Source organism: Rhodospirillales bacterium, assembly GCA_016712595.1.
GTDB lineage: Bacteria > Pseudomonadota > Alphaproteobacteria > Rhodospirillales > Defluviicoccaceae > Defluviicoccus.
Map to the genome: position 1 here is coordinate 1,150,873 of JADJQT010000002.1, position 53,703 is coordinate 1,204,575.

The 53,703-nt window shown below is 66.3% G+C and carries 46 protein-coding genes and 1 riboswitch (1 of these 47 only partly in view); of the genes, 15 read left to right on the top strand and 31 right to left on the bottom strand.

All coding sequences use genetic code 11. The features are described 5' to 3' along the window. The 8 genes from IPK66_16995 to cobS form a co-directional block, all read right to left on the bottom strand. Positions 1 to 1,447, bottom strand: the 5' portion of a protein-coding gene (locus tag IPK66_16995; GenBank protein MBK8176889.1) for a cobyric acid synthase. The gene continues 23 nt to the left of window position 1, outside the view; only the first 1,447 of its 1,470 coding nucleotides appear in the window; the start codon lies at positions 1,445 to 1,447; its stop codon lies off the left edge, out of view. A gap of 90 nt (positions 1,448 to 1,537) precedes the next feature. After that, positions 1,538 to 2,224 carry a lipid-binding SYLF domain-containing protein gene (locus tag IPK66_17000; protein ID MBK8176890.1) on the bottom strand — a complete coding sequence of 229 codons (687 nt, stop codon included), beginning with the start codon at positions 2,222 to 2,224 and terminating at the stop codon, positions 1,538 to 1,540. 80 nt (positions 2,225 to 2,304) lie between these two features. Continuing rightward, complete coding sequence (gene cobO, locus IPK66_17005; GenBank protein ID MBK8176891.1) at positions 2,305 to 2,931, bottom strand: cob(I)yrinic acid a,c-diamide adenosyltransferase; 627 nt, start codon at positions 2,929 to 2,931, stop codon at positions 2,305 to 2,307. Positions 2,932 to 2,964: 33 nt separating this feature from the next. Next, entirely contained in the window at positions 2,965 to 6,711 is a 3,747-nt protein-coding gene (gene cobN, locus IPK66_17010; protein MBK8176892.1) for a cobaltochelatase subunit CobN, read from the bottom strand. Between the two features lie 71 nt (positions 6,712 to 6,782). After that, on the bottom strand, positions 6,783 to 7,805 hold the full coding sequence (cobW, locus tag IPK66_17015; protein ID MBK8176893.1) for a cobalamin biosynthesis protein CobW: 1,023 nt from the start codon (positions 7,803 to 7,805) through the stop codon (positions 6,783 to 6,785). Further along, positions 7,802 to 8,311 (bottom strand): bifunctional adenosylcobinamide kinase/adenosylcobinamide-phosphate guanylyltransferase, encoded by a 510-nt coding sequence (gene cobU / locus IPK66_17020; GenBank protein MBK8176894.1) that lies wholly within the window; start codon positions 8,309 to 8,311, stop codon positions 7,802 to 7,804. Before cobU ends, cobW begins: the two co-directional genes overlap by 4 nt. Positions 8,312 to 8,407: 96 nt before the next feature. Continuing rightward, a riboswitch (cobalamin riboswitch) is annotated at positions 8,408 to 8,574 on the bottom strand. An 18-nt stretch (positions 8,575 to 8,592) separates the two neighbouring features. Continuing rightward, positions 8,593 to 9,246, bottom strand: coding sequence for a histidine phosphatase family protein (locus IPK66_17025; protein MBK8176895.1), 654 nt, complete (start codon positions 9,244 to 9,246; stop codon positions 8,593 to 8,595). Continuing rightward, entirely contained in the window at positions 9,243 to 10,139 is an 897-nt protein-coding gene (gene cobS / locus IPK66_17030) for an adenosylcobinamide-GDP ribazoletransferase (protein ID MBK8176896.1), read from the bottom strand. Before cobS ends, IPK66_17025 begins: the two co-directional genes overlap by 4 nt. 128 nt (positions 10,140 to 10,267) lie before the next feature. Between cobS and cobT the strand changes: the two genes are divergently transcribed. Beyond that, positions 10,268 to 11,272 carry a nicotinate-nucleotide--dimethylbenzimidazole phosphoribosyltransferase gene (gene cobT / locus IPK66_17035; GenBank protein ID MBK8176897.1) on the top strand — a complete coding sequence of 335 codons (1,005 nt, stop codon included), beginning with the start codon at positions 10,268 to 10,270 and terminating at the stop codon, positions 11,270 to 11,272. A gap of 67 nt (positions 11,273 to 11,339) precedes the next feature. Here cobT and IPK66_17040 read toward each other — a convergent pair whose 3' ends face one another. The 10 genes from IPK66_17040 to gshB all read right to left on the bottom strand — a co-directional run bounded on the left by IPK66_17040 (position 11,340) and on the right by gshB (position 22,627). Beyond that, entirely contained in the window at positions 11,340 to 14,186 is a 2,847-nt protein-coding gene (locus IPK66_17040) for a type I secretion C-terminal target domain-containing protein (GenBank protein ID MBK8176898.1), read from the bottom strand. Between the two features lie 485 nt (positions 14,187 to 14,671). Further along, a complete protein-coding gene (locus IPK66_17045) occupies positions 14,672 to 15,124 on the bottom strand; it encodes a putative molybdenum carrier protein (protein ID MBK8176899.1) in 453 nt (150 codons plus the stop codon). Between the two features lie 45 nt (positions 15,125 to 15,169). Beyond that, positions 15,170 to 15,970, bottom strand: a complete 801-nt coding sequence (locus IPK66_17050) for a hypothetical protein (GenBank protein MBK8176900.1) — start codon at positions 15,968 to 15,970, stop codon at positions 15,170 to 15,172. Positions 15,971 to 16,031: 61 nt separating this feature from the next. Beyond that, entirely contained in the window at positions 16,032 to 16,529 is a 498-nt protein-coding gene (locus tag IPK66_17055) for a CarD family transcriptional regulator (GenBank protein ID MBK8176901.1), read from the bottom strand. 371 nt (positions 16,530 to 16,900) lie between these two features. After that, complete coding sequence (locus IPK66_17060) at positions 16,901 to 17,236, bottom strand: ferredoxin family protein (protein MBK8176902.1); 336 nt, start codon at positions 17,234 to 17,236, stop codon at positions 16,901 to 16,903. A 73-nt stretch (positions 17,237 to 17,309) separates the two neighbouring features. Next, a complete protein-coding gene (locus tag IPK66_17065) occupies positions 17,310 to 17,741 on the bottom strand; it encodes a TerB family tellurite resistance protein (protein MBK8176903.1) in 432 nt (143 codons plus the stop codon). Between the two features lie 85 nt (positions 17,742 to 17,826). Then, entirely contained in the window at positions 17,827 to 18,228 is a 402-nt protein-coding gene (locus IPK66_17070) for an RNA-binding S4 domain-containing protein (GenBank protein ID MBK8176904.1), read from the bottom strand. Further along, positions 18,225 to 20,768, bottom strand: a complete 2,544-nt coding sequence (locus IPK66_17075; GenBank protein ID MBK8176905.1) for a disulfide oxidoreductase — start codon at positions 20,766 to 20,768, stop codon at positions 18,225 to 18,227. The genes IPK66_17070 and IPK66_17075 overlap by 4 nt, the downstream gene beginning before the upstream one ends. Before the next feature lie 93 nt (positions 20,769 to 20,861). Continuing rightward, on the bottom strand, positions 20,862 to 21,641 hold the full coding sequence (locus tag IPK66_17080; protein MBK8176906.1) for an alpha/beta fold hydrolase: 780 nt from the start codon (positions 21,639 to 21,641) through the stop codon (positions 20,862 to 20,864). 32 nt (positions 21,642 to 21,673) lie between these two features. After that, positions 21,674 to 22,627, bottom strand: coding sequence for a glutathione synthase (gene gshB, locus IPK66_17085; protein MBK8176907.1), 954 nt, complete (start codon positions 22,625 to 22,627; stop codon positions 21,674 to 21,676). Positions 22,628 to 22,828: 201 nt separating this feature from the next. Between gshB and IPK66_17090 the strand changes: the two genes are divergently transcribed. Both IPK66_17090 and IPK66_17095 read left to right on the top strand, forming a co-directional pair. Beyond that, on the top strand, positions 22,829 to 24,862 hold the full coding sequence (locus tag IPK66_17090; GenBank protein MBK8176908.1) for a hypothetical protein: 2,034 nt from the start codon (positions 22,829 to 22,831) through the stop codon (positions 24,860 to 24,862). A 35-nt stretch (positions 24,863 to 24,897) separates the two neighbouring features. After that, positions 24,898 to 25,380 carry a hypothetical protein gene (locus IPK66_17095; protein ID MBK8176909.1) on the top strand — a complete coding sequence of 161 codons (483 nt, stop codon included), beginning with the start codon at positions 24,898 to 24,900 and terminating at the stop codon, positions 25,378 to 25,380. A 147-nt stretch (positions 25,381 to 25,527) separates the two neighbouring features. On the opposite strand, the gene rpoH is transcribed toward IPK66_17095, so the two are convergent. Together rpoH and IPK66_17105 are read right to left on the bottom strand one after the other, a co-directional pair. Beyond that, positions 25,528 to 26,412 (bottom strand): RNA polymerase sigma factor RpoH, encoded by an 885-nt coding sequence (gene rpoH / locus IPK66_17100; GenBank protein ID MBK8176910.1) that lies wholly within the window; start codon positions 26,410 to 26,412, stop codon positions 25,528 to 25,530. A gap of 125 nt (positions 26,413 to 26,537) precedes the next feature. Continuing rightward, positions 26,538 to 27,509, bottom strand: a complete 972-nt coding sequence (locus IPK66_17105; GenBank protein MBK8176911.1) for an RluA family pseudouridine synthase — start codon at positions 27,507 to 27,509, stop codon at positions 26,538 to 26,540. Between the two features lie 27 nt (positions 27,510 to 27,536). Here IPK66_17105 and IPK66_17110 point away from each other — a divergent pair, with 27 nt between their 5' ends. From IPK66_17110 to IPK66_17125, 4 genes are all read left to right on the top strand, one after another. After that, positions 27,537 to 27,881 (top strand): hypothetical protein, encoded by a 345-nt coding sequence (locus tag IPK66_17110; protein MBK8176912.1) that lies wholly within the window; start codon positions 27,537 to 27,539, stop codon positions 27,879 to 27,881. Positions 27,882 to 27,891: 10 nt separating this feature from the next. Continuing rightward, positions 27,892 to 28,374, top strand: coding sequence for a M67 family metallopeptidase (locus IPK66_17115; protein MBK8176913.1), 483 nt, complete (start codon positions 27,892 to 27,894; stop codon positions 28,372 to 28,374). A gap of 46 nt (positions 28,375 to 28,420) precedes the next feature. Then, the gene (locus tag IPK66_17120) at positions 28,421 to 29,803 is read left to right on the top strand and encodes a DUF4921 family protein (GenBank protein MBK8176914.1); all 1,383 of its coding nucleotides are present in this window, start codon (positions 28,421 to 28,423) and stop codon (positions 29,801 to 29,803) included. Positions 29,804 to 30,577: 774 nt separating this feature from the next. Further along, a complete protein-coding gene (locus tag IPK66_17125) occupies positions 30,578 to 31,339 on the top strand; it encodes a M48 family metallopeptidase (protein ID MBK8176915.1) in 762 nt (253 codons plus the stop codon). Positions 31,340 to 31,382: 43 nt separating this feature from the next. Here IPK66_17125 and IPK66_17130 read toward each other — a convergent pair whose 3' ends face one another. After that, positions 31,383 to 33,737: a penicillin-binding protein 1A gene (locus IPK66_17130; GenBank protein ID MBK8176916.1), complete on the bottom strand. Its 2,355-nt coding sequence runs from the start codon at positions 33,735 to 33,737 to the stop codon at positions 31,383 to 31,385. A gap of 99 nt (positions 33,738 to 33,836) precedes the next feature. Then, complete coding sequence (locus IPK66_17135) at positions 33,837 to 34,928, bottom strand: N-acetylmuramoyl-L-alanine amidase (GenBank protein MBK8176917.1); 1,092 nt, start codon at positions 34,926 to 34,928, stop codon at positions 33,837 to 33,839. A gap of 858 nt (positions 34,929 to 35,786) precedes the next feature. Between IPK66_17135 and IPK66_17140 the strand changes: the two genes are divergently transcribed. Continuing rightward, entirely contained in the window at positions 35,787 to 39,074 is a 3,288-nt protein-coding gene (locus IPK66_17140; GenBank protein ID MBK8176918.1) for an Rne/Rng family ribonuclease, read from the top strand. 53 nt (positions 39,075 to 39,127) lie between these two features. Here IPK66_17140 and IPK66_17145 read toward each other — a convergent pair whose 3' ends face one another. The 3 genes from IPK66_17145 to IPK66_17155 form a co-directional block, all read right to left on the bottom strand. Further along, complete coding sequence (locus IPK66_17145) at positions 39,128 to 40,408, bottom strand: aminotransferase class I/II-fold pyridoxal phosphate-dependent enzyme (protein MBK8176919.1); 1,281 nt, start codon at positions 40,406 to 40,408, stop codon at positions 39,128 to 39,130. After that, positions 40,311 to 41,408 carry a gamma-glutamyltransferase gene (locus IPK66_17150; GenBank protein MBK8176920.1) on the bottom strand — a complete coding sequence of 366 codons (1,098 nt, stop codon included), beginning with the start codon at positions 41,406 to 41,408 and terminating at the stop codon, positions 40,311 to 40,313. Before IPK66_17150 ends, IPK66_17145 begins: the two co-directional genes overlap by 98 nt. Before the next feature lie 78 nt (positions 41,409 to 41,486). Beyond that, a complete protein-coding gene (locus tag IPK66_17155; protein ID MBK8176921.1) occupies positions 41,487 to 41,978 on the bottom strand; it encodes a gamma-glutamyltransferase in 492 nt (163 codons plus the stop codon). A 16-nt stretch (positions 41,979 to 41,994) separates the two neighbouring features. Here IPK66_17155 and IPK66_17160 point away from each other — a divergent pair, with 16 nt between their 5' ends. Together IPK66_17160 and IPK66_17165 are read left to right on the top strand one after the other, a co-directional pair. Further along, entirely contained in the window at positions 41,995 to 43,296 is a 1,302-nt protein-coding gene (locus tag IPK66_17160) for a M48 family metallopeptidase (protein ID MBK8176922.1), read from the top strand. A 155-nt stretch (positions 43,297 to 43,451) separates the two neighbouring features. Further along, entirely contained in the window at positions 43,452 to 44,120 is a 669-nt protein-coding gene (locus IPK66_17165; protein MBK8176923.1) for a DsbA family protein, read from the top strand. 51 nt (positions 44,121 to 44,171) lie between these two features. Here IPK66_17165 and IPK66_17170 read toward each other — a convergent pair whose 3' ends face one another. Further along, the gene (locus IPK66_17170; GenBank protein MBK8176924.1) at positions 44,172 to 45,026 is read right to left on the bottom strand and encodes an SDR family oxidoreductase; all 855 of its coding nucleotides are present in this window, start codon (positions 45,024 to 45,026) and stop codon (positions 44,172 to 44,174) included. A gap of 233 nt (positions 45,027 to 45,259) precedes the next feature. Between IPK66_17170 and IPK66_17175 the strand changes: the two genes are divergently transcribed. From IPK66_17175 to IPK66_17195, 5 genes are all read left to right on the top strand, one after another. Beyond that, positions 45,260 to 45,583, top strand: a complete 324-nt coding sequence (locus IPK66_17175; protein ID MBK8176925.1) for a multidrug efflux SMR transporter — start codon at positions 45,260 to 45,262, stop codon at positions 45,581 to 45,583. A gap of 142 nt (positions 45,584 to 45,725) precedes the next feature. Next, a complete protein-coding gene (locus IPK66_17180; GenBank protein ID MBK8176926.1) occupies positions 45,726 to 46,445 on the top strand; it encodes a DUF3750 domain-containing protein in 720 nt (239 codons plus the stop codon). An 85-nt stretch (positions 46,446 to 46,530) separates the two neighbouring features. Beyond that, positions 46,531 to 47,301 (top strand): TerB family tellurite resistance protein, encoded by a 771-nt coding sequence (locus tag IPK66_17185; protein MBK8176927.1) that lies wholly within the window; start codon positions 46,531 to 46,533, stop codon positions 47,299 to 47,301. Positions 47,302 to 47,304: 3 nt separating this feature from the next. Then, positions 47,305 to 48,258, top strand: coding sequence for an EamA family transporter (locus IPK66_17190; protein ID MBK8176928.1), 954 nt, complete (start codon positions 47,305 to 47,307; stop codon positions 48,256 to 48,258). Continuing rightward, the gene (locus IPK66_17195) at positions 48,255 to 48,965 is read left to right on the top strand and encodes an N-acetylmuramoyl-L-alanine amidase (protein MBK8176929.1); all 711 of its coding nucleotides are present in this window, start codon (positions 48,255 to 48,257) and stop codon (positions 48,963 to 48,965) included. The genes IPK66_17190 and IPK66_17195 overlap by 4 nt, the downstream gene beginning before the upstream one ends. A gap of 79 nt (positions 48,966 to 49,044) precedes the next feature. Here the strand turns inward: IPK66_17195 and IPK66_17200 are convergent, their stop codons facing one another. The 5 genes from IPK66_17200 to IPK66_17220 form a co-directional block, all read right to left on the bottom strand. Beyond that, positions 49,045 to 49,791, bottom strand: coding sequence for a 3-oxoacyl-ACP reductase FabG (locus tag IPK66_17200; protein MBK8176930.1), 747 nt, complete (start codon positions 49,789 to 49,791; stop codon positions 49,045 to 49,047). 102 nt (positions 49,792 to 49,893) lie between these two features. Next, the gene (locus IPK66_17205; GenBank protein ID MBK8176931.1) at positions 49,894 to 51,705 is read right to left on the bottom strand and encodes a caspase family protein; all 1,812 of its coding nucleotides are present in this window, start codon (positions 51,703 to 51,705) and stop codon (positions 49,894 to 49,896) included. 78 nt (positions 51,706 to 51,783) lie between these two features. Then, on the bottom strand, positions 51,784 to 52,422 hold the full coding sequence (gene thiE, locus IPK66_17210; protein ID MBK8176932.1) for a thiamine phosphate synthase: 639 nt from the start codon (positions 52,420 to 52,422) through the stop codon (positions 51,784 to 51,786). Next, positions 52,419 to 53,378 (bottom strand): class I fructose-bisphosphate aldolase, encoded by a 960-nt coding sequence (locus IPK66_17215; protein MBK8176933.1) that lies wholly within the window; start codon positions 53,376 to 53,378, stop codon positions 52,419 to 52,421. Before IPK66_17215 ends, thiE begins: the two co-directional genes overlap by 4 nt. Before the next feature lie 54 nt (positions 53,379 to 53,432). Next, a partial coding sequence (locus tag IPK66_17220) for a hypothetical protein (protein ID MBK8176934.1) occupies positions 53,433 to 53,703 on the bottom strand: 271 nt, incomplete at its 5' end.

Below are 53,703 nucleotides of genomic sequence, written 5' to 3' on the forward strand. Positions count from 1 at the left end.
CGGCGAGCAGGGCGTCAAGGTCGATGTGGGCGGCAAGATGATCGGCCAATGCATCGAGGATAGTCTCGACCTGCGCCTCGTAGGCAAGCCCCGGCGCCCGTCCGCGGCGCAGTCCGGCAAGGAAGGCGGCGCGGTAGGCATCGGACGCGAAGAGACCGTGCAGGTAGCAGCCGGCGACGAAGCCGTCTGCCGAGACGGCACCGTCCTCACCAGAGTTGAGGCGCAACATTGCCCGCGCCCGTGCCGGTCCCTCGGTGCGGCCGACATGCATCTCGTAGCCGCGCACCGGTAAACCGGAAGAAAGCTCGATCCCGCTCGCCTCTGTCAGCAGCTTTTCGCCGCCAAGTGTGGTTTCGACGTCAAGCAGGCCCAGTCCGTCGATCTCGCCCGGCGGCCCCTCGATGCCGTCAGGATGGCAGATGCGCTGGCCGAGCATCTGATAGCCACCGCAGATACCGATGATCTGCCCGCCACGACGCTGGTGCGCGGCAAGATCGATGTCCCAGCCCTCATCGCGGATCGCGCAAAGATCGGCGATCGTCGCCTTCGATCCGGGCAAGATGACGACGTCGGCGTCGCCCGGCAGCGCCCGGCCGGATGGAACGAAATCGACGATGACGCCAGCCTCGGCGATCAGCGGATCGAGGTCGTCGAAATTGGCGATGCGCGGCAGGCGTGGCACGCAGATGCGGATCGGCCGGTCACACTCCGCCGGCGGGTCGATCGTCCGTCTCTGTTCGAGCGCGACCGCATCTTCCGCCGGTAGCAGCCGGGCGGGCTCGAACCACGGCACGACGCCAAACGACGGCAGGCCCGTGTACGCGCCGATGACCGCCAGCCCGTCGTCGAACAGCCGGGCATCGCCGCGGAACTTGTTGATGATGTAGCCGGCGAGGTGGGTCCGCTCGGCGGCATCGAGTACCATCCACGTGCCGACGAGCGAGGCGATGACGCCGCCGCGGTCGATGTCGGCGACGAGCACGACCGGCACCCCCGCCACCTGGGCAAATCCCATATTGGCGATATCGCCGGCGCGCAGGTTGACCTCGGCCGGGCTTCCCGCGCCTTCGACGAGCACCAGATCGCACGTGGCGGCGAGGCGATGAAAACTTTCGAGCACGCGCGGCATCAAGGACGGCTTGAGCGCGTGATAGTCGCGTGCCGCCGCGTTGACGAAAATTCGCCCCTGGACGATCACCTGGGCACCGACGAGGGATTGCGGCTTGAGCAGCACCGGGTTCATGTCGGTCGCGGGCGCCACACCGCAGGCCCGCGCCTGCAGCGCCTGAGCGCGGCCGATCTCGCCACCGTCGGCGGTGACCGCGGCATTGTTCGACATGTTCTGCGGCTTGAAGGGCCGGACGCGCAGCCCGCGACGGACAAACGCGCGGGCGAGACCGGCTACGATCAGCGATTTGCCGACATCCGAGCCGGTGCCCTGCAGCATCAGGGCCCGCGCGCTGCCCACCGGTGTATCCGCCCTGGCCACCTGTCCTGGCCCACCCACCCTGGGGCCGATCGATGTCGTCAGGCTTACTTACTGCACCACGAGCGCGCGCCTGAGGCCGTCCGCGTCCGGGTTGGCGACCTGGTGGTCGATGAGGATCGACGTCGGCGTCGCCCCGCCATTTTGATAGTAGGCATGGTCGAGATTCGGCTGCGAGCTGACGTACGCACCCGAGAACGCGCCACCGACGAAGATTCCCGAGCCGCGGGTGAAGCCGATGATGTCGGAGCCGCCCAGCGTGGTGCCGCTCGACTTGCCGCCGCCGAGCTCGCCGAAGGTCGCCTGGGCGCCGAGCGCGAACTGTGCCGGGTTGTTGATCACCGAGCGGACGGCACTGTCGGTCATCAGCAGAAACATCACGTCGCTTGACTGCGCGCCGAGCTGGATGCCGAGGCTTCCGCCAGACATCCGGTAGAAGGCGGGATAGCCCCACGTCCCGTTCGCATCGCGGGTGACCATGACTCCCGAGCCGCCCTGGCCGCCGACACCGACGGCGGCCTCGAACAGGTCAGGAAAGATCATGATGCCCTTGGCATCGCGCAGTGCGGCATTGAACAGCGCGGTCGAATCCTTCGGGCGCGCCTTGAACAGCTCGATCGTTGCCTTCGACTGATCGACTAGCGCCTGTGCCTTGATATCCGCCGGCGCGCCGGACGCGCATGCCGCAGCGGTGAACAGGAGAAGCAGGCAGCCTATGATCCGGAACGGATGACGCATAACGAAATTGAACCTCCCTACGACCCAGCCCGTCTTTTGGTTCGCGAAAGCAATCATCTCACCCGACCGCGCGCAAGCATCTAGAATTCAATGCCGGCCTGCGCCTTGACGCCACTACGGAACGGATGCTTGACAAGATTCATTTCGGTGACGAGATCGGCGGCTTCAATCAACTCTTCCTTGGCGTTACGGCCGGTCACGACAACGTGCAGATCGCGGGGTTTGTTCCTCAGCGCCTCCAGCACCTCGTCCAGTGGCAGATAGCCGTAGCGCAGGACGATGTTCAACTCGTCGAGAATCACCATGCGAAACGACGAATCGGCGATCATCTCCTTGGCCGTTTCAAACGCGGCACGCGCCGCGGCGATGTCGCGCTTGAGGTCTTGCGTATCCCAGGTGAAGCCCTCGCCCATCGCCCGCATCACGCATAATTCAGGAAAGTGCTCGAGCACCCGGCGCTCGCCGGTTTCCCAGACGCCCTTGACGAACTGGACGATGCCAACCTTCATGCCATGGCCGACGCAGCGCGCGGCCATGCCCATCGCCGCGGTGGTCTTGCCCTTGCCCTTGCCGGTATGGACGATCACCAACCCGCGCTCTTCGGTCTTGGTCGCGAGAATCTTCTCCCGTGCCGCCTTTTTCTTCGCCATCTTCTCGGCGTGACGGCGCACGAGATCCTCGTCGACCGCTGGTTCGTGTTCGCTCATTTCGTTCTCCCGTACCAACGCCGCGCCGCAAGGTCAGCGCGCATCTGCGCCCGCCAGCCGGCTCAGCGCATCGAACGCGTGATTGCGCGCGGGTCGCCACAGGCCGCGCTCCTGCGCTTCCAGCAATCGCGCGCTCATCTCCTGCAGCGCTTTCGGATTGTTTTCGGCAAGGAAATCGCGCACCGCATCGTCTTCGAGATAGGCATCGAAGACGGCATCGAAATGATGATCGCGCACGCACCGTGCCGTGGCGGCGAAGGCGAAAAGGTAATCGACCGTCGCCGCCATCTCAAAAGCACCCTTATAGCCATGGCGCATGACGCCGGCGATCCACTTCGGGTTGACCACGCGGGCGCGCACTACCCGGGCGATCTCCTCGTCCAGCGTACGGATAGCCGGAGTCTCGGGACGCGAATGATCGGCGTGCCAGACGGCGGGCTGGCTGCCGGAAAACGTCCGGACCGCCGCGGTCATGCCGCCTTCGAACTGGTAGTAGTCGTCGGAATCGAGGATGTCGTGCTCGCGGTTGTCCTGATTCTGCACCACTGCCTCGATCGATGCGAGGCGGGTTTCGAACACGTCGTGCGCCGCGCGCCCCTTCAGGGCACCGCCGTAGGCATAGCCGCCCCACGCGACGTAGGCGCGGGCAAGGTCCGCCTCCGTCCGCCATCCGCCCTCGTCGATCAGAGCTTGTAGCCCCGCGCCGTAGGCGCCCGGCTTCGAGCCGAAAACGCGGGCTGCCGCCAGTGCCTTCGCGTCGTCCTCGCTGGCGCCGGCGGCGCGCAGTTGCCGGGCATCTTCGCGGGCGCGCGCGGCGAGCGGGTTGGTCTGCGCCGGCTCGTCGAGCGCGGCAACGGCGCGCGCGGCGGAATCGTACAGGTCGATCAGGTTGGGGAAAGCATCGCGGAAAAATCCGGAAATGCGCAGCGTCACATCGACCCGCGGCCGGTCGAGGACGCTGGCCGGAAGGACCTCGAATCCCAGTACCCGATGGGAGGCATCGTCCCAGGTCGGGCGGACGCCGAGCAGCGCCAGCGCCTGGGCGATATCGTCGCCGCCGGTACGCATGTTGCTCGTTCCCCAGGCGGTGACCGCAAGCCGCTGCGGCCACTCACCGTGTTCCTGGGCGTGGCGCTGGACCAGCAGGGACGCGGACTTCCAGCCGAGTGTCCATGCCGCTGGCGTCGGCAGCATCCGCGTATCGACCGAATAGAAATTGCGCCCGGTTGGCAGCACGTCCGGGCGGCCGCGGGTGGGGGCGCCGGACGGTCCGGGTGCGACGAACCGGCCGTCGAGCCCGGACAGGAGGCCGTCGAGTTCGCGACGGCCGCACGCCGCCACGGCCGGGCGCAGGCGCGTTTCGATCTGATCGAGAACCGGACGCGCCCGGTCCCAGGCTTCAGCGCAGGCGATCTCGCCGCCAACGAGTGCGGCGGCGAGCGCTTCCAGCCGCTCGACGGTATCGCCGGCCGTTCGCCAGGGATCGCCCGACGCCTGGTCCAGCACGTCAGGCCTTAAGCCTTCCCATGGCATCGCGAGGTCGGCCGCGAGCGGATCGAAGTCGAGTGCGAGGTCACTGGCAAGCGCGCGGATCAGCGAGGCATCGCCGGGGCCGGATCCGCGCGGGGTGCGGGCGAGCGCGACCAGAAGGTCACGCGCCAGCGACTCCTCGGGGGAGGCGCCGAAGATGTGCAGGCCGTCGCGGATCTGCATTTCCTTCAGCTCGCACAGGTAGCGGTCGAGCTTCATCAGCGCATCGTCCGTTCCCTCGTCGGTGCCGATGCCACAGTCGATATCAAGCCCGGAGGTGCGGGCAAGCAGCAGGATTTCGTCGGCGAGGGGACGCAAGCGGCGCGGATCGAGTGAGGACGCCTCGGCGTATTCGTCGACAAGGCGTTCGAGATCGCGCAGCGTGCCATAGCTCTCGGCGCGTGTGAGCGGTGGCGTCAGATGGTCGATGATCACCGCCTGTGCCCGGCGTTTTGCCTGCGTTCCTTCGCCCGGATCGTTGACGATGAACGGGTAGAGGTGGGGCAGGGGGCCGAGCGCCGCTTCGGGAAAGCAGCCGGCCGAAAGCGCCAGCGCCTTCCCTGGCAGCCATTCGAGATTGCCGTGCTTGCCGAGATGCACGATCGCATCCGCACGGAATTCGCCGCGCAGCCAAGCGTAAAAGGCGAGGTAGCCGTGCGGCGGCACCAGGTCCGGATCGTGGTAGGTCGACTGCGGATCGATGTTGTAACCCCGGGCCGGTTGCAGGCAGACGGCGACGTTGCCGCAGCGAAAGGCCGGCACCGCGAAGCGCCCGCAGTCGAGCTCGCCCGGCCGGAAGAAGGGATCGTGCTCGACCGTGCCCCAGCGGGCGAGGATCGCGCTGCGGGTCTCGTCCGTAAGCCGGGCGAAGGCGGCCTCGTATTCCGGGCGCGGCAGCGTCTCTTCGATCGCGCGTCCGGGAAGCGCGCGCCAATCGTTCGTCGGCCCCTCGGTCAGGCGGGTGATCAGCGCGGTGCCGCAGGTGGGTGCGTCCTCGACGCGGTAGCCGGCGGCGCCCAGGGCAGCCAGGACCCGCACGGCGCTCGCCGGCGTATCCAGGCCGACACCATTGCCGATGCGCCCGTCGCGATTGGGGTAATTGGCGAGCACGATGGCGACGTGCCGCTCCGCCGCCGGCTTGCGCTTCAGCCGCGCCCAGGCGGCGGCGAGCTCGGCGACAAAGGCGATGCGGTCGGCGACCGGCTCGTAGGTGACGAGATCGATTTCGCTCAGCGCATCGCGCCGCGCAACGCCCTTGAACGAAACCGCACGGCTGATGATGCGCCCGTCGACTTCCGGCAGCGCCACGTTCATCGCGATGTCCTTCGCCGGCAGGCCGGCGGTGCCCTCGCGCCAGGTCGCCTCGTCGCAGCCGGCGAAGATCACCTGCACGACCGGGCAGTCGCAGGCCGCGAAGGGGCCCGCCACAACTTGCGCGCCACCGGGTGTGGCGACGGCGAAGCCGGTGGCGTTCAAGATCACGTCGGGCGGCGCGTCGGCAAGAAGCGCCTCGATGATTGCCGCGGACAGCGGGTCCTTCAAGCTGGTTACAAAGATCGCTCGGGCGGCGAGGCCGGCGGCGTCGAGCGCCTCGATCAGCCGATCGATGACCGCGAGGTTGCCGGCTTGAACCAGAGCCCGATAGAAGATGATCGCCGCGAGCGGACGCTCGTCCGTGGCTGCGGGCAGGCCCACCGCCGGCTGATAGAGCCCGGCGTGCAGCAACGGTCGCGGCTCTTGCCAATTCTGCGCGCCGCCGATCAGCGCGGCTGCATAGGCGAGGAATTCGACCGCGTTCTCGATGCCACCTTCGGCGAGGTAACGCCAAAGGCGGTGATGCGCTTCCGCGCCGACGCTCGATAGTCGCGCCAGCTCGGCGTCCGGCTGATCGTCCCCGGGAACGAAGGCAAGCGGGATCGCCTGCGCGCGGCAAACCTCGGCGACCTGCTCGACGCCATAGGGCCAGTAGCTGCGCCCGCCCAACAGCCGGACGACGACAAGTTTCGCGCGTGCCAGTGTCGCCTCGACGTAGACATCGACCGACATCGGATGGCCGAGCCGCATGAGGTTGGCGAGCCGCAGGCTGGGCACTGCGGGATTGGCGGCGGTTCGGCGGGTGTGCGCGGCGGCGAGGCAGGCGAGCTCGCTGTCGGCGGCGGAAAGGACGACGATGTCGCCCGGGCTCTGCCCCAGATCGACAGCGACAGTGCCGTCGGCGATCGAACCCGGGCGGGTGGCAAGAAGGTGCATCGCCTGGACCCGTCAGCCTTGCGGTACGGTGCGAAGGCGCAGCGCGGCTTTATCGGTAGGCGCGTGGCTGGTCATCCTTGCAGCGCCGTGCGCACCGCCGCCTCATCGATGCCCTTTTGCGCAATGACGACGACATGGCTGCGGCGTGCTTCTCCTGACTGCCAGGGGCGGTCGAAATAGCGCTCGACGCGGGTGCCGACTGACTGGACGACGTGGCGCATCGGCTTGCCGGGGACGTCAAGAAACCCCTTCAGCCGCAGCACGTCATGTTCGGCGGCGACGGCGCGGACGCGTCGCTCGAAGGCGATCGGATCCTCGATGGGGCCGAGCTCGGCAACGAAGCTGACGAACTCGTCGTGGTCGTGATCCTCTTCGTTGTCGTGGTGCGAATGAAGCGCGTCGATGCTCAGTTCGGCCGCGGCGTCGATGCCGAGAACGACCAGCGGATCGAGGCCACCCCGCACCGCCAGGACTACCTTCGTCTCCGGCCGGATGAGATCGGCGACCTCGGCGCTGACCTTGCCCAGCTTGTTTTCATCGAGGCTGTCGATCTTGTTCAGCACGACCATGTCCGCACAGGTCAGCTGGTCTTCGAACAGCTCGCGCAGCGGCTCGTCATGATCAAGCGCTGGATCGGCGGCGCGTTCCGCCGCGATGGCGGCCTCGTCGCTGGCGAAGCGTCCGGCGGCGACGGCGGGCGCATCGATGACAGCGATCACGCCGTCGACCGTGACGTGGGCCTTGACCTCCGGCCACTGGAACGCCTTGACCAGCGGTTTCGGCAGGGCGAGGCCAGATGTCTCGATGACGATGTGCTCCGGTGGTTCCGGTCGGTCGAGCAGGCGTTGCAGGGTCGGCAGGAAGGCATCGGCGACGGTGCAGCAGATACAGCCGTTCGGCAGCTCGATCAGGTCCTCATCGGCGCAGCCCGTAACGCCGCAGCCGACGAGAAGCTCGCGATCGACGCCGAGATCGCCGAATTCGTTGATGACGACGGCGATCCGCCGACCGCGGGCATGGGTCAGCAGATGGCGGATCAGCGAGGTCTTGCCCGCACCGAGAAAGCCGGTGACGATGGTTGCAGGGATCTTCACGGGGCGATGTCCTTGAGCGTCAGGGGAATGCCGGCGGCAACGAAAACGACGCGCTGCGCCACGGCTGCGATCTTCTGATTGAGCCGGCCGGCGTGGTCACGGAAGGCGCGGCCGAGCGGGGTCGGCGGCACGATGCCGAGGCCCACCTCATTGGAGACGAAGACGACGCAACCGGACAGCTGCGCCAGCCCGCTGGCGAGAGACGCCACCGCGGCCTCGATGTCACGATCGGCTCCCATGATGTTGCCAAGCCACAGCGTCAGGCAGTCGACGAGGATCGGACGATCCGGCCGGGTCTCGCGGGCGAGCGCCTCTGCGAGATCGATCGGCTCTTCGATTGTCTGCCACAGCGGGCCGCGGCGGGCGCGATGCAGGCGGATGCGTTCGCGCATTTCATCATCGCCGGCCCCGGCGGTGGCGAGATAGAGGCCGGCGCCGGTCGCCTCGATCATCTGCTCGGCATAGGTACTCTTCCCCGAGCGTGCGCCGCCGAGGACGAGGGTGATGGGCGGGAGCGTTTGCGCGGCAGGCGTTGTCGATGACGATGCGGGCACCAGGGCCGTATCCTCCCTCCGAGGACCAAAAGGCGTCTCGTATCGAGGAGGTCTCCTGGCTTGGGCTCGTCGATTCCGGCTGCCTTCCCAGCGATCGCTCACCAGTGGCCAACCCCGCGATGTCAAACGCACCATCGGGGTACCGTCATCTCGCCGCTTACAGTTGCGGGGGCAGCGCCGGCCTTGCGGAGGGAACCACGCACCGGCTTCCCTGTCTCGAAACGTCCGACACGCTAGCACACGTCAGCGCGCCGAATCCAGCGGCAGGGTGCGTTGATGCAGTCAGCGCGCCACGCGGCGTCGACAGACCCGAGAAGGCCATCGTCGAGCCGCGACAGGCGCGTGATCGAGAGATTATCGATGACGAGCCCCATGGCCTGGCGCGGGGATAGCGCCAGCGCGTGCGCGGCGGCGGCACGAATACTGCCGCCATGAGAGACGCAGACGATGTCGTGCCCGTCGAAACGGCGCGACAGCCGCTCGATGGCCGCGGCCGTCCGCTGCATCTGCTCCGCGAAACTCTCTCCGCCCGGCGGCGCGTTGCCGGTCGGGTCCAGCCAGAAGGCCGCATACGCTGCGGGATCGCGCTGCTGCATCTCCGCCCAGCGCAGGCCCTCCCACGCACCGAAGCTCTGTTCGACAAAGTCCGCCTCGACCAGCGGGTCGGCGAGGACGGCGCCGGCGGCGACGATCGCGGCCAAAGTTTGTTGGGTGCGCAGCAGCGGGCTGGTGATCGTCACCGCCGCGTGCGGCAGCAGCGCCGCCAACGCCTGAAAGGCGCGATCATCGGACACATCGCAGGGAACGTCACGCCGGCCGTTCAGCTTTCCGTCCGCGTCCGGAACCGGCGCGTGCCGGACCCACCACCAGACGGTTTGGCCGCTCATTCGAGCGCGGCGACGACGGCGAGCGCGGCGATCTCGCTGATGACCTGGACCGTGCCAAGGACGTCGCCGGTATGGCCGCCGAGCAAGCGCTGTGCCAGCAGCGCGACGGCGAGGGCGGCAAGGATGACCGCGGCAGCGGCGATCAGCGTCGGCCAGAAGTCGATGGTCACGAAACAGATAACGAGCGCCAGGACGGTTGCGATGACGATGTGTTGCAGACTCGGCGTGGCGAAGCCGGCGGACAGGCCGTCGCTGCGCGCCGGCACCTGCCAGCGCATCACTGCCGGCAAGACAGCGCGGGACAGGGTTGCGGCCCCGATCAGCGCCAACATGGCCGTCTCCGACGAGGACAGGCCACTGAGGATCGCGGCACGAAGGCCAACGCCGAGGACGATGGCGAGCGTACCGAAGGTACCGATCCGGCTGTCACGCATGATCGATAGCCGGCGCTCGCGCGTCGATCCGCTCAGGGCATCGGCGAAATCGGCCAAACCATCCTCGTGCAAGGCGGCGCTGATCACGATTGAGACGGCCAACGCGACAAGCGCGCAGGCGAGGGGATTGAATCCGATCTCGAACGCGGCCATCAATGCCGACGCGGCGACGAGGCCGATACCGCAGCCGACGAGCGGGAACATCGCGGTGGAGCGCGGCAGGTCGTTGGGCAGTTCGGCGGGCAGGTCGTCGGCAGGGCGATCTCGCCCGTTGTCGAAGACATCGCCTTCGCTGCCGTCCTCCGCCGGCACGGCGGAGGGATCGGGCGCAATACACCGTCGCCGCGGAGCGACAGGAAGACAGGTGAGAAAGGCGGTGGCGCTGCGCAGGTCGCACCACCAGGCGCCCACGGCACCGGGAATGTCGATGATGTCCGGATGTTTGGAATAAGTCGCCACGGCAAGCTTTCCGATCGGCCGGCGGATGCGCTAAAGCAGGGCTGCGTTATAGGAGAACGGCCGCGGAAAGAAAACGCGTATTGCGAGTGCAGAAGATCGTGACACAGGATTGCCAAAAACCGGCGTCGATGACAGAGATTCGACGTCTTCTCGAGACCGTGTATACCCCAGACGGGGAAGCTCTGAACCAGGTCGCGCAGCGTGAGCCAGCGCTGACCAAGCCGGCCGGCTCTCTCGGACGTCTGGAAGACCTCACCGCCTGGCTCGCCGGCTGGCAGGGGCGATACCCACCGCGACTCGCCGCCGTCGCCGCGCGTGTTTTCGCCGGCAACCACGGGATCGCCGAGCGGGGCGTCTCCGCCTATCCGGCGGCGGTCACGGCGCAGATGGTCGAAAACTTCCGCGCCGGCGGGGCGGCGATCAATCAGCTCTGCCGTACGTTCGACGTCGCCTTGCGGGTTCTGCCGCTCGAACTCGAGCGTCCGACCGGTGATTTCACCGTCACCGCGGCGATGTCGGAGGCGGAATTCGTCACGGCGTTCGCCGCCGGTTTCGCCGAGGCCGACGAAACGATCGATCTTCTGTGTCTGGGCGAGATGGGCATCGGCAATACGACCTCGGCGGCGGCCGTCGTCTGCGGCCTCTTCGGCGCGCAACCGTCGTCGTGGGTCGGCCCCGGAACCGGGGTGACCGGCGCCGGGCTCGAGGCGAAACGCGCGGTGGTGGCGGCGGGCGTCGGGCTTCACCGCGCCGCTGCCGAGGACGGGCTCGACCTGCTGCGACGGCTCGGCGGACGAGAACTCGCGGCGATCGCTGGCGCGGTTCTCGGCGCCCGCATCCGCCGCGTCCCGGTCATCCTCGACGGATTCGTCGCCAGCGCCGCCGCGGCGGCGCTGGCCTCCGTACGCAGCGATGCGCTCGATCATTGCCGCATCGCCCATGCGTCCGCCGAGCCCGGCCATCGTCTGCTGCTGCGCCGTCTCGGCATGCGCCCGTTGCTCGATCTCGACATGCGTCTCGGCGAAGCCTCCGGCGCGGTGCTCGCCGTCGGACTCGTCCGCGCCGCCCTTGCGTGTCACCTCGGCATGGCGACGTTCGAAGGCGCCGGCGTCAGCGATCGCGGCGCCGGCTGAATAGCGCGACGTCGGCCACAATCACCGCCTGTCATTGCGGGCGGACGGGTGGACTGCAGAGCGTGGGTCAAGCGATCAGGATGGTGCCATCGTCGATCAGTTGTTGGAGAGGAAGCGCCGTTGTGAAGCCTTCGAGGCGAACGGCGGCGGAAAACGTCTCGTCGACGCCGGTGCCGTCGGCGTCGATGGCAATGACGGTGGCGCCGGCTTCGGAGCGCAACGAAAGCCAGTCGGAGGCCGAGTCGCCGGCAGTAAAGCCAAGCGAGGCCAACAGCCCGCTGAAATCGAGAACGTCATGATCTGTCGCGCCGAAGTCGGTAACCCGGTCAACCGGAACGGTTCCAGTTATGGCGATCCTGGTGAGGTCACCTTCGTCCCAGACGAAATGATCAGCTCCCGAACCGCCCGTCAGGACATCCGAGCCGAGCCCGCCAGCCAGCGTGTCGTTGCCATTGCCGCCATCGATCGTATCGGCGAACAGATGCTCGCGCCCGGCGAAATCACCTTCGATGTGTAACGTTGAGGGCAGGAAACCCCCGGAACCATTAAAGAAGTCACCCCACAGAGCGTCGTTCCCGCCTCCGCCGGACAGGGAGTCCTGGAATGCCGAGATACTGTTGCCGGCCTCGCCCGCGATTGTGATCGACAGGGACGGCGCGCTGGACGCGAAATAGACATCTCCGATCAGAAGGTCATCCACCACATCGTTACGGGGTTGGACGATCAGCAGGTCGTTGAAGGCAGTCACCCCATTGCCATCGCCTCCGTCACCGCCCAAGCCATCCGTTCCCGCCTCGATGACAAGTCCGATGCTGCCGGTAAATGCCTGTGATCGCACATCGCCGACCAGCAGGTTGCCGATGTCGCCGTCGTCAGCACTGGGGAAGATCGAATCGCAGAACGCTCTGACGGAGTTATCGTCGCCGCCTTCACCTCCGCTAAAGTCCGACCGAGACGATCCTGCGCCGGCAGCAGCCCTGAGTGTTACCGACCCGGCTCCATCGGTGAGATCAATATCGCCGATGAGTATGCCGGCGCCCCCAAAGTCTTCCATGGCGTCGTTGAATGCTTGGGAGACATTGAGATCGCCTGCGTTTTTCTGCTCTCCATCAGAGTTCTCAGGCGCGACACCTGCCAGCACGTTAAGGCTCATAGTGCCGTCCAGTGGCGTGGCCTGCACGTCTCCGACGAGCAGGTCGCTTCCGGCATCGCCGAAAAGCGTATCGCTAAAGGCATGGGTTTCATTGGCGTCGCCGCCATCGCCCCCATATCCGATGATCTCGCCGTTGACAGCATGGGGAGATCCACTGCCGCCGCTGCCGGCGTCGGCGATCAACACCGTGCTACCCGAGGTGTCCAAGATGCCCGCAAGCGCGGCGTCGCCAATCAGCGTGTCGCCGCCGAGGCCGCCAATGAGACGATCGTTGAAGGCTTGCGCGAGGTTGCTGCCGCCGCCGACGGTATTGTAACTCGCGGTGCCCGAGGCTGCCCGCAGGTGTAGGTCGCCCGTCACGTCGACGCTGTAGACGTCCCCCACCAGAAGATCGGCGCTGCCGCCGCCGGTCAAAATATCGTTGAAGCCGGTCAGCACATTTCGGTCGCCCCCGTTGCCGCCATAGTTTGAGTCGGCCGTCGCGGTGCCGCACAGCGCGCTGAGGGTGACAGAGCCGACCAAGTGTTGAAGGAGCACGTCGCCGGCCATGGTGTCGCGACCGCTCGCGCCGAACAGACTGTCATCAAAAGCGAAGACGGCGCACTGATTACCCCCGGACGCGGGAGGACCGTCGCCCTGTTCACCGGCCTCCGCCTGGATCAAGAGGTCTTGCACTCCGTCGCGCAAGACGACGTCGCCGGCCAACACGTCGTCGCTGGCACCTCCCCGAACCGAGTCCTCGAACGCGTGCAGAGCATCGCGGGCGCCGCCACTGCTGACGTCGCCGCCGCTACCCGCGCCGGCGAGGAGTGACACGCGGCCTGTCGACCGGTCGCTGATGACGTCTCCTGCGAGGACATCGCTGCCCGCCTCGCCAAACAGACTATCGTCGAAGGCAGTGGCGCCGTTCATAGAACCGCCGTGTCCGCCACCGGCGTTGATATTGCCGTTTCCGCCTTCGCCGACCTGGGCCTCCAATATCACCGTGCCACTGGCGTCTGCCCGGAACACATCTCCTGCCAGTTGATCCGCGCCGACGTCGCCGTGCACGTCGTCACCGAAGGCCGTTGCGATGCCATAATCACCGCCATTGGCGCGACTGTCGCCATACCTGCTGCCTGTCGGATTGCCGCGTCCGACTTGCAATGCGAGCCGCAGTGCGCCCGTACCTGTTGTCAGCACGTCGCCCGCGACGATATCGTCGCCATCGCCGGCTCCAAGCGTGTCATTGAAGGCGGACGCGCGGTTGAAGTTTCCGCCATCGGCCCCGCTCTCCGCCTGGCCCACTGAGACGGCCAGCTCGACATCCCCGCCGATGGCGAGCACGTCTCCGGCTAATCGGTCGGCGCCGAGCCCCGCCCCAACCCGATCGTTGAACGCCGTGCAACGGTTGTCGTCGCCGCCGAGGCCACCGGTGGCGTACTCGTAGAAGGGAAAGTTCGGCGTCGGGCGATAAAACCCCTTGCCTGATTCGCCCACCCCGACCGCCAGCGCGACGTCACCGCCACCTGAGGACACGACGTCGCCGGCGAGCGTATCTTCACCGCCGCCCGCGAACAGCGTGTCGTCGAAGGCGACGATGTCCTCCCCATCAGCACCGTCGACGGTGCCGTTGGCGTTTCCCGCCTCCGCGTCCAGCGACACCGCTGTTCCGACAGTCCGCAGCACATCACCCGCTATGGTGTCGTCTGCCGGCGTGCCGGGAACGTCAACCCCGGCAGCGAGTGCCTTGACGCCGTCTGATCCCGTTAGGTTTGGCATTTCTGGCTCCTCCTTGTCGTTCCAGTCTCACCCGGGCGCCGTCATCGTGCCCGAATCGGATCGTGCCCGAATCGGATCGTGGCTGAATCGGATCGTGGCTGAAGCGAGCTTTCTCAAGCACGCTGCGTGCTGACCGGCGCGCGTGCGGCGGCCAAGAGATACCGCCCGTCTCGTAAGGAGTGCGGATCGGTCTTTCTGATAGTTCTGTCCGCCCCCGGACCGTCGCACGAGGCGGGCGCTGTACGCGCACAATTCCTGCGAGCCGCTAAGCACTGAACCCGCGCTCCCCTCGTCGCTACGGCACGTAGAGCCTGAACGGCCAATTTTACGAATATCCAAGGGCTTGCTATCACGTCCACACTGTCGGCAGCAAGCGTCGGTCGCGGCCAACCCACCGACCGTATCAAGCGACGGAAGCGCCTTGAAAAAGCGCCCACGCGGTGAGGTGAGCATCGTTGGGCGCGGGCCTCGGCGGCTGGGCCTGGTCAGTCGCCCAGGACGGCATCGAGGAACGCGCGGGCGAGAGCGTGGATGCCGGGAGCGCTGCTCTCGCGCGGGCCGGCGACGTTGAGCACCTGCGTGCCCGTTTGGATCAGCCAGTCGCGCACGGCGGCCGCGTCGGGCTTCGCGCTCAGATCGACGACGAGCAAGGGTTTGGCGAGCCGCTCGGCGAGGACCGCCGTCAGGGCGGTGCCGCCGGTTGGGGGGCCACAGGTGAGAATGAGCGTGGCGTCGGCATCGGCAACGTTGCGCCGCGTCCGCTCCGGATAGGAGCGGCTGGGCGTCTCGCGCAAGGGATAACGCGCCGGCACTGTTCCGTCCTCGGCGCGCCGTCCACGCGGAACCCAGCCGCCGCACGCAACCCCCCGGGCAAGGGCGACATCAAGGGCAGCGCGGTCGACACCGGTCTGGCCGCCCGAAATGATCCGAGCAAGCATCGTCGGGCAAGACTCAGCCGGGATGGCGGACCGGCGGGGGATGCCTCATGCCTCGATCATCTCGACGAGGCCGCCCGTGGCATCGAAGCACGCGGCGACGAGCGGGCCGCCAAAGCCGCAGCCGCCATCCAGCGAGGCGATGCGCTCGGTGATGACGACGCCGCCCCGGCGCGCGTCGGCACCGCGGATGACGCGGTTGAAGCCGTCGTAAGACTCGGTGAGCGATTCGAACTCGCGGCAACCCCACCAGAACGTATCGGCCTGCTGCGACAGCGGGCGGCTCGGATCGACCCCGGCGTTGACGAACAGCAGAACGCCGTCGCGGGTAAATGCGGCGCGGCGCAGCACGCTCATCAGCCGTTCGTGCCCGTCGATGTCGCGAATGCAAGATCGCAGGTGGTTGGTCCAGCGCGACAGGGCTGCCGCGCCGAGTTTGGCGGCGGTCCGCCCGTCCGCCACCGTGCCGCCATACGCCTCGAGCGTCGCCCCAACCCCCTGAGTCAGCATCCACTCGAGCACCTCGCGCGGGTTGGGAGCAAACTGCATTTGCAGCAGCTTGTGCCACATCTCTTCCTGGCTGCCGCGCAGGTAGGCGATTTCGCCGTGGACGGGATCGAGATGGCGTGCCATCAGCTCGCGCCGGAACAGCAGCATCTCGTGAACGGTGGCGGCAACGTCGCCGCGACCGAGAAAATTGCCCAGATAGATGAGATTATCGTCCGGCTGGATGCGCGAGCGCAGCAGCGCGTGAAGCGCGCCGAGACGACCGACCTCGCCGAGTATCGACGCAACAGCCCAATTACGACGGCCTTCCGGCAGCATCGCGAAAACGGTCGTTTCGGTCATCGTCGACAATCCGTCGCCTCCGGCCGGCGCCTGCAGGGGCCAGGCGCCGCCGGTTGATCGATCAGGCGGCGCTCAAGAGATCTTCGAGCTTGCCGGTCGCAGCTTCCTTGTCGATACATTCAAGGGCCGCCAGTTCGCAAGCTAGGCGATCGAACGCTGCTTCATAGATCTGCCGTTCGCTGAACGACTGATCGGGCTGGCCGACGTTCGGATAAAGGTCGCGCACGACCTCGGCGATCGAGACCGGGTCTCCCGAGTTGATCTTCGCTTCGTATTCCTGGGCTCGCCGGCTCCACATCGTTTTCTTGATACGGGCTCGTCCCCTCAGCTTGGTTAGTGCGTTTTCCATCACTTTACGTGTGCTCAGCCGTCGCAGACCCGCGTGCGAAACCTTGCCGATGGGCACGCGCAGCGTCATTCGGTCGCGATCGAAGGCGATGACAAAGAGCTGGAGTTCTTGTCCAGCGATTTCCCGGGTTTCGATACCGATGACTTTGCCTACGCCATGCGTCGGGTAGACAACATAGTCACCAGAGCCGAAGGCCATTTCTTCCCGCATTGTCTCCGTTCTCTCCAAAAGCGTTGAAGGTGCCCGCGTGTACGACTAATTGTCCTAGAAAAAGGATCAATAGAAGCTGGCTAAGGAGCGATTTGGATTTGACGAGCACCCGTCCAGATTATTGCGGTCGCCACCCCCGGGAGGCCATTCCTCCTAGCGATCCGACTTCGCTGGTCGAAAACCAGCAGTCTTACTTTATACCACGCGTGCGCAGCAAAATTCAAACCTTGAGTGCAGTTTCGGTGATATAGGCTGTCATTTGCCTGTTTAGCGAGCACAAGGAAGGCCATTTGTCTACGGCATGGGGGCATGGCAACTGCCGGCCCCGCAAAGGGCGCGGAGGCCGGCCGGCGGACGGTGTGCGGCGAAGATCAGCTTCCCGAACCGGGGTTGCTGCTCAGGAATTCTTCCTTGCCCGGCTTGCCGTTCCAGTCGTCGGCGTCCGTCGGCGGTTCCCCCTTGCGCGTGACGTTCGGCCAGGTCAGGGAGAATTGCGTATTCAGCTCAAGCCATTTCTCGTGTCCCGGCTCGGTATCGGGGACGATCGCCTCCGCCGGGCATTCAGGCTCGCAAACGCCGCAGTCGATGCATTCGTCAGGGTGAATGACGAGCATGTTCTCGCCTTCATAAAAGCAATCGACCGGACAAACTTCGACGCAATCCATGTATTTGCATCGAATACAGTTCTCGGTAACGATATAGGTCATTTCGGCCCTCCTTTTTCTCCGTCACGATCGCGGCGCCCGGCCCGGACCGGTTGATTAGCCGCATCGGCGCAGTTCATTTGTTTCGTTCGATGACCCGTTTGCGCGCCTCGCCCGCGTCACGATCGGACACATGGAGCAGGCCGGCGACGCGTCGGACGAGATTGGCTTCGTAATCGTCGACCACGCCGTCGGCGTAGGCGACATCCCACAACATCTCGATCACGTCGATCCGTCCCTGCGCGTCGGAACGGTCGTTGATCACCCGTGTTACGCCGAAGAAATCGGTGGAGTTGGCCGCGTCGCGCTCGGCGGTATCAAGCAGCGCTTCAACCTCGCTTACCCCCAGCCGATCGCGCAGCAGGATACGGATGCGGTCGCGCTCCACCGGGGCGATCGTGCCGTCAAGGCGCGCGGCGATGGCGAGCAGCACCGCCGCCGCCCGCTGCAACGGGTCGGCCTGCTCCGGCGCTTCGGTCCTGGAATCGGCGTCGTCGAACAACGCCATCAATCGTTCAAGCATGACGTTGGGTAACATAATGCGTTGCATGTGCTCAACAACAGCTTGAACAGGGCTTTTGCGCTGCGACCGATCAGTCGGCGCCGCGCAGCCGTTCGATCGCGCGCCGGTCGGCCTTGGTCGGCCGGCCGGCGCCGGCGGGCCGCTCCGGCGGCGCGGCGTTGAGATGGTCCGTTGCCGCTGCCGGTGGCGCGAGTTCGTGCAGCGGCGGGGCAAGATCCTCGTAGAGGGTCTGTGCCTCGCTCGCGGGGCCACGGCGGGTGCCGAGCGCGCGAACGCGAATCAGCCGGATGTGCGGCCCGAGGGCGAAGGTGAGGACATCGCCGGGACGAACTGCGTGATGCGACTTGGCGATGGGCACGTCGTTGACGCGGATTCGCCCCGTGGCGCACATGCTTGCGGCAAGGGTGCGGCTCTTGAAAAACCGCGCGTGCCAAAGCCACTTGTCGAGACGCAGGTGTTCGCTCGGACTCATCGCGCCGAACGCAGGGTTTCGAGCGCTGCGAAGGGCGAGTGGCCCGAAGGACGCTGAGCACCGTCCGCCGCGGCTCGATGGTGCGATGCCCGCCGCGGACGCGTCACCGCAACGAGACGGGTGCCGTCCTCCGCCGTGGTCATCCGGTAGCCGATCGCACGCAGGATCTCCGGTAGATCGGCCGCGCTGCAGCCGAGAGGCCGGGCGAAATCGGCAAGGATAACCGTCCGGCCGTCGCGGGCGCGGCGTCGCGCATGGGCGGACAGCCGCTCGACGGCGTCGATGCGAACGGCTCGTGCGCCGAACCGGCGGTAGCCTGTCGCTGACCAGTATGCCGCCGGCACACCGGCCGGTGCCGCAAGCGAGACTTTGCCAAGCCTGGCGGGTGCGGCGGGAACGCTGGCACCGGCATGAATCCGCCATAGCAGGGCGCGCGTCGCCATTGGTCGCGCTTTCAGCAAACTCGCGAAGTAGAGCCAGTCATGGCCGAAGTGAAGGCCGCGGGCGGCGAGCGCCTTGCGGTCGGAGGCGGCGAGCGCCGCGGGTGGTATCGTCAGTTGTGCGCGCGGCAGGGCGCCCAAGGCTTCCGCCACCTGAAACAGCAGGCCGCGGGCGGCGCCGCTCATCTCACCATCGTGATCGGACGGAAACAGCGGCGCCAGCGTCTGGCGCAGCCGCGCGTGCACGAAACGCACAAGCCGGGCGCACAGTCGCAGCCGCGCGTTTCCCTCCAAGAGGTCGCCGCCGAACGGTTCGATCCCGGGTGCGAGACTGTCGGCACCCCGGCTCAGACGGCCGACGAGCGCGCCGTGCCAAAGGATGCCGCCGTCGTCGGCGAGGCAGAAGGCATCGTCGTCGTCGGTCTCGAGTTGCTCCAGGCGTCGGCGAATCGGCGTGCTCAATGCCCGCATCGCCGCCGTGGTGATCGCGCGTCCGGCTTCGCGTGTTCCGCTACGGGTCACGCTCGGATCGATGGTGAAGCGAAAACCGTCCAGCTTGCCGACGAAATGACCTTCGACACGAACGTCGCCCTCGCCGCTGACCGCCGCCGCCAGGGCGCCGCGGTGCTGCATGCGACCGACGAGCGAGGCGGTGCGCCGATCGACGAAGCGCTGGATCAGCCGCTGGTGCAGAGCGTCGGAGAGCTTGTCTTCGATGGCGCGCGTGCGCTCCTGCCATCCGCTTGCATCGGCGAGCCAGGAGCCGCGATGGGCGATGTAGGTCCATGTGCGGATATTGGCGATGCGCTGCATCAGGGCTTCGATATCACCATCGGTCCGGTTGATCCGATCGACCTGGCGGGCGACCCAGTCGGTCGGCAGCGTCCCGGCGCTGCCGGTCTCGGTACCGGCGAGAAAGCGATACATTTGCGCCAGCAAGCGTGCGTGGCCTTCACCGGTTACCTTACCGAAATCGGGAATGCAGCAGACGTCCCACAGCAATCCGACGGCCTCGCGTCCGCGGGCCAAAGCGGCGATCTCGGCGTCCGCGGCGAGGTGGCCGAGCGCGATCTCGTCGTCGGCCTCGCGCGCGCGCACCAGACCGGAGCGCAGCGGCAATCGCGCCAGGCTCGTTCTCAAGGCGGCGATCGAGGCGAACTGCAGCTCGGTGTTGCGCCATTGCAGGGCCTTGAGCGCATCGAAGCGGTGGGTTTCGATCCGCTCGGCGAGATCGGAGTCGAGCGGCCCGATCTCGGCGGTCGTCCCGAAGCTGCCGTCCTTGGTGTAACGTCCGGCGCGTCCGGCGATCTGCGCCATTTCCGCCGGCGCCAGCGGGCGCGGCGCGCGGCCATCGAATTTGCGCGTGGCGGCGAAGGCGACATGCTCGACCTGCATGTTCAAGCCCATGCCGATCGCGTCGGTGGCGACGAGGTAATCGACCTCACCCGCTTGGTACATCGCGACCTGGGCGTTGCGGGTGCGCGGGCTCAGCGCACCCAGCACGATCGCCGCGCCCCCACGTTGGCGCCGGACGAGTTCGGCGATGCTGTAGACGTCGGCAGCGCTGAAGGCGACGATGGCGCTGCGCGGCGGCAGCCGGGTCAACTTGACCGATCCGGCGTAAGTCAGCCTGGAAAAGCGCGGGCGTGAAATGTACTCGGCTTCGGGAACGAGGCGGCGGAGCAGCGGGCGGACCGTCTCAGCGCCCATGAACATCGTCTCAAGCTCGCCGCGGGCGTGGAGCAGGCGATCGGTGAACAGATGGCCCCGGTCCGGGTCGGCGCACATCTGGATCTCGTCGATGGCGAGGAAGGCGACGCGCCGGTCGACTGGCATGGATTCGACCGTGCACAAGAACCACGACGCATCGCGCGGGACGATTTTTTCTTCGCCGGTGATCAGCGCGACCCGCGACGCACCTTTGACCGCAACCGCCCGGTCGTAGTTCTCCCGGGCGAGCAGGCGCAACGGAAAGCCGATCATGCCGGACGCGTGGCCCAGCATGCGTTCCATCGCCAAGTGAGTCTTGCCGGTGTTCGTCGGTCCCAGCACGGCGACGATGCGGGAGCCGGATGCGGACGGCGCGTCGTTCCTCACCATGCCCCCCACCTTGTCCGAGACCGCCGCGCGATGGCAAGGCCCGTCATTCCGTCCGTACCCGCCGTCGGGCGCTGGCCGTCGCCATGGCAGCGGTCAGGCGTAGGCGCTCTCCAGGAAGTCGACGACACTGGCGAGAAAGCGCTCCGGCTGCTCGACATGCGGATAGTGGCCGGCGTCGTCGATCCGGGCGAACTCGGCCTGGGGAAACAGCTCGAAAATCCGCCCGTAGTAACGGGGCGCAATATAGTCCGACTCCGCGCCGCTGAGGAACAGGGCGCGGCCGTCGTAGCCGAACTGCGCGACGTCGGGAAAGCCGAGGAGGCGATCCATGTTGGCGGCGATCGCGGCGAGGTTGATCCGCCAGTCGGCCCGACCGTCCCGCTCGATCAGATTCTGCAACAGGAAGAGGCGGGTGGCGGCGTCGGGGACGACCTCGGCGAGTTGTTCGTCGATGGCGGAGCGCCGCGTCGCGGCGGCAAGATCGACCGCCTGCATCGCGCGAACGTACGCTAGAAACGGCGCCTCGTAGTCGACCGGGGCGATATCGACGACGATCAGCCGTTCGACGAGATCCGAATGCTTCAGCGCGGTGAGCATCGCCGTCTTGCCGCCGACGCTGTGGCCGAGCACGCTGGCCGGCGACAGGCCGCGCGCCTCGATCAGGGTCTCGAGATCATCCGCCATTTCAGGGAAGGTCATCTGCTCCGACCACGGCGAGGCGCCATGATTGCGCAGATCGCAGGTCACGACATGGTACGTCGCCGCCAGACGTTCGGCCATGGAATGCCAGTTCTGGGCCGAGCCGAACAAGCCGTGCAGGATAATCAGCGGCGGTCCGTCGCCATATTCGCGCGTGGCGAGTTTCAGCGCCATGACATCCTCTTTCCGCCAACCCCGACCGTCCGCTAACCCCGACTGCTCTGCCAGCGCTCTTCGAACGCGTCCCAGAGTTGCGATTCCAGCGAAATGCCATCGAAGCGGCCGATTTCCTGAATTCCCGTCGGCGAGGTGACATTAATTTCCGTCAGGTAGTCGCCGATGACATCGATACCGACGAAAACGAGCCCCCGGCGTTTGAGATCCGGGCCGATCGCCTCGCAAATCTCCCGATCGCGCGACGTCAGCGAGGATTTTTCCGCCCGGGCGCCAACGTGCAGGTTGGCGCGGGCTTCACCGGCCTTCGGGATGCGCTTGACCGCACCGGCCGCCCGACCGTCGATGAGGATGATCCGCTTGTCGCCGTCGCGGACCTCCGGCAGGTAGCGCTGAATGACGATCGGCTCGCGGTAGAACTGGGTGAACATTTCGAGCAGGGCGTTCAGATTGTCGTCTTCGGGGTCGACGTGAAATACGCCGGCGCCGCCGTTGCCGAACAGCGGCTTGAGGATGATGTCCTCGTGCTCTTCGCGAAAGGCACGGATCGCTGCCCGGTCCGAGGTGATCAGCGTCGGCGGCATCAACTCGGGGAAATGGGTGACGAACAGCTTTTCCGGCGCGTTGCGCACCTCGACCGGATCGTTGAGCACGAGGGTCTTCGGATGGATATGCTGCAGGACGTGGGTCAGGGTGATGTACGCCATGTCGAACGGCGGATCCTGGCGCATCAACACCATATCGAGGCTGCCGAGATCGAGCATGTTCTCATCGCCGAGGCGGAAGTGGTCGCCCTTGACGCGCTGCACCGACAGTGGACGGGCGCGAGCGAAAACCGATCCCGCGGAGAACGTCAGGTCCTTCGGCAGATAGTGCCAGAGCGAATGGCCGCGGCGCTGGGCCTCGAGCGCCAATGCGAAGGTGGAATCGGCATCGATACTAATGCCTTCGATCGGATCCATCTGAATGGCGACGTTAAGGCGCATTGGCGGCGTCTTCCCCTAAGTCACGAAATAAGAGCAACACGCTCCGTCTGTCTGACGACGGCGCGCGCACCCCTCCATTAGAGGCTGCACACCGGCGCTGGCAAGCGCGTCGACGACAGGCGCTTTTAAGTCTTCGGCAATCCTCATCGCATATTCTCGGGCCCGACGTGACGAACGCGTCCGTGGCCGAGGACTCTTCGCATGGCATCGGAGGATACGCAGAGCGCGCACGAGACACCCGCTGCCAACGGCCACGTGGCGGTGCTCGCCGACCGCTTCGAAATCGATTCCAGCGTTTGCCTGCATGCGTTTGATCGCCCGAGTGCCGCGGGGTACGTCTCGCGCGATCGACGGACTCCGGATCGCTCCTTGTTCGCGCTCGTCTGCAACACTGAATTGCCGATTCGCTACGATGCTGCCGCGGCTTTCGTCACCCGTCCGCAGGCCGGGCTGCTCACCCTGGTCGACTTTGGCCCGGTCGACTGGCGCGATAGCGAGCGGCGCTTCGCCTTTATCTATGAGCGCCCGCAAGGCGGGCCTGTCAGCCATCTGTTGGCCAAGCGCGCGGGGGCAGCCAGCGATACCGAACGCGTGCGCCGGTTCCTTGCGCCGATCGTGCAAGCGCTGCAGGTGCTCGCGGACAGCCAGGCGGCCCACCGAGGCATCCGCCGCGGCAACGTCTGGTGGCTGTTGGCCGATGGGAGTGAGTCCGCCCTTGGCGATGGCTTTGCCGGACCCGCCGGCTACGATCAGCCCATCGCCTATGAAACGATCGAGCGGGGCATGGCGGATCCGGTCGGGCGCGGCGACGGCAGCATTGCCGATGACATCTATGCCCTGGGGGTCACCTTGTTCGCTGTCGCCTGCGATTGTGATCCGGCGAGGAACCACGATCCCGAGGCCCTGCTCGCGGCGAAAATCGAACGCGGAAGCTATTTCGCCCTGACCGAAGGAACGCGCATACCGCTGCCGCTCGTGGAACCGCTGCGCGGCATGCTGGCCGATGAGGCGCAGGAGCGCTGGACGCTTGCCGACCTCGCGGCGTGGCTCGATCTTCGCAGAGTTGCCATCCGGGTGGCGCGTCCCGTGCCCTCACCCGAATCGCCCTTCGTTCTGCATGACCAGCCCTATAACAACCTGCGAACGCTTGCCGCCGCGCTGGTCCGGCGCGTGCCCGAGGCGGTGGCGGCAATTCGTAGCGGCGCCCTCGATGGCTGGATCCGGCGCAGTCTGCATGATCCGATAACAGCGAAGCGGCTGGCCGATCTTGCTGCCATTTTGCCGGGATCTTCTCGCGGAGGGCGCGGCAACCAGGACGATTTCCTGCTCGCGCACGCCACGATGCTGCTCGATCCGGAAGCGCCGATACGCTACCGCGGGCACGCCTTCGCTGGTGACGGTTTTGGCACCATGCTGGCCAATCAACTCATCAACAACCAGCCGATTCAAGACTTCGCGGAGATCGTCAAACTTGAACTCGTCACCGATTGGTTTCGTGTTCGGCCGGCGGCCGGCCCCCGGGACGAGCGGCGCATCGAAGCGAGTTCCCGGCTAACGCGCCATCTGACCAACCATGCGCCGGGATTCGGCATTGAGCGATGCCTTTATGAGTCCAATCCGTCACTTCCCTGCCTGAGCCCACAGGTGCGCAGGCAGCGGGTCTGTACCCTGGCGGAGCTTCTCCCGGCGCTGGAAGCGGTGGCGGACGGAGCAAATGGGCGACCGATCGACAGGCATATCGCCGCGTTCATCGCGGCTCGCTGCCCCGAGGATACCACCTCCCTGCTCGACGAGCTTGGCAACACCGATCCGATCGTCTCGGGAACAACAATGCTCAACGTCTATGCCTGGCTGCAAGCCCGTTATCCAGGGACGCGCACGCCCAAGCTCGCGGCATGGATCGTCCGCTCGTTGCAGCCGGTGATCGCCAGCTTTTGCCATCGCGAGACCCGGCGAACGCTCGAGCAGAATTTGCGCCCGGCGATTGAGAAGGGCGATTTGATTCGCGTCCATGCGCTGCTCAATGATCCGGAGCGTCGCAGTCGCGATCGCGCGGGGTTCGAGCGGGCACAGCGTGATTATGCCCGCGCCGGCGCCGAACTGGCGCGGATGGAACAGAGTACGGAGCAGAGACAACAAGCGGCGCACGAGACCGGCGTGCGATCGGCCGGCGTAATCGGATGTGTCGTCGCGCTGCTGTCACTCAGCTTGACGCTCGTCTGTACGCTTCGCTGAGACGCGCCGTGACCCAGTCGACGAAAAAAAGTGGTGTGTCCGCGAAGAAGAAGCTCGCGAAAGCGCCTTCGCGCGGAAATTCACTGCGCTGGATTTTTTGTCTCGTCTGTTTCGTCATGCTCGCGGCATATGTTCCCTTTGCCGCCGTCGCGGTGGCGCTTGGGCTCCTGCCGACGCTCAGTATCGTCGTGATCGATCGTAGCGTGGAGAAGTTGCCGACCTACGCCGTCGGCGGTGCGAATATCGCCGGTATCATTCCATTTCTGCCCGATTTCGTCCTGCATGGACGGCACATCGACCTCGTGCACGATCTTTTGGGAACGATCACCATGTTCGCCGCGATGTTCGGTGCGGCGGCGTTTGGATGGGTCCTGCTGGCGATCATGCCGGTGGTCATGCAGACGTTCGCCGACATCGAATCCAAGCGGCGGCGCGACAAGCTGCGCGAACAGCAACAGCGGTTGATGCACGACTGGGGACCGCAGGTAAATTGCGAAACGAAAGCCGAGGCCCGGTGACGCGCTGGCAGGCGCACCACGCGAACAGCGGCGGGAAGGGACCCTGGGCCGTATTTGCGAGCGTCACCGCCCGCGGGCCCGGGAGCGCACGCAGGCCACCCCGGTTTCCAATGAGACGATCGCGGCCTGCGATGCGCGGTGCCGGCGTCAGTGGGCCAGCCGTTGGTCGATAACGGCGTTCTTTACCGATTTCTGCAGTTTCTCGAACGCCCGCACTTCGATCTGGCGAACGCGCTCGCGCGAGATGCCATAGCGCTGGCTGAGATGCTCCAGGGTCGTCGGATCGTCCTTCAAGCGCCGCTCGGCGAGGATTTGCCGTTCCCGCTCGGTCAAGGTGCCCATGGCGCCGGCGAGAAGCTCGCGGCGGCTGTGCATCTCCTCATGCCCGGCCAGTTGGGTTTCCTGGCTGTCGTCCTGATCGACCAGCCAGTCCTGCCATTCACCTTCGCCTTCTTCGCGCAGCGGCGCGTTCAGCGACGTGTCCGGGCTGCCGATGCGGCGGTTCATCTGGATGACGTCATGTTCCGAAACGTTCAGCTTGATGGCGATGGAGGTGACGTGCTCCGGCGACAGATCGCCGTCTTCGATCGCCTGCATCTGCCCCTTAAGCTTGCGCAGGTTGAAGAACAGCTTCTTTTGCGACGCCGTCGTTCCCATCTTCACCAGTGACCACGAGTGTAGGATGTATTCCTGGATCGAGGCGCGAATCCACCACATCGCGTAGGTCGCGAGGCGGAATCCGCGGCTCGGATCGAAGCGCATGACCGCTTGCATCATCCCGACGTTGCCTTCGGAAATCAGCTCGCCGATCGGCAGACCGTAGCCGCGATAACCCATGGCGATCTTCGCCACCAGGCGAAGATGGCTGTTCACCAGCGTGTGCGCAGCTTGTTCGTCACCATGATCTGCCCACCGCTTCGCCAGCTCATATTCTTCAGATGCCTCCAGCATCGGAAACCTGCGAATGCTCTGCAGATACCGAGCGAGATTGCGATCCGGCGACATGCTCATATCGAACACGGGGCCCGACATTGGCTACTCCTTACACCAGAGGGTCATGCCGTCATGACCTTTGACCCTCCTTTCCGCACGGACTCGCGCGGAGCGTCCTTATGGGAGAAACAATAACTGAGCTTGAAGGTTCGGTATAGTCCTCGCTACAGAGACTCTAATAAACGGATTAACTCATTGATATCGCGTGGAAGCGGCGAAAAAAATCGCAGCATCTTCTGGCTCGTCGGATGGCGAAACCCTATCAAAAACGCGTGAAGGGCGTGGCGGGATCCGCCGTTGCTTCCGCCTTTTTCGAACGCGGCGGGGCAGTGGCGGGCGGTTCGGCCGCCGTAAACCGCGTCGCCGACCAGCGGATAGCCGATCGAGGCGAGGTGCACACGAATCTGATGCGTCCGCCCGGTGGTCAGCCGGCACTCGATCATGCTCGCCCGCGATCCGCACCTGGAAAGCCGTCGGTAATCGGTGCACGCGCGCTTGCCTTCGCCGCCGGCAGTGCTCATCTTCTTGCGGTCGATCCGGCTTCGGGCGATCGGCTTGTCGATCCGGCCCACCGGCGGCTTCGGATCGCCCCATACGACGGCCCGGTAGGCGCGCTCGACCGTATGGGCGGAGAACTGCGCCGTCAGCGCGTGATGCGCGGCATCGGTCTTGGCAACGACGATAAGGCCGCTGGTCTCCTTGTCCAGGCGGTGGACGATGCCGGGACGCAGCGGCGCCCCGACCGACGACAGGCCGCCGGACGCGTGGGCTAAAAGGCCATTGACCAGCGTTCCCGTCCAGTTTCCCGCCCCTGGATGGACGACTAGGCCGGCCGGCTTGTCGACGACGATCAGCACGGCGTCTTCGTAGACGATCGACAGGGGCATCGGCTCGGGCGTTGCGACAACCTGCGTCGGTGGTGGCGCGTAGACGGCGAACGTCTCGCCTGGCCGGACCCGCTCGGACGGATCGAGGGCGGCTTCTCCGTCTGCCCGCAGCACCAGCCCGCTGGCGATCAGCGCCTGGATGCGGACGCGCGAGAAATCGTCCGTAGCATCGGCCAGCAAGCGGTCAAGGCGGGATCCCGACTTGTCGGCATCGACCACGACGGTGTAAGTGGGATGCGTCGAATTCATTGAGCCACCGGCTGTGGACATCCTTGCATGCAAGCGCTCAAATCGCTCGTTTTTGGTCTTGGTGCTTTGATCGTGGTCGGCATCGCCGTTCTCGCCTGGGGATTCTACACGAAACTGCAGCAGACGAAGACAGCCGGAACCGAAGCTACGGCCAATCCTCCTGCCAGTCCCACCGTCGGCGTTCCTGTGGCCGCCGGCTCTGGTTTCGGTGACGTACGCCTGTCCCTGCCCGACGGATGCTCGGTGGTCGAGATGCGGCCCGATCGCGAACGCCTTTATGTCCGCACCGGCCCATCAGGTTTGTGCGAGCGCATTGTGATCGTCGATACGGCAAATGGACGCGTCCTCGGCACCCTTTTGGTCAGGCCGTGACGGCGCGGCGATGATTTACCTGCCGTCCGGCGCTCTGCGGCAGATCGCCAGCGCCGCCGCTGCCGCCTATCCGCAGGAATGCTGCGGTCTGCTGATCGGGCGGGCGCCCGACGGCGAGCGCGGGGACGTGTTCGTTGACGAGATCATGGCCACGGCGAACACGGCGCCACCCCCGCGCACGCGCGCCTTCGAGATCGACCCCGCGGCGCTCTTTGCCGCCCATCGTCGGTTGCGTGAGAGCCGGTGGAGCATCGTCGGTCACTACCATTCGCATCCCGACGGACCGGCGGCGCCATCGCCGCGCGATGCCGAGCGGGTGTTCGATCCGCGGCTGATCTGGGTGATCGCCGCCGTTGCATGCGGCTGCGCCGGGACCATCGGTGCTTTTCGCTGGGACGCGGACGCCCGGCAGTTCATCGCGATCGCGCTCGCGGAAATGGCCGCGCCACCCGGCCTGGGTGCGGCTGCCACAAGCGCTTTATCGGCGCCTTAGGTTCCCCGGCGCTTCAGGTTAAGGACAGCCCATGCTTCCGGAGATGATGCCCTCGACCAATTTCCTGATGCGCATGCCGGACGGCACCGTCAAGCAGATGAACCCGTTTACCGGCACCGAGGTCTGGACCGTACCCGGTCGCGGCCATCGCCCGCTGGGCAATCACCTGCGCTCCGGCGTGAGCATCGATCCGGCCAAGCACGACGCCCACTGCGCCTTCTGTCGCCGTCGTCTGCTGGAAACGCCACCGGAAAAGGCACGTCTGACGAAAACGGCGTCCGGCTGGCGGACGCTCAAGAACCTGCACGCGCGCGAGCTGTTCGATACGATCGCCGAGTTCCGCCGCGTTCCCAACCTGTTCGAGATCGTCTCGTGGGACTACTGGCAGCGCAACTTCGGCTACTCGCTGCCCGAGACCATCGCCGCGCGCATGGCCGCCTATCTCGCCAGCGAGGCCGGCCGGCGCCATGTCCTCGACGTGATCGAGAGCCGCATGCGGTTTTCCGGGCTTGCCGACGACGCGGTTGCCGCCATTTCGTCCGAGGACAAGCTCGCCGCGGCGAGCGCGTTTTTCGGCGGCGGCCACGAGCTGATCATTGGCCGGCGGCACTATGTCGACGGCGCCGAGGACACGAGCGAGCTGTGCTCGTCGGGGATGCTAAGCGCCGAGGAGCACTACCACTACACGCGATTTACCGTCGACGCCATGCGCGACATCTACCTCGCCAATCGCTACGTGCGCTACGTCGCCGTGTTCCAGAACTGGCTGCAGCCGGCCGGCGCCTCCTTCGACCATCTGCACAAGCAGCTCGTCGCCATCGACGAGCGCGGCGTCTACAACGACATGGAAATCCGCCTCGCCCGGGCCAATCCCAACATCTACAACGAGGCGGCGGTCAATTTCGCCGCCTATCACAACCTTGTCTTCGCCGAGAACGCCCACGCCATCGCCTTCGCCGGCTTCGGCCACCGCTTTCCGACGCTGGAGATCTATTCGAAGGGCGAGCGCAGCCAGCCGTGGAACCATTCGGCCGAGCAGCTCCGTGGCGTTTCCGACCTCGTTCACGCCTGCCACGCGGCGATGGGCGCGGCCATCCCTTGCAACGAGGAATGGCACTACAAGCCGCCGGACGCGGATACGCCGATGCCCTGGCGGGTGCTGATCAAGTGGCGCATCTCCAACCCCGCCGGCTTCGAGGGCGGCACGCGCATTTACGTCAACACCATTGATCCCGAGACGCTGCGCGACAAGGTGGTGCCGCGCCTTTACCAGCTCCGCGACGAGGGCCGGATCGCTCCGGTGCGCATCGGCGCCGAATGCGCCTGCGTTCCCAACTGCCTGAAATACAATCCCGCCGTCCGCCGCGAGGATCACGACGACCCCGAATTCCCCCCCCTCTCCGGCGAAGCCCGCATCGCTGGACCGTGAGCGGAGAGTGTCTTTCTTTCTGATGGTCGTGGTCAGTGGATGGCGTGACCAACGCGACGCCTCAGCAACTGAACGGCGAGACTTGAGGTACGGGCTGCAAAAAAGGCCATCCCAGATCAGACTTTGCACTCAATCAGGAGACTTCTGCTTATCGCTGATCCGCCGAAGCCTCCGCTGGGGTTTACCGATGCGATCCCTCCTTGATCATGACCCTGACCTATCACCGCGTAGCCACGAGTGCCGCAAAGATCACCTGCCTTCTCGTAGCACGCTCCCCAAGTGAGGGCCATTCCCGAGCAGTCGATGGAAAACGCCTCCCTACCATCGGGGCCATAGGTGCTCGACGCTCCCGCGCACCCGGCCACCAAGATGGTGACAGCGAGAACTGTTGCAACCTTCGGCATGGCCCTCTACTGCCGTGCGTTGGTGGCGCCCACTCCGAGCACCCACCTGAAGTGACATCACGCACGATCCCGTCAAAGAGGCGTCATGAAGTGAGGTGAGCAATAATTCCTCCGCCGGCTCGCTTGAACGTCGTGGATGGTCGGAACAGATGCGGCCATGACGAAAGAGGGCGCAGGCGAGGGCGCAAGTCGGGATCTGGCGAAAAAGGTGTCCGCGCCGAGCACACGACCCGCGCGTCGCGCCGGGGTGGGCGTTCGCGCGGCGCGCGGCATCGCTTATATGAGGGGCGGATGATCAAGCTCGCGGCGTCGGCGGATGGCCGGCGGGCGGACGGGAAAACAGCACAGCGAAAAGGGTGCGGGGGACGCGATGGATCGACGAACGTTCGTATGCGGGTGTGGTGCGTTGCTGGCGGGCGCCTGCGCCCAGGCGCCGATGACCGGGCGCTCCCAGCTCATCCTCGTCTCGGATGCCGAGATGACCCAAGCGGGCGCGCAGGCGTACAAGGAGGCCCTGGCCAAGGACGGCGTTTCCCAGGACGGCGCCTTGCAGCAGCGGGTGCGCGCCATCGGCACGCGCATCGCCAACGTCAGCGGCATCACCGGTGCCCAGTGGCAGTTCACCGTCATCGATGATCAGAGCGCCAACGCCTTCGCCCTGCCCGGCGGTAAGGTCGCGGTCAACACCGGCCTGTTCAAGGTGGCCGAGAACGACGATCAGCTCGCCACTGTCCTCGGTCATGAGATCGCCCACGTCGCCGCCCATCACGCCGCCGAGCGGGTGAGCCAGCAGATGGTGCAGCAGGGCGGCCTGCAGGCGCTGGGCGTGGCGACCGGGAACGCGATGATCGTTCAGGCCGTTGCCGCAGCCGCGACCGTCGCGATCACCCTGCCTTATTCGCGCACCCAGGAGTCCGAGGCGGACGAGATCGGCCTGATGTTCATGGCCCGCGCCGGCTACGATCCCCGTCAGGCGATCGATCTGTGGCAGAACATGCAGCGCGCCGGCAGCGGCGGCACCGTCGAGTTCTTATCGACGCATCCATCGCCCGGATCGCGCATCGAGCGCCTGCAGGCCCTGATGCCGCAGGCGCTGCAGGCCTATCGCGCGGCCGGCGGCAAGGCGGCGTAACGAACGCCATGCACGCGGGGGTAGGGCGCGGCGGGGGCGGGCGTCAGTAAAGCCCCCCCGTGCCGGTATCCGGCGTCGGCGCGCTGCTGCCACCGCCGCTGCCACCCTCGCTCGGCTGCGGCGGCGCCGTGCCGGGTTTGAAGGCCTCGAGGATGACGCGCGGGTTGCCGGAGCGGGCAAGCTGGCCGGTGGTGGAATCGACGCGCATCAACCGCACGCCGGGCGGTGTGCGGAACGGAATGGCCGGGGTACCGGCGAGTGCCTTGCCCATGAAGTCGGCGAAGATCGGGGCGGCGATGACGCCGCCGGCCGCGTGATCGCCGAGTGAGGCCGGCTCGTCGTAGCCGACGAAGACACCGGCGACGAGATCGGGCGAAAAGCCGACGAACCACACGTCCTTCGCCTCGTTGCTGGTGCCGGTCTTGCCGGCAAGCGGGCGGCCGTCGGTCTGCGCCCGCTCGCCCGTGCCGCGCTCGACCACGCCCTGCAGCATCGAGACCACCTGATAGGCGCTCTCCGGGTCGGTGACGGTTCCGGCGAGGTCGATCGGCTGTGGCGGCGGGCCGCCGTCCCAGTCCTCGGCCTGGCAGCCGAGGCACGAACGCTCGTCGTAACGGTAGACGATGCGGCCGTAGCGGTCCTGGACCCGGTCGATCAGCGTCGGCTCGATGCGCCGCCCGCCGTTATCGATCATCGCGTACGCCGTGGTCAGGCGGAGCAAGGTGGTCTCGCCGGCGCCGAGGGCGTAGGTCAGCTGCCGCGGCAACTGGTCGACGACGCCGAGGCGCTTGGCGCAGTCGGCGACCTTGTCCATGCCGAGCGCATCGGCGAGGCGGACGGCGACGATGTTGCGCGACTGTTCGAGGCCGACACGTAGGGTCGTCGGCCCGTAGAAGCGATCGGAGTAGTTCGATGGCGTCCACGGCGGCATGCCCGCGCCCTGGCTGTAGGACACCGGTGCGTCGATGATCACCGAGGACGGCGTGAAGCCGTTCTCCATCGCGCACAGATAGACGATCGGCTTGAACGTCGAGCCCGGCTGACGCATGGCCTGGGTTGCCCGGTTGAACTCGCTGAGCTGGAAATCCCAGCCGCCGGTCAGCGCCAGGACGCGCCCGGTGTGTGGGTCGAGGACGACGAGGGCGCCCTCGACCTTCGGGACCTGACGCGGGGCGAAAGCGCCGCCACCCGTGGCCTCGACCGCGATGACGTCGCCCGGGCGCACCCCCGGACCGCCGCGCAGCCAGCGCATCTGCTCGGCGGGAATGCGGCCGGAGCGTCCGTCGGCAAAGCCGATCCGCCCATCGCCGCCGCCCGCCTGAAGCAGCACCGCCAGCCGCCAGTCACCGAACCCGGGCGGTGGAGTCACTTTCGCCAGCTTCGCCCGCCAGTCCTCAGGAGCGGCGGGCAAGGCTTCGATATGCGCCACCGCTCCGCGCCAGCCGTGCTGACGGTCGTAGGCTTCGAGGCCCCGGCGCAGCGCTGCCTCGGCCAGCGTCTGCAGCCGTGGATCCAAGGTCGTATGCACGACGAGGCCGCCCTTGTAGAGCGCGTCCTCGCCGTAGCGGCGAACGAGTTCGCGGCGGACGTCCTCGGCGAAATAATCGGCGGAAACCAGCTCCGTCGCCTGGCGCTTGCGGGTGACCAGGGGCTCGTTGCGCGCCGCCTCGGCCTCCTCGGCGGTGATCCGCCCGTCTTCGAGCATCCGGCCGATCACCCAGTCGCGACGGGCCTTCGCCGCTTCCGGATGGCGGATCGGATCGTAGTTGCTGGGCGCTTTGGGCAGCGCCGCCAGTGTCGCCGCCTCCGCCAGTGAGAGCTGATCGAGGCTCTTGTCAAAATAGTTGAGCGCGGCGGCGGCAACACCATAGGACCCGCTGCCGAGGTAGATTTCGTTCAGGTAAAGCTCAAGGATCCGGTCCTTGGTAAGCGCCCGGTCCATGCGGAAGGCGAGAATCGCTTCTTTGATCTTGCGCGAGAACGTCACATCGCCGGTGAGAAGGAAGTTCTTCGCCACCTGCTGCGGAATGGTCGACGCGCCGACGAGGCGCCGGTCGCTGCCGTAGTTGAGCAGGTTGGTCAGGGCGGCGCGGATCACGCCTTGCGTATCAATGCCGGGATGCTGGTAAAAATTCTTATCTTCGGCCGAAAGGAACGCGTGCGTCAGGCGCGGCGGTATCGAGCCGATCGGCACGAACACGCGCTTTTCCGCCGCGTATTCGGCGAGCAGGCGGCCATCGCCCGCGTAGACGCGGGTGGTGACCGGCGGCTCGTAGGTGGCGAGTTGTTCGACGTCCGGAAGATTTCCGGCATAGTGGTCGACCAAAAGCAGCCCGCCCGCCAACGCCGCGACCGCAACCAGAAACAACGCGGCGGCAACCGCGGCCGCGAAGCGCATGATCAATGCTCCACCCTCATCATTCAGTTTTGGAGCAAGATATACGCCGCATCGGCGTCGGGCGGTATAACGAAGCGCACACGTCGAGCGTCGGAGCGGTTAAAGGCGGTTGCGGGCCTCGAAGCGGACGAAGTAGCCGTCGATTGCCCGGGCGATGGCGTTGGCGAGGGCGCGTCGGTGTTTCGGTGAGCGCAACAACTTTTCTTCAGTCGGGTTCGACAGGTAGCCCAGCTCGATGAGCACGGAGGGAACGTCCGGCGATTTCAGCACCGCGAAGCCGGCGAACCGATGCGCCTTTGGCAACACGGCGGTCTCGTTGCCGAGTTCACTGACCAGCAAGGCGGCGAATCGCGCCGACTCGTTCATCGTATCCCGCTGTACGAGGTCGATGAGGATATTGGTGACGTCGGGCGGCTCATCCGACAGCGAGACACCGCCGATCAGATCGGCACGGTTTTCCTTTTCCGCCAGCGCCGCCGCCTCGGTATCGGAGGCGCGTTGCGACAAGGTGTAGACCGACAAGCCGCGGACGGAAGCATTCTGCGTCTTGTCGGCGTGCAGCGAGACGAACAGATTGGCGCCGGCGGCGCGGGCGATGGCGATCCGCTGGCGGAGCGGTACGTAAGTATCGCCGGTGCGGGTGAACACCACCTTGTAGCGGCCCAGCGCCTTCAGCTCGTCGCGAAGGGCGCGCGCTTCGGCGAGGGTGATCATCTTTTCGTAGATGCCGCTGGGCCCTATGGCGCCCGGATCGTCGCCACCGTGCCCGGGATCGATGGTGATTACCCATTGCGGCGACGCGGTGAGGCCGCGAGACGCCGGGCGGGGTTGCGGCGCGCTCAGGGCCCCGGGCTTGGAAATCCCGGTCGCACGGGTGGCGGCCGGGCCGCTGACCGTCGTGTTGGCCAGGGATACCCCGTCTGTCGCCCCCGCCGGCACGGCGGCGTTGCCGACGGCGAGGCCGGTTGCACCGATCACCGGTCCCGCCGGTTGAATCGCGGACGGCGCCGATGGCGAGTAGGTGACGTCGACGAGCAAATGAAAATCCCGGCCATGCGGGACGAGGCGCGATGAACTTACGTCAACAGGGGAGGTAAAATCGAAGACAAGGCGGAAGACCCCGGGCTTATGGACCCCGTGACGCAAGCGCGCGAACGCGCCGGCCGGTTGGGGAGCGCCCCGCGCCGGCACCTTCCATCGCATCTCAGGCACGTCGACGACCACGCGATCCGGATTCGCCAAAGTGAACACGTCGTAGTCGACGCGCTCACTGAGACCGATGACGATCTGTATTGATGCCGGGCTCTGGTCGACGCGCGCCGAGTCGATCTGTGCTTGCGCCAGAACCGGAGCAGCCCCGCACAGCAGCACCAGAACACCGGCGATGGCGACGAGGCAGCAGCGCATGCGCGCTGTCAGCAGACGAACCGCCACATCGCCATGGGCCAATTCGGCAGAATCGAACCCATACGCGGCGGAATCCCGCCGCAGTCGCCGGGAAAACCGCCGCTGCCAGAACCGCCATTGCCAGGAGACGCCGTGCATTCGCCTGATTGGACGTGCCACGATCCGATGCTCCGCTTCGGCACCATCCTCGACCACCCGCCGCGCCATAACCTGCCTGTGCCAAACACACGCACGTCTATGGCAAAAACCCGCCTCTTTCCAGACGGTTTGTCCAATCAACTAACAGTTTAGCTGAGAAAGATAGCAATTGTCGAAGGGTATTCGTGCCTCTATCTTAACCCGACAAGTGGGGCGACAGAAGTGTCGCCTCGCTGGTGCCCGGAGCGGCGCAAGTCCGCAGTCCGCGCACCGCTCGGCCGGAAGAACAGCAACCGGGCGCGGCCTGAGGCGTGTCGCCCGGTTAAAGCCACGTTACAGAGATTTATATGCCGTTGAAATCTGCGCGCCCATTGAGCCTCGAGTTCCCGCGATGCGGGATCATCGGCCCGGCGGTCGCACGCGCCTTCGGCACCATCGTACCGCGCCGCCACCGCTCGAACAGCTTCCGGCCGGAGCTGCAGGCGGCGCGACGGAGTTTAGCTCATGGCCACAAAACGTATGCTCATCGATGCCTCGCACCCGGAGGAAACCCGGGTGGTGGTGGTCGACGGTACCCGGGTGGAGGATTTTGATGTCGAAGTCGCCTCTCGGCGCCAACTCAAGGGGAACATCTATCTTGCCAAAGTAACGCGGGTTGAACCGTCTTTACAGGCGGCGTTCGTCGACTACGGCGGTAACCGTCACGGCTTTCTCGCGTTCAACGAAATCCATCCGGATTATTATCAGATCCCGGTCGCCGATCGCGAACGGCTGCTGGCCGAACAGGCCGCGGCGATCCGCGCCGAGAGCGACGAGCGCGAGGAGGCGGAGGACGCCGAATCGTCCGACGCTGTGGGCGGCGGCGATGATGAGGACGACGGCGATCGGCGGCGTTCCCGCCAACTGTCGCGCTACTATAAGATCCAAGAGGTGATCAAGCGCCGGCAGATCATGCTGGTGCAGGTTGCGAAGGAAGAGCGCGGCAACAAGGGCGCCGCGCTCACCACGTACCTTTCTCTCGCCGGCCGCTACTGCGTGCTGATGCCGAACACGGCGCGCGGCGGCGGCATCTCGCGCAAGATCATCGGGGCCCTCGATCGCAAGCGGCTGAAGAAGATTCTCACCGAACTCGAGGTGCCCGAGGGCATGGCGGTGATCGTGCGCACCGCCGGGTCCGGACGCAGCAAGGCGGAAATCAAGCGCGATTATGAATACCTCATGCGGCTGTGGAGCAGCATCCGCGAAAAGACGCTTGAATCGAGCGCGCCGACGCTCGTCTACGAGGAAGCGAGCCTGATCAAACGCTCGATTCGCGATCTCTATGGCCGCGACATCGAGGAGATCATCGTCCAGGGCGAAGACGAATATCGCATCGCCAAGGAATTCATGAAGCTGTTCATCACCAGCCACGCCAAGCGGGTGAAGCTCTACGAGGACGCGGAGCGGCCGCTGTTCCAGCAGTTCGAGGTCGAAGAGCATCTCGATTCGATGCATGAACCGACGGTGCAATTGCGTTCCGGCGGCTATATCGTCATCAATCCGACCGAAGCGCTGGTGGCGATCGACGTCAACTCCGGCCGCTCGACGCGCGAGCGGAACATCGAAGAAACGGCGCTGCGCACCAACCTCGAAGCCGCCGACGAAATCGCCCGCCAGCTTCGCCTGCGCGACCTCGCCGGGCTGATCGTCGTCGACTTCATCGACATGGAGAACGCCCGCAACCAGGGCATGGTCGAGCGGCGCCTCAAAGAGGCGATGAAGAACGACCGGGCGCGGGTGCAGATTGGTCGCATCAGCCCGTTCGGCCTGCTCGAACTGTCCCGTCAGCGGCTGCGTCCGAGCCTGATCGAGACCTGCTTCGAGGTCTGCCCGGCGTGCGGCGGCAATGGGCTGCGGCGAACGACGGAATCGACCGCGCTCGCCATTTTGCGCAAGCTGGAAGAGGAAGGCATCAAGCACCGCACGCGTGAACTCTCAGTCGCCGTCGCGCCCGCCGTGGTGATGTATCTGCTTAATCAGAAGCGCCGCTCCCTCGTCAGCATCGAGGATCGTTACAAGCTGTCGGTTTCGCTGATCGGCGATGAAACGCTGGTGCCGCCCGATCATCGCGCCGAGCGGCTGAAGCTGATCGCCGAGCCTGGGGCGGATGAAGTCGTGGTCGAGGCCGATCACGAGGTCGAGGTCGAGGTCGAAGCTGACGTCGACGACGAGGTGGAGAGCACGTCCGCGGGCGAGCGGGACGATGCTGCCCGTCGGGGCCGCCGTCGTCGCCCGCGCCGCCGGCGGCGGAGCGACGACGCAGTGCTGCCGATGGAGGCTGCCGCGGATGCGGCCGAGGAGTTGGCAGAATCCGACGAGATGACGGCGGACGCCGATGCCGACGTGGGTGAAGAGGCCCCGCATCCGGAGGACGCCGTTGCGGAGGATGCCGGGGAACAGGCGGCGCGCAAGCGGCGTCGGCGCGGCAAGCGCGGCGGTCGGCGGCGGGTTCGCAACCCGGTCGAGGGATCGATCGGCGACGAGATGCCGGCGAGCGACGGTCTCGACGCCGATAACCTCGATCGCGATCATGACGGCGATGATCACGCGAACGACGCGGTGTTCGAGGGCGATGATCGGGTCCTTGCTGATGCCGCTTTCGAGGGTGGAGCCGGCGACTGGCGCGACGACGAAGATGAGGCGGAGGCGTTCGACGGCGCGCCCGCAGGCGAGGGCGGGGAGACGCCGGGGCATGCCTCGGCCGGCGGGTCGATGGATGTTGCCGAAGCCGCGTCGGATGATCGTGCCGACGTTACGTCGGAAGACGCTCACGATGCCGCATCGGATGGCGCGGCCGAGACCGAGGAGGCTGACGCGGGCGAAGCGCGATCGCGTCCCCGCCGCCGGAACCGGGTAGCGCGCCCGCAGCCGCCGCTGACGGCCGAAAATGCCGACGCCGACGCCGACGATGAGGATGAGTCAGACGCGGCGAACTCGGCATCGACGTTCATCGACGATGACGATGGCTTCGTTGAGCGGATGCATGAGATCGATGAGATCGGCGGCGCGCATCCGTCGCTGGCCGATGACGAGGACAGCGACGACAACGAGACCGGTCGATCCGACATTGCCGAGGGCGCAGGGGAGGAGGGAGCGGGATTGCCGGCATCCGAGCCGCAGGCCGACACGTCCGCCGACACGCCAATTGCTGCCGGAAGCTTCGACGGTTCTCTCGCCGAGCAAGATGCTTCGATAGCACATGGCGGCGAAGGACCCGCAGAGGACGCGCAAGAAGATACGCAAGAGGAAACCGGGGTAATGCTCGGTGAGACGGACGATGGTTTCGCCGGCGAGGACGCGGACCGCGACGAAGAGCGCACGCGATATTACACGGTTGAATCGGATTACGCGGTAGAGCCGGCTGCCCTGGTCGACGCGAGCAATGAGGACGGCACCACCTCGTGGCCGAATGAGGCGGAACCCGTTGCCGCCACCGCGCTGCACGACGACGCCTCGGAGTTCTATGCGCAAGGCGCGGGGCGGGAGACGACGGACGACACGTATGGCCGCAGCCCGGACCTTGGGCGTGCGGAGACACGCGAGGATGCCGACCCCGGGATGACTGTCGAGCAGATCGAGCGCGACTCTGGGGACGAGCGGGCGCTGGAGCCTGCGAGCGCGGATCGCGTGGCCGCCGACGTGAATGCGGCGGCCGAAATGGCCCGGCGAACCGAGGTGATCAACGTCGGCGATGACGACGGCCAAAGCGAGGAAGAGCGTCGGCGTGGCTGGTGGCGGCGTCTGCTCACCTGACGGTGTGTGAGACGGCGGGGGGGATTTGGCGCCCCCCCCCGCCGTGCGCCCGGCTATTGCCGCCAGGCGATCAGGCGCTCGATGGCCTCGCTGATCTCGTCGGTCTCCCCCGCGAACGAGAAGCGGATGAATCGGGTTCCGCGCCTGGGATCGAAATCGATACCGGGCGTCGCCGCGACGTCGGTTTCAATCAGCATGCGGCGGGCGAACGCGACGCTGTCAGGGTTGGGGCCGCCCAGTTCCGCGTAGATATAAAAGGCGCCGTCGGCGGGCGCGAGACGAGCGAAACCGGCGCGTGGCAGCCCGTCGAGCAGCAACCGGCGATTGCGGGCGTAGCGGGCGACGTTGTCATCGAGCTCCCGAGCGCAATCGAAGGCGTGCAGGGCCGCGCGCTGCGAGATTGTCGGCGGCGAGATGAACAGGTTCTGCGCCAGGCATTCGACCGGTCGCAGCAGAGCCTCGGGCAGCACCAGCCAGCCAAGGCGCCATCCGGTCATGGCGTAGTATTTGGAAAAGCTGTTGACGACGATGGCCGAGTCGCTGACGGCGAGCGCGGTAACAGCGGGCGCGCCGTAGGTGATGCCGTGGTAGATTTCGTCGGAAATCAGCCATGCGCCGCGCGCTGCGCAATATCCGGCGAGGCGGCGCAAAGCCTCGCCATCCAGCATGGTTCCGGTGGGATTGGCCGGGCTGGCGACGATTAGCCCATTGAACCGACCGCCAGCGGCGTCGATCAGCGATGGTGTCGGCTGATACCGGCTCTCCTCGCCGACCTCGAGGAGCGCGACGTCGACGCCGAGCGCGGCCAGAATATTGCGGTATGCGGGATAGCCGGGCGTCGCGACGCAAACACGGTCGCCAGGATCGAACGCGGCGAGAAAGGCGAGGATGAACGCCCCGGACGATCCCGTGGTTATGGCGATGCGCCGCCAGTCCACAACAACGCCGTACGTCTCCGCGTAGTGCCGGGCGATGCGCTGGCGCAGCTCCGGCAGGCCGAGCGCGTCGGTGTAGCCAAGGCGCTCGGTGGCGATCGCCGTGCGTGCGGCGTCGCGCACCCGGGCCGGCGCCGGCGTTGACGGCTGACCGACCTCGAGGTGCAGGACGCGCCGGCCGGCCAACGCGCGGGCGCTCGTCTCACGCGCGTTGGCTTCGCGCATCACGTCCATGGCGATGAACGGGGCGAGGCTTCCGCGCGCGGCGATCCTGGTGATCACGGTGATCGGCTCCACCCGGCTACTCGGTGCTGGCGGCAAGGCCGAGGCCGCGCGGATCGGTGGCGGCGACGCAGCGTTCGGGTGCGCTGAGAATGCCGTCCGGGCAAGCGATGGCATTGACCTCACCGAGGTGGCGGTCGACCGAAACGGCGGTATCCCCCTGATTGACCAGCGCCTGGACGCTCTGGGGACTGACCCCCGGTTCGATGAACACGTATCCGGGATCGCTGCCACCGTGCATGCGCGGGGCGGCCAGCGCCGCCGCGACGGGCTCGTGCGCCAGCAGTGTGCGTGCGGCGACGTCCACGAGCGCGGTGGGCGCTGTGACCCCTCCCGCCGCGGCGCCGGCGAAGACGAATTGACGACCTGATGGCTTGACCACCAGCATCGGTGTGAGCATCGAGGCGCCGCGGCCGCCCTGCCCCGGCAACGAAGCAAGGACAATGCCTGTGCCGGCGGCGACTCGCCCGGTGCCGAACAGGCTGTTGAGGGTGACCGTGCACGCGACCGCGCCGCCCTCGACATCGATGGCGATGAAGCTCGCCGCCGCGGGATTTTCGGTCGCCGGCGGCCGGGAGGTTGCCGCGGCGGAGGTGGTGGCACCGCGGGTCTCCGCCATCAGCGCTTCGACATGTGCGGAGGAGACGAGACTCTGCGGATCGGCGATGTCCTCCGGCCATTGACGGCGATCGGCGAACGCCCGCTCTGCGGTCGTCACCACCAGTGCGTCGCGTTCGGTCTCCGTGGCATCGACATAGGCGTCGTCCTTGGCCAGCATCGCCCACATCTCGCCGGCGATCACCCCGCCCGCCGGCGGCGGTGGCGCGAAATACGCCCGCTTGTCGTCGTAGCTAATGGCGAGCGGCTGAAGCCAGTGCGGCAGATAGTCGGCGAGATCGCGCGCCGTCGTCGAACCACCGGCCTTTCGCACGTCGGCGGCAAAAGAGTCCGCAAGGGTCCCAGTATAAAAGTCGATTGGACCCGAGACACGGATATTGGCCAGCACGCCGGCAAGGTCGGGTTGGATGAGCGTATCTCCTTCGCCGACGAGACCCCGCCCCGCGGGAGCGGCGAGAATGCGTCTGACCTCGGGCTCGGCGGCGAGGGCGGTTTGCACCTCGTCGATGTCGCGTGCCAGCGCGCGGGAGACGGGAAAACCGAATCGGGCGAGTGATTCCGCCGGTGCGATCAGCTGCTACCAGCGCAGCCGGCCATAGAGCCCGTGCAGGGCGGCGAGGCCGCGGATGTTTCCGGGCACCGCGGTCGGCCGATCCGCTCCCGCGGGCGGCGGCGAGGACGGCCGGGCGAGAAAATCGAGCACCGATGTCTCGTTCGTGCGCGGACTGAAGGTGATGCATCGCCCGCCACCGCCGAGGCTGGCCTTGGAGGGCAACGTAACCGCCATTGAGAAATACATCGCGACGGCTGCGTCGGCCGCCGTTCCACCGGATAACAGCGTCTGTCGGCCGATCAGCGCCGCCTGAGGCTCATCGGCCGCGACCGCGCCGACGAAGCCGGCGAGGGAGCCCACGGTTCCCGACACCGGCGTTGCCTTGCCGCAGCCGGCGAGTACGGCGGCGACGACTGCCAAGAGCGTGAATTGACGCCGCCGCAGGCCAACACTAGCTTTGTAGGCACGGCACCAGACCTTGTAGGGTTCTTTGCGCATCTTTCGTCTAACCGCCATTCTGCTCGCGTTTGCGATGAGTCTCTTCCCTGTGGGGGAGGTTTCGGCGGCGCCGACTGCGTTTATTCGCGATACGGAAGTTGAAAATACCATTCGCGGCTATGCGACGCCAATCTTCCTCGCCGCGGGGCTCGATCCCACGGCGGTTCGCATCTACTTGGTAAACGACAAGCAGATCAACGCTTTTGTCGCTGGCGGTCAGAACCTTTTCATCAACACCGGTCTTTTGATGCAGAGCGAGGACGCGGGCCAGGTCATCGGCATCATCGCTCACGAAGCCGGACACATCGCTGGCGGGCACCTCGTCCGGGTTCAAGACGCCCTCTCGCGCGGCACCGCCGAGAGCATACTTTCCATGGTTCTCGGCACCGCGGCGGCGGTCGCCGGCGCACCGCAGGTGGGCGCGGCGGTCATCTCGGGCGGTCAGAACGTGGCGCTGCGCAATTATCTGCACTACACCCAGACCCAGGAGGGTTCGGCCGACGCGGCGGCAATGCGATTCCTCGATGCCACGCATCAATCCGCGCGTGGACTTCTCGACTTTTTTCATCTTCTCAGCGGTCAGGAACTGCTGATCGCGGTGCACCAGGATCCCTACCTACGGACTCACCCGCTCACCGAGGACCGGATTCAAGCGCTCGAGGCCTTCGTCGCCAAGTCGCCGTATTCCGATGTTCCGGTACGGCCGAGCTTTCAGGCACAGCATCGGCGCATGTTGGCAAAGCTGCACGCGTTCCTGGATGATCCGGTGATCACCCGGCGGCGCTATCCGGACAGCGATCAGAGCCTGGAAGCCCGTTACGCCCATGCGATCGTCGAACACCGTCAGGCACACACGTCGCAGGCGATCACGATCATCGATCAACTGATCAGCGAACACCCGGACGATCCCTACTTCTACGAGTTGAAGGGGCAGATCCTGTTCGAAAGCGGACAACCCGTATCGGCGCTGGAGCCGTATGAAAAGGCCGTGGCAATTCTGCCCGATGCGCCGTTGATCCGCGTCGACTTGGCGCGGGTGCAAATGGCGACGAACGATGCAAAGCTGCTGCCTTCGGCCATTGAAAACCTTCAGACATCATTGCGCCAGGAACCGAATCGACCGTTCGTCTGGCGGCAGTTGGCGATCGCGCTCGGACGAAACGGGCAGATGGGCGAAAGTTCTCTTGCGCTTGCCGAGGAATCGATGCTCCTCAACAAACTTCCGGAAGCAAAGTTTCACGCCGGCAAGGCAGTCCGCGATTTGCCGGCGGGCTCGCCCGCCTGGCTGAAGGCGGAAGACATCCTGCAGGTGGCTGAGAACGCCAAGCCGCAATAGATACGCGAGCCGACAAGCAAGCGAACTTCGAGTAACACGAGTTTATATAACGGAGACGGTGGAAGATGAGGCTTCTTTCGAAAGTATTGGCCTGTGGCCTCATAACCGCCGCGGTTATGGTGCCTGGGGTGCATCCGGTTTTGGCAGCGGAGCCGATGACCGACGCGCAAAAGCGTGAAGTTGAAAAGGTCATCCATGATTATATCATGGCGCATCCGGAGGTCATGATCGATGCCCTGCGCGGCTATCAGGAACGTCAGCGGCAGTCGGCGGAAAAAGATGCGAAGCAGGCCGTCGCCGCCAATCTCGACGCTATCGAACGTGATCCCGCATCGCCCGTGGCGGGAAACCCCAACGGAGACGTGACGATCGTCGAGTTTTTCGATTACCACTGCGGCTATTGCAAGAAAGCCGCGCCCGCCGTCCAGGAACTGCTCAAGACTGATCCCAATATTCGCCTCGTGTTCAAGGAGTTCCCCATCCTTGGCGACGAGTCGGTGCAGGCGGCGCACTATGCGCTTGCCGCGTGGAAGGTCGCGCCGGGCAAGTACATGCCGTTTCACGTCGCGCTGATGGAGATTCGCGGCTCATTGAGCGAATCACGAATTCTTGATGCGGCGAAGAGCGTGGGCATCGATCCGGCGAAGCTGAAGGCGGCGAAAGACGATCCGGCGATCGGATCGGCGATCGAGCAGACGCTGATCCTTGCCCGCACGCTTCAGGTCAGCGGCACGCCGGCGTTCGTCATTGGCGGTCAGCTGGTGCCGGGCGCCATCGACGTCGAGGCCATGCGGGACATGGTCAAGACCGCGCGCGACGGCTAGCCGGGCTCTTCGGCCTGGTCAAATACCGTGGCCGGCTTAACGGGGGCCTGCTCAAGGCCCTGTGTTGGTCAAATTGGCGCTGATGTCCCACAGGCGTTGGGCAGCCTCGCGGTCGTAGGAGGCTGCCGACGACTGGGCCGGGCGGCAGCCGACGAAGTAGCGTCCGCTGATTTCGGCCACATCGGCGGCGCTGGCGAGATAGATGCTGGTCTCGGCGCCTTTTTCTGGGCTCGTGGCGCCAAGTTTGCCGATCGTCCAGAAGAGTTTCGGCACGAAGCCGTGGCGCACGCCGATGTCGGTGGCGACAAATCCCGGATGCAGCGCGTTCATCGTCGGACCACGGCCGGCAAACCTTCGCGCGAACTCGTAGGTGAACATCAGGTTGGCGAGCTTGGAGCGCTTGTAGGCGTGCCAGCGGCTGTAGCGCATTTCGCCCTGCAGATCGTCGAAGTCGAGGCGGGCACCACGGTGAGCCTCGGATGCGACGTTGACGATTCGTCCCGCCGCGGCCGCCTGCAGCGAGGGAAGCAGCAGGTGGCTAAGCAGAAAATAACTCAGATGGTTGAGCGCGAAGGTCATCTCGATGCCGTCGACGCTCGTCTGCCGCTCGCCGAACAGCCCACCGGCGTTGTTGACCAGCACGTCGAGTTTCGGGTGCCGCGATCGGAAGGCATCGGCGAAATCGCGGACCTGTCCCTGATCCGAGAGGTCGACGGCGACAAACTCGACAGCTTCGGCGCCCGTGGCCGAGTGGATTGCCGCAGCCGCGGCCCGGCCGCGCTCGACATTGCGTGCGACGATCGTCACCTCGGCGCCGAGGCGCGCGAGTTCGCGAGCGGTGACAAAGCCGATCCCGGCGCTGCCGCCGGTAACAAGGCATGTCCTGCTGATAAGCGAGGACGTCATCAAGTATTCGCTCACTGCCGTTGCGATGTCGGTCGAGCCGACCGACACTGTGGCGGAGGGATGGGCGGCGGGCAACCGTCGATCGTCTTTGGGCTATCCGCGATGTTCGCCACCGGACACGGGCCGGGTTCGCCGTCCGCTGGGCAGGTGCAGGCGGTGGAGCGAAGGGACGCGGGCTTGTAGCCGTGTGCGAGCACAGAGCTGGAACGGACGATAACGATGGGAATGCGGTAATGGCGTGGGTGTATCTGCTGCTGGCAGGGGTATTCGAAATCGGCTTTACCACGTTTCTCAAGCTCTCCAACGATTTTACCCGGTTGTGGCCGACCGTCAGTTTCGTGATGTTTGCGCTTGCCAGCTTCTTGCTGCTCAATCGTGCCTTGAGCGGCGTGGCTCTGGGAACGGCTTACGCGGTATGGACGGGCGTCGGCGCGTTCGGCACGGCGATCGTTGGCACCATGGTATTCGGCGATCCGCTCACCGCCTGGCGCGTGTTTTTCCTCACCTTGCTGATCGTCTCGATCATCGGGTTGCAAATTGTATCGCCCCATTCCTGAGATGCCCCCGAGGAGGGCTCCGTCAAATGTCGTGCCTCGGGATCGATTTCGCCTGTCTTTCAACCCCATATCGATGAGGTTGACGCGCGAAAGGCAGCCACGGCGGCGCGTCAGGATGGGCGAGACACGCATGCGGATATGGATGAGACGGTTTTTGGCCTTCCTGGCGGCGCTCATCCCGCTCGCCTTTGCCGCGATGCCCAAGTCGGCGGACTGGCGGTCCGCCAGTCGCGAGCCAGTGGGTCTCGCGCCATCGGCGGACACGGTACGCGAGGCGATCGTGCAGGTCTACGCCGCGCGGACCTTCGGCTGGCGCGGCCGTTTCGCTGTTCATAGCTGGATCGCGGTGAAGCCCGCCGGAGGACAATGGCGGGTCTACGAAGTGATCGGCTGGCGCAAGTACCGGGGGCTGCCACCTCTGGTCGTGCACGCGCGGGCGCCGGACGCCCGCTGGTTCGGTGCCGTGCCCGACGTGCTCGCCGAACGGCGTGGAGACGAGGCTAGTGAGATGATCACCCGAATCGATGCCGCGGCGAGCGATTATCCTTATGCCGACAGCTACGTGATGTGGCCGGGACCGAACAGCAACAGCTTCGTTGCCCACGTCCTGCGCGCCGTCCCCGATCTCGACTGTGATTTGCCGCCCACGGCCATCGGCAAGGATTTCCTGACGCATTGCCTCGTTGGCCGCGCGCCCTCCGGCACCGGCTTCCAGGTCTCGCTCTGGGGGGTCCTCGGCCTGCTCGTCGGCGCGCGCGAGGGCATCGAACTCAACATCCTGGGTCTCGTCTTCGGCATTGATCCCGGTGATGGCGTGATCAAGCTGCCCCTTCTCGGCCGGATTCGACTCACGGAAGCGTGATGAGACGCGTCGATTCGTGGGCGACGGCTTGCTTGCTAGCGCGAGGAGCTTATGGTGGTTGCTGGATTGCGAGATCGGTGTCGGCATGTGGGGTAAAATAATCGGCAGCTTTGCCGGCTTCGCCATGGGCGGGCCGATTGGGGCAATGTTCGGTGCCGCGGCGGGTCACGCATACGACAAGGTGCACGAGGATGCGCCGGGCAGCACGCGGGCGTGGTCCGGCGAACGGTTTCTCGGTATCGGCGAGAACGCTGGCGCGGCGAGCCGGCAGTCGGCGTTCAGCGTTGCCGTCGTCGTCCTCGGCGCCAAGGTCGCCAAGGTCGACGGCGCCGTCAACCGGGCGGAAATCGATGCCTTCAAGGAAGTCTTCCGCGTTCCGCCGCAGGACGTGCGCAACGTCGGGCGGATTTTTGACGTTGCCAAACGCGATGCGTCCGGTTTCGAGCCCTATGCCCAGCAGATTGCCCGGTTGTTCCGCAACGAGCCGGTGCTGCTCGAGGAACTGCTCGCCAGTCTTTTCTACATCGCCCGCGCCGATGGCGCGATCAAGACGGCCGAACTGGCGTTCCTGCGACGGACGGGCGAGCTTCTCGGCATCGGCGGCATCGCGTTCGAGCGCGTGCGCGCCATGTTCATGCCGAGCGGTGCCGTCGATCCCTACGGGGTGCTGGGCGTTTCTGCGGATGCTGGGGCCGAGGAGGTGAAACGCAGCTACCGCCAGCTGATCCGCGAGCACCATCCCGACCGGCTGATGGCGCAGGGGCTGCCCAAGCACCTCGTCGAGGTTGCGAACCAGCGCATGGCGGCGATCAACGCCGCATACGATCAGATTTTGCGCGAACGCGGCCAGAAGTAGCTCATGGCGACCCTGACGTCCGTCGGCAGCGCCGCGGGGGGTGCGCCGGGGGCGCGCCCTATATCGGTGCTCGACTGGGTGGCGGCGCTGGTTGTCGTGCTGATCTGGGCCTACAACTTTATCATCGGCAAGATCGGCGTCATGCAGTTGCCGCCGCTGCTGCTCATCGGCCTGCGCTTCGCCCTCGTCGCCGTGCTTTTGGCGCCGTTTCTCGATCGGCCGGGACGACGGTGGCCGCTGATTGCCGCGCTGTCGGTGGTCCTCGGCGTCCTGCACTTCGGGCTTCTGTTCGTGGGCCTGCGCGGGGTCTCCGCCGGGCCGGCGGCAATCGCCATTCAGCTCACCGTGCCGTTCAGCGCCCTGCTCGCCGCCGTCTTCTATCGCGAGCGCCTGCGGACGTGGCAGATCGTCGGCATGCTGGTGGCGTTCGCCGGCGTCTGGTTGCTCGCCGGCGACCCGGCGCAGGCACCGAGCCCGGTGCACGTGCTGCTGGTGGTGATCGCCGCGTTCGCCTGGGCTTCGGCCAACGTGCTGATCAAGCGCCTGGGGCCGATCAACGTCTTTACCCTGAATGCCTGGGTGGCACTGCTCGCCTGTCCGCAGCTCTTGCTGGCGAGCGCGTTGCTCGAGCACGGCCAGATCGAAGCAATCGCCGCCGCCGACTGGCGCGCCTGGGCGGCGGTGGTCTACATGGCGGTCGGGGCTTCGATCACCGCCTATGGTTTATGGTATTACCTGATCGCCAAGCACGAGATGAACCGGATCGTCCCGATGACCCTGCTTTCGCCGGTCCTGGCGGTGGGGCTCGCCGTTCCGCTGCTGGGTGAACCGCTGACCGTGCACGTGATCGTGGGTGGCGCCGTCACCATCGCCGGAGTCGGCATGATCCAGTTCCTGGGTGGCCGTCCGCGTGCCCGCGCGAAGGCTGGCTCGATCGAGCCGCCGGTCTCGACATGATCCGCGCAGGGACTTCGCCGAACCGGGACGAGCGGCCCAAGGGCGTTCCGATCGATACGCTCGTGCTCCACTACACCGGCATGCAGAGCGGCGCTGCAGCGCTCGATCGCCTGTGCGATCCCGCCGCCAAGGTCAGCGCCCACTGGCTGATCGACGAGGACGGCACGACGCTCGCCCTTGTGCCCGAGACCATGCGGGCGTGGCACGCCGGCGTTTCCTTCTGGCGCGGGCACGACGGCCTGAACGCCCGCTCGATTGGCATCGAGCTGGTCAACCCCGGCCACGAGTTCGGCTACGGGCCGTTCCCGGCGGCACAGATGCAAGCGCTCATCGCCCTTGCCACCGCCATCCTCGCCCGTTGGCCGATCCCGGCCGTCAACGTCGTCGGCCATTCCGACATCGCCCCCCGGCGCAAGGCCGATCCGGGCGAACTGTTCGACTGGCGGATGCTGGCGGCGGCGGGGATCGGCTTGTGGCCGGATGAGGCCGACGCGGTCAGCCTCGATCCCGAGGTGATCCGCCCGCTGCTCGCCGCCATCGGCTATGAGACCGTCGACCTCTTCGCCACCCTCAAGGCGTTCCAGCGCCGCTTTCGCCCCGCCCGCCCCAACGGCCGTCTCGACTGGCAAACCGCCCGCCTGATCCACGGCCTCGCCACCTTGTGCGAAGGACGGGAGCAGGGGCGGGGGGTGGCGCCGCAGGCCTGATGATCGCCGTCTGTGTCCGCAAGGAAACGCGCCGTCGCCGACCGCGAACCGGCTCGCCGGCCGGAGACGACGGGGGTGCTCAGGCGTTGAAGCCGCCGTCGATGGTCAGACTGGCGCCGGTCACGTAGCCCGCTTCGGGTCCGGCGAGGTAAGCAACCATCCCGGCGATCTCCTCAGCGGTACCGTAGCGCGGCAGGGCGAGAATCTGGGTACGCAGCATCTCGGCAAAATCGCTGGTCGCCGGATTCATGTCGGTGTCGACCGGGCCGGGCTGCACGTTGTTAACGGTGATGCCGCGCGGCGCGAGGTCGCGGGCGAGGCCCTTGACCAGACCGACCAGGGCGGCCTTGCTCATCGCGTAGATGGCGCCGCCCGGAAACGGCATGCGCTCGGCGTTGCAGCTGCCGATGGTGATGATCCGCCCGCCGGTGGCCATATGGGCGGCCGCGGCTTGGCTGGCGACGAACACGGCGCGCAGGTTGACGGCCATGGTGCGATCGAAGTCCTCGAGGCGATAGTCGGCGAAGGGCGCCATCACCGCGACGCCGGCGTTGTTGACGAGGATGTCGATCCCGCCGAGCTCGGCGACGGTTCGCGCGACGGCAACCCGCACTGCCGCAGCGTCGACGCTGTCGGCCTCGATGGCGATGGCGTTTACGCCCAGCGCCCGCGCCGCCGTTGCCGTCTCCTCCGCCTGGTCCGGCTTGCTGACATAGGTGAGCGCCACGTGCGCACCGTCGCGGGCAAGACGCCTGACGATGGCAGCGCCGATGCCGCGGCTGCCGCCGGTAACCAATGCCCGTTTGTTCTCAAGCTGACGTTCCATGCTGTTCCTCGCTCTCTTCTGATGGTTGCTTCAACGTGAGATCACATTAGCCGACATGCAATGGCCTCCACCCTCCGACCATCCGCAGCGGCGGGTAGTGGCTCAGCGGACGATGGCGAGCGGAAAGTCGGGCGTGGCGTCGGGCTTGGCCGAAACCGGCGTCTGGTCGTGCGCGAGGTCTTTGACCCGGTTGCGAACGTAGACGTTGATCTCGTCGGTCGAGATCGCGCCGTTGTGGTTGTAATCGGCGCTCTGGCCGGGGCGCCCGCCGTCGAGCGCCTCGAGTAGCGCTTGGGTGAAAGCGCCGTGGCGCCACGGTGCGTCGAGCTCGACGGAGAGCTGATTGCCGGTCGAGGAGGCGAAAACGACGACGCCGCGGCCGGCTTGCGCCAACTCATTGACCAGACCGTTGATGTCCGGCCCGGTCCCATCCTTGGTGCTCGCCATCTGCACGCCGCCGGCGTGGCAGGTATCGGGGAAGACTACGACCTTGCCGGTGGTGTTGTTGAAGGTCTTGCGCAGGGCGTCCTTGGAGACGCCGGTTGCGAACAACTTGGTATCGTCGACGTCGTAGGGCAGGAAGTAGTAGTCGCCGAGATAAGTCTTGCCGTGACCGGACATGAAGACGATGCCGATGTCGTTCTCCGTGACCTCGCGGCGAATCCAGTCGATGCCATCCTCGACCTCGGAATTGGTGGCGTGCTCGTTGAGCAGGGGAAGAACTTTTACGTCGGCGAACAGACCCCCATTCTGGCGCTGCATGCGTGCGGCGAAGTCGCTGGCGTCGCGGTCGGCGTACTTCAGGGGCTGATAGCTGCGGTAATCGCGGACGCCGACCGCCAGCACGTAGAGCTTGGGCTTGGGCGCGAAGCCGGGACCGCGCCAGTGCACGACGATCGTTGCCGGCTCGCTTTGTCCGTCCACGGTTTTGGCCAGCAGGGCGATCTTCGCGTCGCGCTTGGGCAAGGGAACGATCATCAGGCCGCTCTCTTCGCCGGCCGCGGAGGTCATCAGCACCTCGCGCCGTGCATCGGTGAGCGGGCGGCCGTCGGCGGTGGCGAAGACCCCGGTGATCGGCTTGCCGGCCGGCGAGCGGACGCGGTAGGCGAGATCAAGCGTCGCCTCGTGCGCCTCGATGCCGTCCTGGGGGTGGACAATCTCGATCACCGGCGGCAGCAGCGAGGCGACGGCCCCGCCCTTGGTGGCGGCGCCGCGCGCGGTATCGGCCTGGCGTAGCGCGGCGCCGACGTCGAGGGTGTCGAGGACGCGGGCGATGACGTCCGGGCGATAGAAGCGCTCGCGGAACTGCGCCGCCGGGAAGAAGTCAGCTGCCTGATCCCGTCCGCGGTTGACCTGCCAGCCGATCAGCGTATCGCCGTTGGCCGAGGCCTTGCGCCAGTCCTCCCAGAGGATCGCTACGCCCTTGGCCAGCGCCGGGATCAGTTCGGCTGCCGCGGCGATGCCGGCGAGCACCCCGGCCTTGCCGTTGCCCTCCGGCGGCAGAACCTCGCTCTTGAGGTACGTAATGAACGCATCGCGCTTGCCCACCGCCGCCTGCAGCGCGCGCTGGAAGTCGGGGGAGGCGGCGGGATCACGCCCGGCGGCCAGCTCCGCCTTCATCTGCTCGATCAGGCCGGCGAACTCGGCGCGCGCGTCACCGTAGAGCAGCCGCCCCTGCGTCAGGCGGGCGGGGTCCTTGCCGGCGACGTCCTTGAGCAACCCGGCGCCGTCCTCGCCGAGGGTGCGCTCGCGGGCGAGGGGGTGTGGATCACGTCCGTGGTGCTCGCCGTCTTTGCGGCGGTGGGGGTCGCAGGCGGGGGCGGCGGTGTCGCGCCACAGGCACTCGCCGCCGCGCCGATCGCCAGCGCTATGGCATAGCCGATGATCCGGGAGGCAAAGATTGGCACGTTTCACCCCCGCCCCACGCCTCTTCCCCAAGTGTAGCAAGAGTGTTGGCACGATAGAAGCGGCGCCGGCGCGCGCTGGTGGGGCCTAACCGCCGCCGGCGAGTATGTGGGTGAAGGCGCGGACGGCGGCGGCGGGGCCGGCGGGGTGGTTCCAGACACCGGCTGAGACGGCTAGGAAGTCGGTGCCGGCGGTGATCAGCGGAGCGCAATTCTCGACAGTGATGCCGCCGATGGCGACGCACGGCACGGTCATCATCTGGCTCCACCAGGCGAGGATCTCGGGGTCGGCTTCCGTCTTGGCATCCTTGGTGGCGGTGGCGAAGAAGGCGCCGAAGGCGACGTAGTCGGCACCGGATTCGGCGGCGTCGATGGCGAGGTGGCGGGAGTTGTGGCAGGTGACGCCAACGATGGCCTCGGCGCCGACGGCGCGGCGGGCCTTGGCGTAAGGCCAGTCCTCCTGGCCGACGTGCACGCCATCGCAGCCCATCGCCGCGGCGAGGTCGGGGCGATCGTTGAGCAGGAAGGCGACGTCGCGCCCTTGGACGACGGGGCGCAGGTGCTCGCAGGCGCGGCGGATCGCCTCATCGTCGGCGTCCTTGAGCCGCAACTGCACGCAAGCGACGTCGCCGGCATCAAGCGCGGCGGCGAGCACGGACGAGAACGCCGCCGCATCCAGGCGCGGCGGCGTGATCAGATAAAGGCGGGTGGGGGAGCGTGCGGTCACGCGCCGCCCTGGGCTTCGCCGTCGTGCCGCGCCTTGCCGAGGAAGATCGAAATGATCCGCTCGAGCATCGCCAGTGCCTCCTCGCGCGGTCGCTGGAAGGTGTTGCGACCGATGATCTGGCCGTTGCCGCCGCCGTCGAGGATGTCCTGGGCGTCCTGGTAGACCTGGTCCGCGCCCTTCATCGCGCCGCCGGAGAAGATGACCAGCCGCTTGCTGTTGAACGCCGACTGGACGACATGCCTGACCCGTGCAGCCTGGGTCGAGATGTCGATATTCTCTTTCTCATAGACCTTCTTGGCTTCGCCTTGCTCGATGTCGGCGGACGGCAGCTTGACCTTGATGATGTGCGCACCCATCAGCGCCGCGATGTGCGCGGCGTAACAGCAGATGTCGATGGCAAGCTCCCCTTCCTTGGAGAGTGCGCCGCCGCGCGGATAGGACCAGACGACGACGGCGAGGCCCTTGGCCTTGGCCTCGGCGGTCAGCTCGCGCAGGTCCTCCAGCATGGTCAACGCGTCGTCCGAGCCGGGATAGATCGTATAGCCAATGGCGGCGCAGCCGAGGCGCACGGCGTCGTCGACCGAAGCGGTGATCGCCTGGGCCGGCGCTTCCTTGCTGCGGTAGAGCGTGTTCGAGCTGTTCATCTTGAGGATGAGCGGGATCTGCGTCGCGTACTCGTCGGCGACCGCCTCGATCATGCCCAGCACCGAGGCATAGGCGTTCAGCCCGGCGTCGATGGCGAGCTGGGCGTGGTAGCTCGGATCGTAGCCGGCGGGATTGGGGCCGAAGCTGCGCACCGGCCCGTGCTCGAAGCCCTGGTCCACGGGCAGGATGACCAGCTTGCCGGAGCCGCCGAGGCGCCCGGTGCCCAGCATGCGGGCGAGGTTGACCTTGGTGCCCGGATTGTCGCTGGCGTAGTTATCGAGGATCTTCTTGATGCGTTGTGTGACTTTCATGCGTCGTCTCCCAGCTTCGCACGTGAACAGTCCCAGACGCGAAAATCGGATACGTCAGATACACGAGCCGTGCGCCGTTGGCAACGTGAGGGGCGACGCGGTGCGGCGCAACCAGGCGCAGCAGGCGGAGAACGCGTCCGGCGCGTCGGCGAGATCGAGGTCGCGGTCATCGCGAACATCGGGCGTGGTTTCGATCGCCGCTCCATGCTGGCGGGCGATATCGGCGAGGCGATCGAATGCCGGCGCCGTGTGGAGAACACGGATCGCCGGCGCGCCGGCGCGCAAAGCGTTGAGCGCCAGCCCGGGATCGTCCGCGCAGTCGATG

What these genes read in the sequence shown, in the direction of transcription:
- IPK66_17000 (MBK8176890.1), bottom strand. Translation starts at nt 2,224, where the DNA reads ATGCGTCATCCGTTCCGGATCATAGGCTGCCTGCTTCTCCTGTTCACC.
- cobO (MBK8176891.1), bottom strand. Translation starts at nt 2,931, where the DNA reads ATGAGCGAACACGAACCAGCGGTCGACGAGGATCTCGTGCGCCGTCAC.
- cobN (MBK8176892.1), bottom strand. Translation starts at nt 6,711, where the DNA reads ATGCACCTTCTTGCCACCCGCCCGGGTTCGATCGCCGACGGCACTGTC.
- IPK66_17025 (MBK8176895.1), bottom strand. Translation starts at nt 9,246, where the DNA reads ATGAGCGGCCAAACCGTCTGGTGGTGGGTCCGGCACGCGCCGGTTCCG.
- cobT (MBK8176897.1), top strand. Translation starts at nt 10,268, where the DNA reads ATGACAGAGATTCGACGTCTTCTCGAGACCGTGTATACCCCAGACGGG.
- IPK66_17040 (MBK8176898.1), bottom strand. Translation starts at nt 14,186, where the DNA reads ATGCCAAACCTAACGGGATCAGACGGCGTCAAGGCACTCGCTGCCGGG.
- IPK66_17045 (MBK8176899.1), bottom strand. Translation starts at nt 15,124, where the DNA reads ATGCTTGCTCGGATCATTTCGGGCGGCCAGACCGGTGTCGACCGCGCT.
- IPK66_17050 (MBK8176900.1), bottom strand. Translation starts at nt 15,970, where the DNA reads ATGACCGAAACGACCGTTTTCGCGATGCTGCCGGAAGGCCGTCGTAAT.
- IPK66_17055 (MBK8176901.1), bottom strand. Translation starts at nt 16,529, where the DNA reads ATGCGGGAAGAAATGGCCTTCGGCTCTGGTGACTATGTTGTCTACCCG.
- IPK66_17060 (MBK8176902.1), bottom strand. Translation starts at nt 17,236, where the DNA reads ATGACCTATATCGTTACCGAGAACTGTATTCGATGCAAATACATGGAT.
- IPK66_17065 (MBK8176903.1), bottom strand. Translation starts at nt 17,741, where the DNA reads ATGGCGTTGTTCGACGACGCCGATTCCAGGACCGAAGCGCCGGAGCAG.
- IPK66_17070 (MBK8176904.1), bottom strand. Translation starts at nt 18,228, where the DNA reads ATGAGTCCGAGCGAACACCTGCGTCTCGACAAGTGGCTTTGGCACGCG.
- IPK66_17075 (MBK8176905.1), bottom strand. Translation starts at nt 20,768, where the DNA reads ATGGTGAGGAACGACGCGCCGTCCGCATCCGGCTCCCGCATCGTCGCC.
- IPK66_17080 (MBK8176906.1), bottom strand. Translation starts at nt 21,641, where the DNA reads ATGGCGCTGAAACTCGCCACGCGCGAATATGGCGACGGACCGCCGCTG.
- gshB (MBK8176907.1), bottom strand. Translation starts at nt 22,627, where the DNA reads ATGCGCCTTAACGTCGCCATTCAGATGGATCCGATCGAAGGCATTAGT.
- IPK66_17090 (MBK8176908.1), top strand. Translation starts at nt 22,829, where the DNA reads ATGGCATCGGAGGATACGCAGAGCGCGCACGAGACACCCGCTGCCAAC.
- rpoH (MBK8176910.1), bottom strand. Translation starts at nt 26,412, where the DNA reads ATGTCGGGCCCCGTGTTCGATATGAGCATGTCGCCGGATCGCAATCTC.
- IPK66_17105 (MBK8176911.1), bottom strand. Translation starts at nt 27,509, where the DNA reads ATGAATTCGACGCATCCCACTTACACCGTCGTGGTCGATGCCGACAAG.
- IPK66_17110 (MBK8176912.1), top strand. Translation starts at nt 27,537, where the DNA reads ATGCAAGCGCTCAAATCGCTCGTTTTTGGTCTTGGTGCTTTGATCGTG.
- IPK66_17115 (MBK8176913.1), top strand. Translation starts at nt 27,892, where the DNA reads ATGATTTACCTGCCGTCCGGCGCTCTGCGGCAGATCGCCAGCGCCGCC.
- IPK66_17120 (MBK8176914.1), top strand. Translation starts at nt 28,421, where the DNA reads ATGCCCTCGACCAATTTCCTGATGCGCATGCCGGACGGCACCGTCAAG.
- IPK66_17125 (MBK8176915.1), top strand. Translation starts at nt 30,578, where the DNA reads ATGGATCGACGAACGTTCGTATGCGGGTGTGGTGCGTTGCTGGCGGGC.
- IPK66_17130 (MBK8176916.1), bottom strand. Translation starts at nt 33,737, where the DNA reads ATGCGCTTCGCGGCCGCGGTTGCCGCCGCGTTGTTTCTGGTTGCGGTC.
- IPK66_17140 (MBK8176918.1), top strand. Translation starts at nt 35,787, where the DNA reads ATGGCCACAAAACGTATGCTCATCGATGCCTCGCACCCGGAGGAAACC.
- IPK66_17145 (MBK8176919.1), bottom strand. Translation starts at nt 40,408, where the DNA reads ATGCCATCGCTTGCCCGGACGGCATTCTCAGCGCACCCGAACGCTGCG.
- IPK66_17155 (MBK8176921.1), bottom strand. Translation starts at nt 41,978, where the DNA reads ATGGCGGTTAGACGAAAGATGCGCAAAGAACCCTACAAGGTCTGGTGC.
- IPK66_17160 (MBK8176922.1), top strand. Translation starts at nt 41,995, where the DNA reads ATGAGTCTCTTCCCTGTGGGGGAGGTTTCGGCGGCGCCGACTGCGTTT.
- IPK66_17165 (MBK8176923.1), top strand. Translation starts at nt 43,452, where the DNA reads ATGACCGACGCGCAAAAGCGTGAAGTTGAAAAGGTCATCCATGATTAT.
- IPK66_17170 (MBK8176924.1), bottom strand. Translation starts at nt 45,026, where the DNA reads ATGACGTCCTCGCTTATCAGCAGGACATGCCTTGTTACCGGCGGCAGC.
- IPK66_17175 (MBK8176925.1), top strand. Translation starts at nt 45,260, where the DNA reads ATGGCGTGGGTGTATCTGCTGCTGGCAGGGGTATTCGAAATCGGCTTT.
- IPK66_17180 (MBK8176926.1), top strand. Translation starts at nt 45,726, where the DNA reads ATGAGACGGTTTTTGGCCTTCCTGGCGGCGCTCATCCCGCTCGCCTTT.
- IPK66_17185 (MBK8176927.1), top strand. Translation starts at nt 46,531, where the DNA reads ATGTGGGGTAAAATAATCGGCAGCTTTGCCGGCTTCGCCATGGGCGGG.
- IPK66_17190 (MBK8176928.1), top strand. Translation starts at nt 47,305, where the DNA reads ATGGCGACCCTGACGTCCGTCGGCAGCGCCGCGGGGGGTGCGCCGGGG.
- IPK66_17195 (MBK8176929.1), top strand. Translation starts at nt 48,255, where the DNA reads ATGATCCGCGCAGGGACTTCGCCGAACCGGGACGAGCGGCCCAAGGGC.
- IPK66_17200 (MBK8176930.1), bottom strand. Translation starts at nt 49,791, where the DNA reads ATGGAACGTCAGCTTGAGAACAAACGGGCATTGGTTACCGGCGGCAGC.
- IPK66_17215 (MBK8176933.1), bottom strand. Translation starts at nt 53,378, where the DNA reads ATGAAAGTCACACAACGCATCAAGAAGATCCTCGATAACTACGCCAGC.